This window comes from Ruegeria sp. CG1 (assembly GCF_056537265.1).
In genome coordinates this window covers 1-57435 of the sequence record NZ_JBQFRF010000008.1, presented here as the reverse complement: position 1 = coordinate 57435, position 57435 = coordinate 1, and the positions used below count along the sequence as shown (strand labels likewise).

52 protein-coding genes and 1 tRNA gene (1 of these 53 only partly in view) are annotated in these 57435 nt (G+C 56.8%); 30 read left to right on the top strand and 23 right to left on the bottom strand.

Annotation, left to right across the window (positions count from 1 at the left end):
* The 7 genes from ACR0AU_RS18905 to cysQ all read right to left on the bottom strand — a co-directional run.
* On the bottom strand, positions 1 to 546 hold the start of the coding sequence (locus ACR0AU_RS18905; protein ID WP_170734076.1) for a sulfotransferase family protein. The gene continues 888 nt to the left of window position 1, outside the view; 546 of the gene's 1434 nt are visible here — the first part of the coding sequence; its start codon is at positions 544 to 546; the stop codon falls past the left edge of the window.
* Between the two features lie 6 nt (positions 547 to 552).
* Entirely contained in the window at positions 553 to 2253 is a 1701-nt protein-coding gene (locus ACR0AU_RS18900) for a DUF5927 domain-containing protein (protein WP_480588304.1), read from the bottom strand.
* Positions 2250 to 3236 (bottom strand): glycosyltransferase family 2 protein, encoded by a 987-nt coding sequence (locus ACR0AU_RS18895; RefSeq protein ID WP_170408823.1) that lies wholly within the window; start codon positions 3234 to 3236, stop codon positions 2250 to 2252. The genes ACR0AU_RS18900 and ACR0AU_RS18895 overlap by 4 nt, the downstream gene beginning before the upstream one ends.
* A gap of 146 nt (positions 3237 to 3382) precedes the next feature.
* Entirely contained in the window at positions 3383 to 4429 is a 1047-nt protein-coding gene (locus ACR0AU_RS18890) for a glycosyltransferase family 2 protein (protein WP_170734078.1), read from the bottom strand.
* Positions 4426 to 5409 (bottom strand): UDP-glucose 4-epimerase GalE, encoded by a 984-nt coding sequence (galE, locus tag ACR0AU_RS18885; protein ID WP_170734079.1) that lies wholly within the window; start codon positions 5407 to 5409, stop codon positions 4426 to 4428. Before galE ends, ACR0AU_RS18890 begins: the two co-directional genes overlap by 4 nt.
* Positions 5406 to 6206, bottom strand: a complete 801-nt coding sequence (locus tag ACR0AU_RS18880; RefSeq protein ID WP_170408777.1) for a 3-deoxy-manno-octulosonate cytidylyltransferase family protein — start codon at positions 6204 to 6206, stop codon at positions 5406 to 5408. Before ACR0AU_RS18880 ends, galE begins: the two co-directional genes overlap by 4 nt.
* Positions 6206 to 7003: a 3'(2'),5'-bisphosphate nucleotidase CysQ gene (gene cysQ, locus ACR0AU_RS18875; RefSeq protein WP_170776418.1), complete on the bottom strand. Its 798-nt coding sequence runs from the start codon at positions 7001 to 7003 to the stop codon at positions 6206 to 6208. The genes ACR0AU_RS18880 and cysQ overlap by 1 nt, the downstream gene beginning before the upstream one ends.
* A gap of 123 nt (positions 7004 to 7126) precedes the next feature.
* Here cysQ and ACR0AU_RS18870 point away from each other — a divergent pair, with 123 nt between their 5' ends.
* On the top strand, positions 7127 to 7954 hold the full coding sequence (locus ACR0AU_RS18870; RefSeq protein ID WP_170408775.1) for an ABC-2 transporter permease: 828 nt from the start codon (positions 7127 to 7129) through the stop codon (positions 7952 to 7954).
* A gap of 54 nt (positions 7955 to 8008) precedes the next feature.
* On the opposite strand, the gene ACR0AU_RS18865 is transcribed toward ACR0AU_RS18870, so the two are convergent.
* Positions 8009 to 8611, bottom strand: coding sequence for an alpha-ketoglutarate-dependent dioxygenase AlkB (locus ACR0AU_RS18865; protein WP_170734081.1), 603 nt, complete (start codon positions 8609 to 8611; stop codon positions 8009 to 8011).
* A 213-nt stretch (positions 8612 to 8824) separates the two neighbouring features.
* On the opposite strand from ACR0AU_RS18865, the gene dnaK reads away from it, so the two are divergent.
* The 3 genes from dnaK (at position 8825) to radC (ending at position 12872) form a co-directional block, all read left to right on the top strand.
* Positions 8825 to 10732 carry a molecular chaperone DnaK gene (gene dnaK / locus ACR0AU_RS18860; RefSeq protein ID WP_170399312.1) on the top strand — a complete coding sequence of 636 codons (1908 nt, stop codon included), beginning with the start codon at positions 8825 to 8827 and terminating at the stop codon, positions 10730 to 10732.
* 74 nt (positions 10733 to 10806) lie between these two features.
* Positions 10807 to 11958 carry a molecular chaperone DnaJ gene (dnaJ, locus tag ACR0AU_RS18855; RefSeq protein ID WP_170399308.1) on the top strand — a complete coding sequence of 384 codons (1152 nt, stop codon included), beginning with the start codon at positions 10807 to 10809 and terminating at the stop codon, positions 11956 to 11958.
* A gap of 158 nt (positions 11959 to 12116) precedes the next feature.
* Positions 12117 to 12872 carry a RadC family protein gene (gene radC, locus ACR0AU_RS18850; RefSeq protein ID WP_170399305.1) on the top strand — a complete coding sequence of 252 codons (756 nt, stop codon included), beginning with the start codon at positions 12117 to 12119 and terminating at the stop codon, positions 12870 to 12872.
* A gap of 3 nt (positions 12873 to 12875) precedes the next feature.
* Here radC and ACR0AU_RS18845 read toward each other — a convergent pair whose 3' ends face one another.
* From ACR0AU_RS18845 to secA, 3 genes are all read right to left on the bottom strand, one after another.
* Positions 12876 to 14432, bottom strand: coding sequence for a phosphate ABC transporter substrate-binding/OmpA family protein (locus tag ACR0AU_RS18845; RefSeq protein ID WP_480796087.1), 1557 nt, complete (start codon positions 14430 to 14432; stop codon positions 12876 to 12878).
* A gap of 25 nt (positions 14433 to 14457) precedes the next feature.
* Positions 14458 to 15375: a hypothetical protein gene (locus ACR0AU_RS18840; RefSeq protein ID WP_480439475.1), complete on the bottom strand. Its 918-nt coding sequence runs from the start codon at positions 15373 to 15375 to the stop codon at positions 14458 to 14460.
* Between the two features lie 100 nt (positions 15376 to 15475).
* Positions 15476 to 18193: a preprotein translocase subunit SecA gene (gene secA, locus ACR0AU_RS18835; RefSeq protein WP_170664223.1), complete on the bottom strand. Its 2718-nt coding sequence runs from the start codon at positions 18191 to 18193 to the stop codon at positions 15476 to 15478.
* Between the two features lie 176 nt (positions 18194 to 18369).
* Between secA and ACR0AU_RS18830 the strand changes: the two genes are divergently transcribed.
* From ACR0AU_RS18830 to mutT, 3 genes are read left to right on the top strand one after another with little or no spacing between them, the layout of a single operon-like run.
* The gene (locus ACR0AU_RS18830) at positions 18370 to 19218 is read left to right on the top strand and encodes a peptidylprolyl isomerase (protein WP_170399297.1); all 849 of its coding nucleotides are present in this window, start codon (positions 18370 to 18372) and stop codon (positions 19216 to 19218) included.
* 4 nt (positions 19219 to 19222) lie between these two features.
* Positions 19223 to 20449 (top strand): bifunctional glutamate N-acetyltransferase/amino-acid acetyltransferase ArgJ, encoded by a 1227-nt coding sequence (gene argJ, locus ACR0AU_RS18825; RefSeq protein WP_170399294.1) that lies wholly within the window; start codon positions 19223 to 19225, stop codon positions 20447 to 20449.
* A complete protein-coding gene (gene mutT / locus ACR0AU_RS18820) occupies positions 20446 to 20844 on the top strand; it encodes an 8-oxo-dGTP diphosphatase MutT (protein WP_170334201.1) in 399 nt (132 codons plus the stop codon). The genes argJ and mutT overlap by 4 nt, the downstream gene beginning before the upstream one ends.
* 15 nt (positions 20845 to 20859) lie before the next feature.
* On the opposite strand, the gene ACR0AU_RS18815 is transcribed toward mutT, so the two are convergent.
* Positions 20860 to 21111 carry an LCCL domain-containing protein gene (locus ACR0AU_RS18815; protein ID WP_480439489.1) on the bottom strand — a complete coding sequence of 84 codons (252 nt, stop codon included), beginning with the start codon at positions 21109 to 21111 and terminating at the stop codon, positions 20860 to 20862.
* 448 nt (positions 21112 to 21559) lie between these two features.
* Between ACR0AU_RS18815 and ACR0AU_RS18810 the strand changes: the two genes are divergently transcribed.
* The 10 genes from ACR0AU_RS18810 (at position 21560) to ACR0AU_RS18765 (ending at position 32454) form a co-directional block, all read left to right on the top strand.
* Positions 21560 to 23503 carry an AMP-binding protein gene (locus tag ACR0AU_RS18810; protein WP_480796100.1) on the top strand — a complete coding sequence of 648 codons (1944 nt, stop codon included), beginning with the start codon at positions 21560 to 21562 and terminating at the stop codon, positions 23501 to 23503.
* 75 nt (positions 23504 to 23578) lie between these two features.
* Positions 23579 to 24397 carry an ABC transporter ATP-binding protein gene (locus ACR0AU_RS18805; RefSeq protein WP_170399285.1) on the top strand — a complete coding sequence of 273 codons (819 nt, stop codon included), beginning with the start codon at positions 23579 to 23581 and terminating at the stop codon, positions 24395 to 24397.
* A 29-nt stretch (positions 24398 to 24426) separates the two neighbouring features.
* Entirely contained in the window at positions 24427 to 25413 is a 987-nt protein-coding gene (locus ACR0AU_RS18800; RefSeq protein ID WP_170408767.1) for a branched-chain amino acid ABC transporter permease, read from the top strand.
* A gap of 3 nt (positions 25414 to 25416) precedes the next feature.
* Positions 25417 to 25674: a hypothetical protein gene (locus ACR0AU_RS18795; protein ID WP_170408766.1), complete on the top strand. Its 258-nt coding sequence runs from the start codon at positions 25417 to 25419 to the stop codon at positions 25672 to 25674.
* 3 nt (positions 25675 to 25677) lie between these two features.
* Positions 25678 to 26754 (top strand): branched-chain amino acid ABC transporter permease, encoded by a 1077-nt coding sequence (locus ACR0AU_RS18790; protein WP_170627000.1) that lies wholly within the window; start codon positions 25678 to 25680, stop codon positions 26752 to 26754.
* 73 nt (positions 26755 to 26827) lie between these two features.
* Positions 26828 to 28111, top strand: coding sequence for an ABC transporter substrate-binding protein (locus tag ACR0AU_RS18785; RefSeq protein WP_170408764.1), 1284 nt, complete (start codon positions 26828 to 26830; stop codon positions 28109 to 28111).
* A 72-nt stretch (positions 28112 to 28183) separates the two neighbouring features.
* Positions 28184 to 29017 carry an ABC transporter ATP-binding protein gene (locus ACR0AU_RS18780; RefSeq protein ID WP_170399269.1) on the top strand — a complete coding sequence of 278 codons (834 nt, stop codon included), beginning with the start codon at positions 28184 to 28186 and terminating at the stop codon, positions 29015 to 29017.
* Positions 29018 to 29036: 19 nt separating this feature from the next.
* Positions 29037 to 30254: a phenylacetate--CoA ligase family protein gene (locus tag ACR0AU_RS18775; protein ID WP_480796086.1), complete on the top strand. Its 1218-nt coding sequence runs from the start codon at positions 29037 to 29039 to the stop codon at positions 30252 to 30254.
* A gap of 106 nt (positions 30255 to 30360) precedes the next feature.
* Complete coding sequence (locus tag ACR0AU_RS18770; protein ID WP_170466711.1) at positions 30361 to 32025, top strand: ABC transporter permease; 1665 nt, start codon at positions 30361 to 30363, stop codon at positions 32023 to 32025.
* 78 nt (positions 32026 to 32103) lie between these two features.
* Entirely contained in the window at positions 32104 to 32454 is a 351-nt protein-coding gene (locus ACR0AU_RS18765) for a DUF2794 domain-containing protein (RefSeq protein WP_170399260.1), read from the top strand.
* Here ACR0AU_RS18765 and ACR0AU_RS18760 read toward each other — a convergent pair.
* From ACR0AU_RS18760 to ACR0AU_RS18745, 4 genes are all read right to left on the bottom strand, one after another.
* Positions 32451 to 33188, bottom strand: a complete 738-nt coding sequence (locus ACR0AU_RS18760; RefSeq protein WP_480796085.1) for a C40 family peptidase — start codon at positions 33186 to 33188, stop codon at positions 32451 to 32453. The genes ACR0AU_RS18765 and ACR0AU_RS18760 overlap by 4 nt on opposite strands.
* The gene (locus ACR0AU_RS18755) at positions 33185 to 34567 is read right to left on the bottom strand and encodes a leucyl aminopeptidase family protein (RefSeq protein ID WP_480796084.1); all 1383 of its coding nucleotides are present in this window, start codon (positions 34565 to 34567) and stop codon (positions 33185 to 33187) included. The genes ACR0AU_RS18760 and ACR0AU_RS18755 overlap by 4 nt, the downstream gene beginning before the upstream one ends.
* A 63-nt stretch (positions 34568 to 34630) precedes the next feature.
* Positions 34631 to 35020, bottom strand: coding sequence for a hypothetical protein (locus ACR0AU_RS18750; RefSeq protein ID WP_170399254.1), 390 nt, complete (start codon positions 35018 to 35020; stop codon positions 34631 to 34633).
* 27 nt (positions 35021 to 35047) lie between these two features.
* The gene (locus ACR0AU_RS18745) at positions 35048 to 35236 is read right to left on the bottom strand and encodes a hypothetical protein (RefSeq protein ID WP_170627010.1); all 189 of its coding nucleotides are present in this window, start codon (positions 35234 to 35236) and stop codon (positions 35048 to 35050) included.
* Between ACR0AU_RS18745 and ACR0AU_RS18740 the strand changes: the two genes are divergently transcribed.
* The 3 genes from ACR0AU_RS18740 to ACR0AU_RS18730 all read left to right on the top strand — a co-directional run bounded on the left by ACR0AU_RS18740 (position 35235) and on the right by ACR0AU_RS18730 (position 37431).
* The gene (locus ACR0AU_RS18740; protein WP_170734087.1) at positions 35235 to 35714 is read left to right on the top strand and encodes a phosphoribosyl-AMP cyclohydrolase; all 480 of its coding nucleotides are present in this window, start codon (positions 35235 to 35237) and stop codon (positions 35712 to 35714) included. The genes ACR0AU_RS18745 and ACR0AU_RS18740 overlap by 2 nt on opposite strands.
* A gap of 86 nt (positions 35715 to 35800) precedes the next feature.
* Positions 35801 to 36337 (top strand): SRPBCC family protein, encoded by a 537-nt coding sequence (locus tag ACR0AU_RS18735; protein WP_170408759.1) that lies wholly within the window; start codon positions 35801 to 35803, stop codon positions 36335 to 36337.
* Between the two features lie 401 nt (positions 36338 to 36738).
* Positions 36739 to 37431: a M48 family metalloprotease gene (locus ACR0AU_RS18730; RefSeq protein ID WP_480444271.1), complete on the top strand. Its 693-nt coding sequence runs from the start codon at positions 36739 to 36741 to the stop codon at positions 37429 to 37431.
* A 143-nt stretch (positions 37432 to 37574) separates the two neighbouring features.
* Here the strand turns inward: ACR0AU_RS18730 and ACR0AU_RS18725 are convergent, their stop codons facing one another.
* From ACR0AU_RS18725 to ACR0AU_RS18715, 3 genes are all read right to left on the bottom strand, one after another.
* Positions 37575 to 38597, bottom strand: coding sequence for an aspartate-semialdehyde dehydrogenase (locus ACR0AU_RS18725; protein ID WP_480796083.1), 1023 nt, complete (start codon positions 38595 to 38597; stop codon positions 37575 to 37577).
* Positions 38598 to 38710: 113 nt separating this feature from the next.
* Complete coding sequence (locus tag ACR0AU_RS18720) at positions 38711 to 39745, bottom strand: glycosyltransferase family 4 protein (RefSeq protein ID WP_170734089.1); 1035 nt, start codon at positions 39743 to 39745, stop codon at positions 38711 to 38713.
* A gap of 15 nt (positions 39746 to 39760) precedes the next feature.
* Complete coding sequence (locus ACR0AU_RS18715; RefSeq protein ID WP_480796082.1) at positions 39761 to 40933, bottom strand: MFS transporter; 1173 nt, start codon at positions 40931 to 40933, stop codon at positions 39761 to 39763.
* Between the two features lie 145 nt (positions 40934 to 41078).
* Between ACR0AU_RS18715 and ACR0AU_RS18710 the strand changes: the two genes are divergently transcribed.
* Positions 41079 to 42221, top strand: a complete 1143-nt coding sequence (locus ACR0AU_RS18710) for a DUF3095 domain-containing protein (RefSeq protein WP_170627020.1) — start codon at positions 41079 to 41081, stop codon at positions 42219 to 42221.
* Here the strand turns inward: ACR0AU_RS18710 and ACR0AU_RS18705 are convergent.
* The gene (locus ACR0AU_RS18705) at positions 42218 to 43627 is read right to left on the bottom strand and encodes a pyridoxal-dependent decarboxylase (RefSeq protein ID WP_170734091.1); all 1410 of its coding nucleotides are present in this window, start codon (positions 43625 to 43627) and stop codon (positions 42218 to 42220) included. The genes ACR0AU_RS18710 and ACR0AU_RS18705 overlap by 4 nt on opposite strands.
* Before the next feature lie 126 nt (positions 43628 to 43753).
* Between ACR0AU_RS18705 and hpaR the strand changes: the two genes are divergently transcribed.
* Together hpaR and ACR0AU_RS18695 are read left to right on the top strand one after the other, a co-directional pair.
* Entirely contained in the window at positions 43754 to 44188 is a 435-nt protein-coding gene (gene hpaR, locus ACR0AU_RS18700; RefSeq protein ID WP_170515396.1) for a homoprotocatechuate degradation operon regulator HpaR, read from the top strand.
* 163 nt (positions 44189 to 44351) lie between these two features.
* The gene (locus tag ACR0AU_RS18695; RefSeq protein ID WP_170567234.1) at positions 44352 to 45266 is read left to right on the top strand and encodes a helix-turn-helix transcriptional regulator; all 915 of its coding nucleotides are present in this window, start codon (positions 44352 to 44354) and stop codon (positions 45264 to 45266) included.
* Here ACR0AU_RS18695 and ACR0AU_RS18690 read toward each other — a convergent pair.
* Together ACR0AU_RS18690 and ACR0AU_RS18685 are read right to left on the bottom strand one after the other, a co-directional pair.
* The gene (locus tag ACR0AU_RS18690) at positions 45259 to 46473 is read right to left on the bottom strand and encodes a DNA glycosylase AlkZ-like family protein (protein WP_170734092.1); all 1215 of its coding nucleotides are present in this window, start codon (positions 46471 to 46473) and stop codon (positions 45259 to 45261) included. The two genes, ACR0AU_RS18695 and ACR0AU_RS18690, sit on opposite strands and share 8 nt — an antisense overlap.
* Before the next feature lie 6 nt (positions 46474 to 46479).
* Positions 46480 to 47505 (bottom strand): LacI family DNA-binding transcriptional regulator, encoded by a 1026-nt coding sequence (locus ACR0AU_RS18685; RefSeq protein WP_170734093.1) that lies wholly within the window; start codon positions 47503 to 47505, stop codon positions 46480 to 46482.
* 114 nt (positions 47506 to 47619) lie between these two features.
* Here ACR0AU_RS18685 and ACR0AU_RS18680 point away from each other — a divergent pair.
* The 4 genes from ACR0AU_RS18680 (at position 47620) to ACR0AU_RS18665 (ending at position 50729) form a co-directional block, all read left to right on the top strand.
* Positions 47620 to 47696: transfer RNA gene (locus ACR0AU_RS18680), tRNA-Arg, on the top strand.
* A gap of 155 nt (positions 47697 to 47851) precedes the next feature.
* Complete coding sequence (locus ACR0AU_RS18675) at positions 47852 to 48709, top strand: hypothetical protein (RefSeq protein ID WP_170361218.1); 858 nt, start codon at positions 47852 to 47854, stop codon at positions 48707 to 48709.
* Positions 48706 to 49176: a plasmid mobilization protein gene (locus ACR0AU_RS18670; RefSeq protein ID WP_226689051.1), complete on the top strand. Its 471-nt coding sequence runs from the start codon at positions 48706 to 48708 to the stop codon at positions 49174 to 49176. The genes ACR0AU_RS18675 and ACR0AU_RS18670 overlap by 4 nt, the downstream gene beginning before the upstream one ends.
* Entirely contained in the window at positions 49173 to 50729 is a 1557-nt protein-coding gene (locus ACR0AU_RS18665) for a relaxase family protein (RefSeq protein ID WP_170361220.1), read from the top strand. The genes ACR0AU_RS18670 and ACR0AU_RS18665 overlap by 4 nt, the downstream gene beginning before the upstream one ends.
* A 323-nt stretch (positions 50730 to 51052) precedes the next feature.
* Here ACR0AU_RS18665 and ACR0AU_RS18660 read toward each other — a convergent pair whose 3' ends face one another.
* On the bottom strand, positions 51053 to 52174 hold the full coding sequence (locus ACR0AU_RS18660) for a helix-turn-helix transcriptional regulator (RefSeq protein WP_170433631.1): 1122 nt from the start codon (positions 52172 to 52174) through the stop codon (positions 51053 to 51055).
* Positions 52175 to 52188: 14 nt separating this feature from the next.
* On the opposite strand from ACR0AU_RS18660, the gene ACR0AU_RS18655 reads away from it, so the two are divergent.
* The 3 genes from ACR0AU_RS18655 (at position 52189) to ACR0AU_RS18645 (ending at position 57125) form a co-directional block, all read left to right on the top strand.
* Positions 52189 to 53865, top strand: coding sequence for an alkaline phosphatase family protein (locus ACR0AU_RS18655; RefSeq protein ID WP_170361224.1), 1677 nt, complete (start codon positions 52189 to 52191; stop codon positions 53863 to 53865).
* A gap of 104 nt (positions 53866 to 53969) precedes the next feature.
* Positions 53970 to 55478: a DUF1214 domain-containing protein gene (locus tag ACR0AU_RS18650; RefSeq protein ID WP_216602361.1), complete on the top strand. Its 1509-nt coding sequence runs from the start codon at positions 53970 to 53972 to the stop codon at positions 55476 to 55478.
* A 201-nt stretch (positions 55479 to 55679) separates the two neighbouring features.
* Positions 55680 to 57125 carry an IS1182 family transposase gene (locus ACR0AU_RS18645; protein ID WP_170361226.1) on the top strand — a complete coding sequence of 482 codons (1446 nt, stop codon included), beginning with the start codon at positions 55680 to 55682 and terminating at the stop codon, positions 57123 to 57125.
* The last annotated feature ends 310 nt before the right edge of the window (positions 57126 to 57435 follow it).

Genomic DNA, 57435 nt, shown 5'->3' with positions numbered 1-57435 from the left:
GTCCAAATCTGTTAGATCGTCATAGTCGATGTAAAACGGTGTTTGCCCGGTGGTCTGCAGATGTTTGAGCACTGTTTGTTGAAATGCTTGCCGCTGGTCGAGCTGTTCGGCGAATTCTTCGGCATCGAAGGTGATCTGAGCCTCCCGCCGTTGCTTGATGTTCACTAACCGCCACTGCTTTGTTTCCAAGGCGATTTTCCACGATATGTAGCTATCCAGAGGGTTGCGCATCAGAATGATTTTGGCGCAGCGCGGATCATCCAGCGCCGGTGGCAGCGCCCGCGCATCGTGGTCGCTGAAAAAACGAAAGCCGTTCATCTCGCCCGGCGCCTTTCGGATGGCGTCGATCAGCGCCATCGGGTCGCGTTCACGATCTTCCAGGGTAAAGCCCAGAACGCTGTCCAGTTTTGGCAGGCCGACGAAATAGGGGTTAAACGCTTCTCCGTGACACGTGACGCCATCCAGCGTGTTCAGCTGTAATTCAAGCAGGTTCGAACCTGTGCGCATATCGGCCAGAACGATGAAATAATCGAAGCGGCGGGTCATTTTAGGTTACTGCACCAAATAGGGCTTCTTGAACGATTTGGACTGTGCGCCAAACACGTCATTCACAGGGAAATCCCCCATCAGATAGGGATGCATCCCTTGGTTCTTGAGGTTTTGCAGGAACTTTCCGAACCCGGTCAGATCCACCATCGTCGGTGCCTCGGTCAGATGGGTGGGTTTGGGCGCGCCCATGTCTTCCAGAACGGTCTGCAGTTGCTCCATAGGGGATTCCACAAACTCTGCCATCGTCCATATTCGAATGCGCGTCTTTGCGCGGGCGGCATCCAGCAGCTTGAGCTGTTTGCTTTCGATCTGTTGTAGGCGGGCAGCTTCGCACCGGATATCGGCAAAATTCAGGTTCGAACGGAACAATGGAACCGCCCAGGCCCCCGAGATGACCGCAATATGTGCATTCTGGTCTTGCGTCAGGAATTCATTGATTTTCTGAATATCCGTTGGCCCGAATTGAAAGCACTGACGCTCGCCTCGTGTGTTCCAGATGAGGTTCGACAGAAAGGCCGAGGGGTTATAATCGCGTAGCGTTGCGCAATCGCTGAGCGCACCGTTGATGATCGTCTCATCTTCGGCAAATTGCGCCCGTTCGGGACCGAACAGATGCCCATGCACCCGCCCGCCGATGGCGTTTGTCAGCCAAGGTTCGAAATCCTCGAACAACTCGGTAAAGCCTTGAAACACCGAATAGGGAAAGGCTGTCAGGCTGCGTTCCGTAGCCGCGCGGGGGAAGCGGCTTTGCATATAAAGACCATCCCGTCCGCGAACGCGCCGCTCGACCGCTTTGGAAAACACCCGGTCGATCTTGCCGGGGTTGGGCTCGGCCGGGGTCAGTGCGCTGTCCTGGTCGGTCAGGAAGGTCTGATACAACCGGCTAGCGCTGTGCCAGACTTTGCGCGCCACGAAACAGTCGGACCGGCGCAGCAATTGCAGGTGATCGTCGTAGAACATGTGCGGCCGACCTTGATAGTCGAACTTCGACAGGGTCAGCGATCGGCTTTCGATATGGGTGGAATAGAGCCGTGCCAGTGTCTGAAAATAGCTTTCATCGGGAATCCAGACCTGGCGAAAATAGCGATCATATTCGGCGCGTTTGGGATCCTGAAGAATGGCCGACAAGGTTTGGCGGGTCAGACACCACCACTGGCTGCCCATATGGGGCACCAGACCGTCTGGAATTCTGCGGCGCAGACCGAGGGCGCGTTGCAACCGCACGTAATTGTCAAACAGTTTTCGTTGCCTGCGCCATGAGAAGGGGAAACTCAGGGTGAAACGTTCCAGATCCAGGCCGCCGATCGTCCAGCTGACGTCGCGCGTGGTTGCGCTTTCGATGAAATCGACACGGGGCCGGTCGGCCAGATAGTCGATCAGATCAGCGACCGGACGCAGTGGCAGGCACGCGCCCGAAGACAGATATACATGCCGGACGTTCGGAAACTTCTCCAACATCAGCGATGCGGCGGATTGTGATGCGGCGACAATACCCCAGCCGCCCCATTCACAGACATGGCGTTCGGAAAACAGAATAAGCGGTTCATCCGAACAAGCGGCGACAAAATCGGAATAAGCCGGATCGCCGACTTTCTGATCTACATGAATGACCACAGGACAGCCCGAGGCGGCCCAATGGCGTGCCACCTGCTCAACCCGATCCAGCGCGGTGTGCACCAGCATTACGATGCCCAAGCTGCTCATGCCCAGTTCCCCTTGGACATCAGGCCGAGGATCTCAATCTGTCGCCAGTTGATGTATTTCTCGGACCATTTGTTCCAGAAAACCGGATTATCCTCTAACTGCTTGGCATAAGCCTTGTACTCGCCCGACGCAGCATAGTGCTGTCCGCGCAGCAACTCTTCTTTAGCTTTTTCCCCAAGCGTATTGATCAGCTTTGCATGCAGCAGCGCTCCGCTGGTTTTTTCACCGCCCTGCTCTTCATAGACCTGATTGAGCCCGCGCGGCAGCAAGGCGTGGGTTGAGCTGACATAGGCGTAGCGCCGGTGCCATTTCACAAGAGGTATCTTGTTCAGGGCCGGAGCCTTCAGGGGATTGTTCTGAAAGAAAACCCGTGCGCGTGCACCGCCTTGAATCCACAGATTCCCATAGGTCGGGTTGCGGGTAATCATGAAGTTGCCTGAATCGAACCAAGGCGCGACTTCAAAGGGGTTCTGGCCCTCATGATAGGGCGCATCCATGATTCCAGTTTCGGGATACATGTCGATCAGCATGGTGCCGAAACTGCGCACACCAGTATCGTCCAGCCAGTCGGTCAGGGCGCGGATCGGGCGGGTATCGCAAAAAGGATAGATAAAGAATTCATCCGGATCGACCGTCAGAACCCAGTGCTTATGCGCATAGCGGCGCAGCAGGTAGTTGGACCAATCCAGACCAAAGGTCGCATTCTTGTAACCTACATCCGTCCACCACAGCGAAACGTCCGGCTGGCTGCTCAGGTATTCGTGGGTGCCGTCATCGCTGTTGTTGTCCACGCACAGGAAGTGATTGATGCCAAGCTTTCGATAGTAGTCTAAGAAATAGGGAAGGCGGATCTTTTCGTTCCGCATCACGCTCATCAACAAGATGTCGTTTTCTTTGATCTTGTTGGTGTTATCTTGCACCGCTTTCAGATCCCGACGCCGACGTAGGCAACGCAGCAGGCGGCGCTTGCGCCGCAATCTCATGCGATAGGAATCCAAAAGGCTCACGCGGCTGCCCAACCTTTTTTGATACGCGCGTCTGCCCGGGGCCGCCTGAGGCCTGAGTGGTGCCGGACATTAACGTTTTATGACATCTCTGCACCTTGTGAGGCAACGGGTTTAAATCCGGTTTACTTCCCCCCTGTGGCAGGAAATCCGCCCGCGTTCATGAGCCCAAGGTCTTGTAACTGTTGCCAATCACCTAGTTTGACCGAGTCAGAAGTCCAAAGATCAGGCCCGCTGATGATCCCGTCATAATAGGCGCCGAACCGATCGGGGTCGTGAAAATGTTGCCGCCTCTGTTTTTCGATCCGCGATTTGTCGACAACCTCAGGCAGGAATTTCGTATGGAGCAACACGCCCGAGGCGGTCTGCCCACCCGGACCGTCATATTCAAAATTCAAGAACCGGGGCAGCGCGGAATGGCACGAATTCACATAGGCCGTATGTCGTGACCACCGGGTCAGAGGGATCTTGTTCAGCGTCGGTGATTTTTGGGGCTGATCTGCAAAAAACACCCGCTCGCGTACGCCTCCCTGAACCCAAAGGTTGCCCATCGGCCTTTGGCGCTGGGCACGATAGGGGCCGGGGTCAAACCAGTTCAGGCAATCGGTTGGATCGGAATGCGGATCATAACTTTGCTTGCCCAGCCGACCTTTGGGATAGAGGTCCAGCATCATCGCCCCAAACGTGGTTTGACCGCGCGCGTCCAGCCATGCAGCTAAATCGCGCATCGTATGGGTGTTGTGATGGGCGTAGATCAGCAACTCATCGGCGTCGACCATCAACGTCCAGTGGTCGTGCCCAAATTTCCACTGCAGCCAAGTCAGCCAATCCAACCCGAACCGAGACGCGCGATAGCTTGCCGTAGTCCGCCACAGCGACACATCCGGCTGTTCAAGCAAATACGGGACTGAGCCGTCATCGCTGCCATTATCCACCATCAGAAAATGATCAATGCCCAGCGTGCGATAATGGTGAAAGAACCACGGCAGGCGGGTGATCTCATTCCGCAGCGTGGTAAAGGCCAGAATGGCGCCGGGTGTGATCTTTTGCGTGTTGTCAGTCAACGACTTCAGTTGATGGCGGCTGCGAAAGGATCGCCACAACAGCCGCTTGCGTTTCAGGCGCAGCTTGTAGCGCTGCACCCAGCTTAGCGGCTGATCCTCAAGCCTCACTTGGTGTAGCCGCCATTCTGATGCCAACGCCAGGCATCCGTGATCATCGTCTCTAACGTTGATCTTTTTGGTGTCCAGCCCAGCTCTTCCTTGGCTCGGACCGAGCCTGAAACTAGACGCGTGCAATCCCCGGCCCGGCGCGGGCCGATGCTATACGGCACCGCACGGTTGGTGACGGCTTTGGAATGCTCGATGACTTCCATCACCGAAAACCCCGACCCGGTGCCCAGATTGAACACGCGGCTTTCTTTGCCCTGTTCTAGCCACTTCAGCCCCAGTACATGTGCATCGACCAGATCACAGACGTGTACATAATCGCGGATGCAGGTGCCGTCGGGTGTGTCGTAATCGGTGCCGAATACAGTCAAGCCACCCCGCTTGCCATCGATGGCGTCCAGCATCAGCGGCACCAGATGGGTTTCTGGTTGGTGAAACTCTCCAACTTCGGCATCCGGGTCGGCCCCGGCCACGTTGAAATAGCGGAAGATCACGTGCTTCAGGCCATATGCGGCTTGGAAATCACGTAAGATGTCCTCGATCGCTCGTTTCGAGGCACCATAGGCATTCAATGGCTGCTGCTGAGTGCTCTCGTCCAGCACAACGTTGTCATGTTCGCCATAGGTGGCGCAGGTCGACGAGAACACAAAGTTCAAACATCCCGCATCCACAGCCGCCTGTATCAGTGTCAGCGAACCGGTGACATTGTTCGACCAATATTTTCCGGGCTCAACCATCGCTTCGCCGACCTGACTGAGGGCGGCGAAATGTATCACGGCGGCGGGTTGGTTTTTGGCGAACACTTCGTCCAGCCGGGCGCGGTCCAGCAGGTCGCCCTGCTCGAAAGGGCCGAATTTCACCGCGTCCTGCCATCCGGTGACAAGATTGTCATAGGTTACGGGCGTATACCCCGCCCTTGCCAGTGCCTTGCAGGCATGAGAGCCGATATAACCTGCACCACCTGTAACCAGAATATTTGTCATTCAAGCCCCATAGCGGCCATCATTTCTTCGATCTTGGCCACGTCCTGCGGGTTGTTCAGCTCCCAGAACTGACGACCTTTGGCTTCAACTTCGACACACAGAACCTTGCGGCCGTTTTCCATGAAGCGCAGCTGTTCCAACCCTTCCAGTGTCTCCAGCGGACCGCTAGTCCAGCCCGGATAAGCAGTCAGAGCGTCAGGCCGATAGGCATAAACTCCGACGTGGTGGAATACCGGTGTCGGGTCACTGCTGGCATAGGTCTCGGCTGTGAAAGGGATCACTTCTTTCGAGAAGTAAAGCGCGCTGTGGTCATTGCCGAACACCGCTGTAGTGCCCCCGACCCGGCCTTGCTTGCGATCGTTCAGTAATCCGTTCAGTGCGTCCCCGTCACAGCGCAGCACGGGGGTGGCCACACCCGCATCTGGCGCGTTGCGCAGACCCGAGATCAGGTCTTCAACAAACCAATGCGGGGTCAAAGGCGCATCCCCTTGCAGGTTGACGACGATGTCATAACCGCCACCCAGAGCCGAGTGCGCCTCGGCGCAGCGTTCGGTACCGTTGCGGCAGGTGTCTGAAGTCATCACCACCTCGGCACCAAATCCCTCTGAGACTTCGCGGATACGGTCATCGTCGGTTGCCACAACCACGCGATCTACGCCTGACACGGAAATCGCAGCGCGCCAGGATCGTTCGATCAGAGTCATGCTGGTTCCGTTTGCCCCGGTCAGCGGAACCAGAGGTTTGCCTGGATAGCGGGTCGAAGCGTAGCGCGCGGGAATGGCAATCAATACTGACATCAGGCTTCCTTCAGCTCAACGCCTGGAGCATAGGCGATGAAAAATGGATTGGCATAGCCGTCTTTGCCATAGGTCAGCGGCGAATGGTCGTCAAAGCGCACCACATGTCCGCCCGCACCGGCCAGAACCGCGTGGCCCGCAGCGGTGTCCCACTCCATGGTGCGGCCAACACGGGGGTAGAGGTCGGCCTCTCCCGTCGCCACCAGACAGAACTTCAGCGACGACCCGGCACTTTTGCTGTCGCGCACCTGATATTTGTTGATGTAATCCTCGGTCGCCTGATCCCGATGCGACTTGGATGCAACGATCATCAGCGCCGAATTGTCTGGTTTAGAGACTGATATTGGCGTCAACACACCCGGCTGATCTTTGTCCAGTGCGCCGGTTTCCTCGACAGCTTGCCCATCGGCTTGCGTATAGAACATCCGCCCCCGCGCAGGTGCGTAAACCACACCGCGCGTCGGCACGCCGTTCTCGACCAGAGCAATATTTACCGTAAAATCGCCCCGCCGGTTGACGAACTCTTTGGTGCCGTCCAAAGGATCAACGATCAGAAAGGTTTCACCCTTTTCGGAATGCGAAGCTGCCTGTTCCTCGGTCACCAGCAGGATATCTGGAAAAGCCTCGCGCAATCCGGCCGAGATCAAAGCATCCGCCGCCTCGTCCGCCTCGGTTACCGGGCTTGAGTCTGACTTGACCTTGACGTCGAAATCATCCGCTTCATAGATCTGCATGATCTTGTCGCCTGCCTGCAAGGCCAGCCGCCGGATGACGGGAATAAGCGCGTCATAGGTCACAAAAAAAGCTCCGTTCCTGTGGTTTGTTGATCAGGGCATCTCACGGACTTATGATGCGATGGATACGGAACAGCAAGAATTTCGTGCCAATTTGCGGCTGACACAGCAGGAAAGAGTATTCGAGTGTTTCACTACAAGCGAAATCAGTCGTTGCTGGGCGGGGTTTTCACCACCGCCGAGCTTATATTCCATGCGGTGGTCCGCAATATCCGCTCGCAGCATTCAAATGCGGTGATCGCAATCCTGATAAACATTGTTCAGGTCGTTCTTCTGGTGACGGCGTTTTATATACTTATGACGCTAATTGGTCGAATGACCGGCATGGCCAAAATCCGGGGCGAGATGGTGTTGTTCCTGCTCTCCGGAGTTTTTCTGTTCCTGACGCATATCAAGTCTGTCGCTGCTATCGCCGGGGTTGGATCCGGCAACAATCCGATGACACTGCATTCGCCGATGACCATGATGGTGATGTTGTCAGCATCTGCCTTCGGTATTCTGTACACGCAGCTTGTCTCGATCCTGGTCATCCTGTTCGTCTACAGCGTAGCCGTCTCGCCCCTTGTAATTCAGGAGCCCGGCGGTGCTTTTGGGATGCTTTTGCTGGCATGGTTTGTAGGATGCTCAGTCGGTCTTGTGTTTCTGGCGCTAAAGCCCTGGTTTCCAAATACGGTAAGCATCCTGACAAGTATGTACCGTCGTCTGAACATGATATTTTCTGGCAAGATGTTCGTCGGCAACGCATTGGGTGGGTTCATGCTGACTATGTTTGCGTGGAACCCGCTGTTTCACATCATAGATCAATGCCGTGGTTTTGTGTTCCGAAACTACTTTCCCCGCAACTCCAGTTGGGAATACGCGCTTTGGGTCGGGATAATCCTGACGATGATCGGCCTGCTGGGCGAGTTCTATACCCGTAAGCAGGTCTCGAAAAGCTGGGATGCGCGACGCTGATCTTGGCGGTGCACACTTTATCCTGAAAAGCTGATCCCGAATTTGGATTGTGTTTCACGTTGCGACTCTCAAAGTCAGGTTGATGCGTCCGCCCTTTGGCAAAAGTTTGGATGATCCAAACCGGATGCGATCAACCCCGTGATAGGTCAAGCGTGCCGGGCCGCCCATGATCACCACATCGCCCGAGCTCAGCCAGATCGACTCGGTCTTGCCGCCCCGTGTTGTATTGCCGATGCGGAATAGCGCGTCATCGCCCAATGAAATCGACAGCACGGGCCACGAGAAATCGGCCTCATCCTTGTCCTGATGCAGGCCCATCTTGGTGCCTTCACCGTAATAGTTGATCAGACAGCAATCGGGCCGGCGATCCGCGCCCGTCAGGTCCTGCCAGATGGTCAAAATCTCATCTGGAATCGCGGGCCATGTCATGCCCTTTGGGTGCGTGTCCTGATACCGATAGCCCGCCCGGTCAGTGACCCATCCCAGCGCCCCGGCCGAGGTCATGCGCACTGACATTTCCTTGCCCGAAGGTGTCACGGGCCGATAAAGCGGTGCCACTTTCAGAATCGGCCTAAGCAGGTCAACTAGATGCGACTGCGCCGCCGCATCCAAATAGCCTTTCCGAATATCAAATCCGCGCAATAACAGCCGCGCCATTCCAGAATCCCCAAACCTTGCCAAAACCTTGCCAAAAAAGGCCACAGATTCCCGAAAACCTGCGTTTCTGAACGCTTGCAGGCCCCTGTTCTCGCCCTTATATACGCCTCGACGCGCGATGGTGTAGTGCTGTCGCGCACATCAATCGGGGGCAGGATGCCGCAACGGGTCCAACCCTCGGGACATCGCCTTGAATGGAAAGGGATTGAAAATATGGGAAAAGTAATCGGGATTGACCTCGGTACCACCAACTCGTGTGTGGCCATCATGGACGGCTCGCAGCCGAAGGTCATCGAAAACGCCGAAGGGGCGCGGACCACGCCCTCGATCGTCGCTTTTACAGAAGATGAGCGTCTGGTCGGTCAGCCTGCAAAACGTCAGGCGGTCACCAACCCCGACAACACGATCTTTGGCGTCAAGCGTCTGATCGGTCGTCGTGTGGATGATGCAGAAGTCGAAAAAGACAAGAAAATGGTGCCCTACGCCATCGTTGATGGCGGCAATGGCGACGCGTGGGTTGAAGCCCGCGGTGAAAAGTACTCCCCAAGCCAGATCTCGGCCTTCACTCTGGGCAAGATGAAGGAAACCGCAGAAAGCTATCTGGGTGAGGAAGTCACGCAAGCAGTCATCACCGTTCCGGCATACTTCAACGATGCTCAGCGTCAGGCCACCAAAGACGCCGGTAAAATTGCCGGTCTGGAAGTGCTGCGGATCATCAACGAGCCGACAGCGGCTGCTCTGGCCTATGGTCTGGACAAGGAAGAAACTCAAACCATCGCGGTTTATGACCTTGGTGGTGGTACTTTCGACGTAACCATTCTGGAAATCGACGACGGTCTGTTCGAAGTCAAATCGACCAACGGTGACACCTTCCTGGGTGGTGAAGACTTTGACATGCGCATCGTCAACTACTTGGCGGATGAGTTCAAAAAGGAACACGGTGTCGATCTGTCTGCCGACAAGATGGCCCTGCAGCGTCTGAAAGAAGCTGCTGAAAAAGCCAAGATCGAGCTGTCCTCGACCTCGCAGACCGAGATTAACCAGCCGTTCATCTCGATGGGCTCGAACGGTCAACCGCTGCACATGGTCATGAAACTGACCCGTGCCAAGCTGGAATCGCTGGTTGGCGACCTGATTAAGAAGTCGATGAAGCCTTGCCAGGCTGCCCTGAAAGACGCGGGCCTGTCGGCTGGCGACGTGGATGAGGTTGTTCTGGTCGGTGGTATGACTCGCATGCCGAAAGTGATCGAAGAGGTCACCAAGTTCTTCGGTAAGGAGCCGCACAAGGGTGTGAACCCGGACGAAGTTGTTGCTATGGGTGCCGCCATTCAGGCCGGTGTTCTGCAGGGCGACGTCAAAGACGTGGTTCTGCTGGACGTGACCCCGCTCAGCTTGGGCATCGAGACGCTGGGTGGCGTATTCACCCGTCTGATCGACCGCAACACGACCATTCCGACGAAAAAGTCCCAGGTCTTCTCGACCGCCGAGGACAACCAGAACGCCGTGACCATCCGCTGTTTCCAGGGTGAGCGCGAAATGGCTGCGGACAACAAGATCCTGGGTCAGTTCAATCTGGAAGAGATCCCGCCCGCACCGCGCGGCATGCCTCAGATCGAGGTGACTTTTGACATCGACGCCAACGGCATTGTCTCGGTTTCGGCCAAGGACAAAGGCACTGGCAAAGAGCAGAAGATCACCATTCAGGCCTCGGGCGGTCTGTCGGACGAAGATATCGACAAGATGGTCAAGGATGCCGAGGAAAACGCCGAGGCGGACAAGGCGCGCAAAGAGCTGGTCGAAGCCAAGAACCAGGCCGAAAGCCTTGTCCACGCGACCGAGAAATCGATCGAGGAACATGGCGACAAGGTCGACCCGTCGACCGTCGAAGCGATCGAGCTGGCCGTTGCTGCGCTCAAGGATGAGCTGGAAACGGACAATGCCGACAAGATCAAGTCGGGCATCCAGAACGTGACCGAAGCGGCCATGAAACTGGGTGAGGCGATCTATAAGGCACAGGCGGAAGAGGGCGAAGATGAGCCCGCAGCCGCAGATGCCGCGCCGGGTGACGATGACATTGTCGACGCCGAGTTCGAAGATCTGGACGACGATAAGCGTAACTAACGGGTAACCGGGCCAATTTGGGCCGGTCCGGTTGCCGGGCCGGCCCGATTACGTTGAGGCAGAAGGAAATACTGATGTCCAAACGCGACTATTACGAAGTGCTCGGCGTGTCCAAGGGCGCTTCTGCGGATGAGATCAAAAAAGGCTTTCGCTCGAAAGCCAAACAGCTGCATCCCGATCGCAACAAGGACAACCCCGATGCCGAAGCGCAGTTCAAAGAGGCCAACGAGGCTTACGATGTTCTGCGCGATGCTGACAAGAAAGCCGCTTATGACCGCTTTGGTCACGCCGCGTTTGAAAACGGCATGGGCGGTGGCGGCGGCCGTCCCGGTGGCGGCTTCGGTCAGGGCGATTTCTCCAGCGCGTTCTCTGACGTGTTCGACGACCTGTTCGGCGACTTCATGGGTGGCCAGCGTGGGGCAGGCGGGGGCCGTCGCGCCGCACGCGGTTCAGACCTGCGCTATAACCTGCGGGTCACGTTGGAAGAGGCTTATGCAGGCCTGCAGAAAACCATAAACGTTCCTACGGCTGTGGCCTGTTCCTCTTGCGAGGGAACTGGTGCCGAAGGTGGTGTTGAACCTACCGCATGTCCGACTTGTTCCGGCATGGGCAAGGTTCGCGCGCAACAGGGCTTTTTCACGGTTGAGCGCACCTGCCCGACCTGCTCTGGTTTGGGTCAGATCATTAAGAACCCTTGTAAGTCGTGCCAAGGTGCGGGGCGCGTTGAAAAAGATCGCGCATTGTCCGTGAACATCCCTGCCGGTGTCGAGACCGGCACCCGGATTCGTCTGGCTGGTGAGGGTGAGGCCGGAATGCGTGGTGGTCCTCCCGGTGACCTCTATATCTTTGTCGAAGTTTCCGAGCACAAGCTGTTCGAACGTGACAGCGTGAACCTCTATTGCCGTGTGCCAGTCAGCATGGCCAAGGCAGCACTTGGCGGTTCGATCGAGGTGCCGACCATCGACGGTGGTCGCGGTCGTGTTCAGATTCCTGCCGGCAGCCAGTCGGGCCGCCAGATGCGCCTGCGTAGCAAAGGCATGCCCGCCCTGCGCGGCGGAGGCATCGGGGATATGTTCATCGAACTTGCCGTGGAAACTCCGGTCAATCTGACCAGTCGTCAGAAAGAACTTCTGCGTGAGTTTGACGATTTGGGTGAAGATAACCACCCGGAATCTAAAAGCTTTTTCTCTTCTGTAAAGTCCTTCTGGGATGGCATGAAGGGTTAAACGGTTAAGCAAGGGGGCTCTGCCCCCATCACCCTTTGGGCGACCCCCCCGAGATATTTATGGCCAGATGAAACAGGGGATCCGTGTGTTGCCGATCCGGCGGGCAGGGATAAGGCGCGTTAACTTTTCGGAAACCGATTCTGCGTCAGAGTGGTGTTATGACCCAAGACGCCTTTGCCGAAGCCCCCATGCTGTTCGATACGGATGAAGCACCGGCGCAGCCGCTGCCCGTTGGTCGGTTACCCTCCTACATCAAAGACCATCGCAAGCGGCTGCGCGAAAGGTTCATGTCTGGCGGATCAGCAGCGATGCCGGATTATGAACTGCTGGAACTTGCTCTGTTCCGATCCATCCCGCGTCAGGATGTGAAACCGCTGGCTCGGGCACTGATGGAAGAGTTTGGTGATTTCAATCGTGTGTTGACTGCACCCGAGGAACGGCTGCGTCAGATCAAAGGCGTTGGGGACACGGTGATTACCGATCTGAAAATCCTTGAGGCCTGTGCCCATCGCATGGCGCGTGCCCGGGTGATGCAACGGCATGTGATCTCGGGATGGGATGCGCTTCTGGACTATTGTCACACCACGATGGCGCACCGCGAGATCGAGCAGTTTCGTGTGTTTTATCTAGATCGCAAGAATGTGCTGATTGCGGATGAAGAGCAGGCCAAAGGCACGGTGGATCATGTGCCGGTCTATCCGCGAGAGGTCGCGAAGCGGGCGTTGGAACTCAATGCCTCGGCTCTGATCCTGGTCCACAATCATCCATCCGGTGATCCGACGCCGTCGCAGTCGGATATCGATATGACCAACCGGATTCAGGATGCGTGTTCCGCCCTTGGGCTGACTTTGCATGATCACCTGATCATCGGGAAATCGGCCGAACTGAGTTTCCGCTCGCAAGGCTATTTGTAAGGGTTATCGGATCCAAACTTCGACCCGACGATTCACCTTACGGCCCCATTCGGTGTCGTCGCAGGCCATCGGCATGGCCTCGCCAAAGCCCTCGACACTGATTTCGATGCTGTCGGGGAGGCTGGTTTCGACCGATGCCAGCACTGCGTTTCGGACGGTTTTGGCTCGCTGCAGGGCAATACGTGAATTGGCGACCGCCGCGCCCTCGCCGTCACTAAACCCAACAAAGATCAATTGACGCGCCTCCAACGTTCCGCTTTCCAAAGCTTGCGCAAGGTTCAAGATGTTTGACCGGGACTGAGCATCGGGCCGCGAAGACCCCGGTTCGAACCGAAAGGACAAAGATAGCCGCGAAAGTGGACGGAGAGTTTCGATCATGCGCTGCAACTCTTCCAACCCGACCTCAGCTCCACCGGTGCTGATCGCATTGGCCAGCCGATCGCCTTGCAGCCCAACCTGGATTGTTTCAAGGGATTGATCGACAAATCCGGCTTGCCGGATGACCATCTGTGCGGCGCTGCTTTGGGTATAGGCCAAAAACTGTCGCGCGACTTTGGGCAATCGTCTTTGTGGCAAATAGAAAAACATGGGTGAGGTCAGCGGATAATCTTCAGTCTTGACCGACTGCCGCGTTGCCGGCAAGGCATGTCCGCATCCACCGGTCAGAGGCAGGGCGCGTGCAGCCCCGGCTTCGGCAAGGCTGGCGATGCCGATCGCGAATGGGTCGTTCGAGACTGCGCGCACCAAATCGCTGTTGCGGGTATGGCGTATGATCTTTGTGGTCATTGGTGCGTTCGTCGGCGACAACAGCAAATCCTCGACCGCCTGATCCAGCCCGGAACCGACCTGTGGCAGATGCAGAGAGATCGGCGCATCAGGCCCACCGAGATCGCCCCAATTTGCGACCTCGGCGGTGAAAACCTTCACCAGATCAGCAAGCGATATCTGGCGCACGGGATTGTCAGCCGACACGATTGGCACGATTGCATCCAGAGCCAAGACGCGCGACCGACGGGTTTGCGTCAGATCTCCGAGCCCAGCGGCTTTGGTCAACTCCAGTTCGTCTGATCGAATTTCCCGCTGCGCCAACACGACATCTGCGTTGTTCTCAACCAGATCGATAAAGCCGTCAGCCGTATCCGTTGCACGAAATATGAACCTCGCCAAAGGCGCCTGCCGATCAGGCTGATTCAGGGCGTAGACCCGCAGGTCTCCGGTGCCCTCGGGCTGTGACAGGGTTAACCCTTCCTCGATGGCAAAGCCCTGTGCAAGCGCGGGCAGCAGTGTCTCGGCGATTACTGATGAGCCAGAGAAACGAACTTCGGCCACAAAATCCGTCAGGTTGGGGCAAGCTGGGCCGTCGCAGGTGACCCCCGATCCATCGACCGTCAGCTCTCCGAATTGCGTATCGACACGGTAGAATTCACCGTCGTAACCAAGAAGGGTGCCGACCACTTCTACCTTGCCGTCATGCGAGGTCAAAGTGATGTCCTGCGCGAATACGCTTTGTGCCAAGGATAAGGCAAAAAGCGCGGCGAACGCCGCACGAAGAATGTTCATTGGAAACCGTAGATCTGCCTGCTGCTTATTTGGCAGCGATTGTCAGGTCTGAGAACAGATTATTCAACACCAGAAAATCGCCAGCTGCCTCACAACCGGGCATATCCAGCGACAGGTCGCGTGAGCGTAGCCGTTCCGCGCGCCATTCCAATGATTGCACGTTTAGGGGCTTGCCGCAATTTGCTTCAGTGACCTCAGTTTCAACCGACAGTGTGATACTTCCGGCCTCGGTTGCGGTCTCGATGGGGTATGAATAAACCTCGATGTTGCGCGCGACGTCCGAACCGCCCTGACCCAGATGGATCACCGAGCCCGCGCCGCCGGTCTGGGACCCTGACCACACGTGGCCTTCTTCCCCGTAACCTGCGCCGAATTCCAGCGCATGAAGCTGCAGATCGGTTTCGCCCTGCCACTGCAAGGCAACCCGGTTGAAGCTGTTGATCTCGGGCACATGCGTCGTCGCAACAGTGCCTTTCTCATCCGGCAGCGAGATCAGGAAAATAGCGTATTCTGACAGCGCCGGGATGGTCAGGTTCAAGCCGCCAAGCGCATCGGTCTCGGTGCTGAAAACCAGCCCGTTGTGATGAACCTCGATGGTCTCATTGGCGTGGCAGGGGGCCTTGACCCGCAGCCGTACGTTGGCGCCGGGCACAGCCATGGCGCGCGCGCTCATATCGCAATTCGAAGGCAAACGGCTGGTTTCTGGCGCTGAGCGTATGGATTGAGATAGATCCTTGGGACGCGTTTCTGTCGGGGAAGAAGAGGTCAGGACAACGCTTTCCAGTCCGGTCAGGTCCGAGTCCTGTTCCGAGATCGAAGCGACGCGTTCACCGCTCGGCTCAGCATTGGGTTGCTGCGCCGATCCGCTTTGCATCAAATATCCAATGGCCAGAGCGCAGGCAACGGTTCCGCCCGTGGTCACGTAGTTCTTAATGACAAACAAGACACCCTCCCCAGTTGAAGGAGCGAGTCGCAATTTGCTTCCCAATCAAGGCCAATATGTGGCCGTGAGGCGGACTCATTGTGGTGGAAAGCAGGTGACGTTAAGTCAACCTGCCGTGGCAATGTTTGAATTTTTTCCCCGAGCCACAGGGGCAAGGATCATTGCGTGACGGGTTACCCCAAGTCGAAGGATCATCCTCAACAAAACCCGGACGACTGTCACCAGACGCTTCAGCTTCGGCGATCGCCTCAGCATTCCCGGCAGCTTGATCCACAGCTTTCTGCGCCTGTGCCTGTTGCGCCGCCATCTGCGCGAGCATTTCCTTCTGTTCTTCTTCGCTCAGCGGGCGCACGCGCGACAATTGCTGAGTGACGGTTTCGCGCAAGGAATCAAGCATCCCTTCGAACAGCTGGAAGCTTTCGTTCTTGTACTCGTTCAGCGGATCGCGCTGTGCATAGCCACGGAAACCCACGACCGAGCGCAGATGCTCCAGCGTCAAAAGATGTTCGCGCCATTTGCCATCGATAGTCTGCAGCAGAACCTGCTTTTCGATGTTGCGCATGTTTTCCGGGCCAAAGGCCACGGCCTTCTGCGCCATCATCTCATCGGCGGCCTTGATCAGACGTTCGCGGATTTGCTCGTCATCCACGCCTTCCTCGGCGGCCCAGTCCTGAACCGGCGCATCGATGGTTAGCTTGTCTTTGACCGCTTCGTGCAGACCTTCTGTATCCCATTGATCTGCATATGATTTTGGCGGCATGAATTCGTCGATCATATCGTCGATCACCTGCTCACGCATATCGGACACGACATCCGACAGATCATCCGCTGACATGATTTCACGCCGCTGGCTGAACACGACTTTCCGCTGATCGTTCATCACGTCGTCGAATTTCAGAACGTTTTTGCGCATGTCAAAGTTGCGACCTTCGACCTTGGATTGCGCCCGTTCCAGCGATTTGTTCACCCAGGGGTGAATGATTGCCTCGCCCTCTTTCATGCCCAGCGTGGTCAGGACCTTGTCCAGACGTTCCGAACCGAAGATGCGCATCAGGTCATCTTCCAGGCTCAGGTAGAACACGGTGCGGCCCGGGTCACCCTGGCGTCCCGAACGCCCGCGCAGCTGGTTGTCGATCCGGCGGCTTTCATGACGTTCGGACGCCATTACGTAAAGACCACCGGCCTGCAGCACCTTTTCCTTTTCTTCCGCGTGCTTGGCTTCTTCTGCCGCACGCAACTCGGCCGGGTCAGCCTCGGGGTTTTCGGCCAGCGCCTGCAGCACCTTCATCTCGACATTGCCGCCCAGCTGAATATCGGTGCCGCGGCCCGCCATGTTGGTGGCGATGGTCACCGCGCCAAGACGGCCTGCATCGGCCACTATCTGCGCTTCCTGTTCATGCTGGCGGGCGTTCAGAACGTTGTGCTCGATTCCCTCTTTGTCCAGCATCTGGCTGATCACTTCGGACTTTTCGATCGACGTGGTACCGACAAGAACCGGCTGACCTTTTTCACCGGCCTTTTTGACCTGTTCAATAATGGCACCGTACTTTTCGGCTGTCGTGCGATAGACCTGGTCGTCTTTGTCCTCACGCGCGATTGGTTTGTTGGTCGGAACCTCGACCACACCCAGACCATAGATTTCCTGAAATTCTTCCGCCTCGGTCAGCGCAGTGCCGGTCATGCCGGACAGCTTGTCATAGAGGCGGAAATAGTTCTGGAATGTCACGCTGGCCAGCGTCACATTCTCGGGCTGAATCTGTACGCCTTCCTTGGCTTCGATAGCTTGGTGCAGACCCTCCGACAAGCGGCGGCCCGGCATCATCCGACCGGTGAATTCGTCGATCAGCACCACATTGCCATCCCGAACGATATAGTCCTTGTCACGTTGGAACAGTTTATGCGCGCGCAGGCCCTGATTGACGTGATGCACTACAGTGGTGCTTTCGGGGTCATACAGCGAATGCCCCTCGGGCAGCAGACCCGCTGAAAGCAGTTGCTGCTCCAAAAACTCGTTGCCTTCATCGGTGAACGTCACGCTGCGGCTTTTTTCATCGAGCGAGTAATGATCGTCCTGCAGCGTCGGGATCACGGTATCGATGGCAGTATAAAGGTCCGATCGGTCTTGTGCCGGCCCCGAGATGATCAGCGGCGTCCGCGCCTCATCAATCAGGATCGAGTCGACTTCGTCGACGATCGCGAAATTGTGGTGCTTCTGATAGACCTGTTCCAGATCGGCCTTCATGTTGTCGCGCAGATAGTCGAAGCCCAACTCATTATTTGTGGCATAGGTGATGTCACACTTGTACGCCGCCATCTTCTCGGCATCCGGTTGGCCCGACCAGATCACACCGGTCGTCATGCCAACGGACGCAAACACCTTGCCCATCCATTCCGAGTCGCGCTTGGCCAGGTATTCGTTCACCGTGACCACATGCACGCCCTTGCCGGTCAGTGCATTCAGATAGGCGGGGAAGGTGGCGACCAGGGTTTTGCCCTCACCCGTTTTCATTTCCGAGATATTGCCCTGGTGCAGGAACAAACCACCCATCAACTGCACATCAAAGGCCCGAAGACCCAGGGCGCGCTTGGCCCCTTCGCGGACATTGGCAAATGCTTCCGGCAGCAAGTCATCCAGCTTTTCACCGTCCAGCGCTCGTTTGCGCAGCTCAGCGGTTTTCTCGATCAGGCCATCGTCGGTCAGGATCTCGAACTCCGGCTCCAGCGCATTGATCTTTTCGACCAGCGGGCGGGCCGCCTTGATCTTGCGGTCGTTCGGTGTTCCGAACACCTTTTTGGCGAGCGTTCCGAGTCCCAGCATGTTCACTCCAGCGGATCTGTTTTTTTCTTGGTTGCGACAGGCTTGCCCACCTTGCGCGCAGCCCCTAGATACGGGGGGTGAAAGGCGGCCCTGTCCAAGGCTTCAAAGCGATGTAAGGGGCAGGTTCCACAGTGTCAACGCTGCGCCCTGTCGCGGCAAAGAAATAGGATAATTCCATGCCCAAAGGCCTCACTTTTCTGCCATCGCTTGCGCTTGCTGCCGTGATGGCGTTGCCGCTGGCCGCCCAGGACGCACCGGATGCCAACACCGTGGTTGCCCGCGTGAACGGCGACGAGATCACATTGGGTCACGTCATCGCCACCGCCTCGGCGCTGCCGGCGCAGTATCAGCAGCTTGAAGATGAGGTGCTATATGATTTCATCCTCGAGCAACTGGTCCAGCAGCACCTGCTGAGCCTTGAACAGGAAGAGCTGAATACACTAAACGCCCTTCGACTGGAAAACGAAACCCGGTCCCTGCGCGCCGTACAAACCGTCGAAGCGCTGACAGCCGCCAGTGTCACTGATGAGGCCATACAGGCCGCCTATGACACGCAATTCGCCGAGTTTCAGGGCGAAGACGAGTTCAATGCCAGCCACATTCTGGTCGAATCCGAGGACGAAGCCAAAGCTGTCAAAGCCCAACTTGAAGAAGGCGCAGATTTCGCTGAGCTAGCGAAAGAAAAATCCACAGGACCCTCTGGCCCCAATGGCGGTGCGCTGGGCTGGTTCGGCAAAGGCCAGATGGTGCCCGAGTTTGAAGGTGCCGTGCTTGGCCTTGAAAAGGGTCAGGTCTCGGATCCGGTGCAAACCCAGTTTGGTTGGCACGTGGTCACGCTGAACGACAAGCGCAAGACCGAGGCCCCCGAATTGGCGGTCGTGCGCGATGAATTGGCTCAGACCATTCGGCAAGAAGCAATTCAGGCCAAGATTGACGAGTTGACGCAGCAAGCGCAGATCGAGCGTCCCGCGCTCGAGGGCGCCGGCCCCGAGGTCATGCGCCAGCTGGAGCTGCTGCAGGAGTAACCCCGTGGCCACGATAACCAAGGTTTCACCGCTGGCCCCGGCGGCCTTCCCCGAATTGCCCGCGATCGACGGTGTGCGCTTCGCCACTGTCGAGGCTGGTGTCCGATATCAAGGCCGCACCGATGTGATGCTGGCCGTTCTTGATCCGGGCACCTCGGTGGCCGGAGTGTTCACCCGCTCGGCCACCCGTGCGGCCCCCGTTCTGGATTGTCAGGACAAGATCGGCGGGCCCGGCGACGGGCCTGCAGCGATCCTTGTGAATTCGGGCAACGCCAATGCGTTTACCGGCCATTACGGGCAGACCTCAGTGGCCGAGGTGACGCAAGCCGTCTCCAAAGCTACCGGTGTTGAGGTAGATCGGGTTTTTACCTCGTCGACCGGTGTCATCGGCGAGCCGCTGCCCCATGACCGCATCGTTGCACAGCTTGAGGCGTTGAAGGCGGGCCTCAGCCGTCACGCGATCGAGGACGCGGCGCGCGCGATCATGACCACCGACACCTTCCCGAAGGGGTCGTCGGCGCAGGTCGATATTGGCGGCCAAACAGTCTCTATTGCGGGGATAGCGAAGGGTTCCGGCATGATCGCGCCCGATATGGCGACGATGCTGGTTTATATCTTCACCGACGCTCAGATCGAGCAGACAGCGCTGCAGGCGATGCTGGGCGCGCAGACCGACCGGACCTTCAACTGCATCACTGTGGATAGCGATACCTCGACATCCGACAGCCTCTTGCTTTGCGCCACCGGGGCATCGGGCGTCGATGCCACCGGCAATGCCGCTTTCGCGCAAGCGCTGGAAACAGTGATGTTGGACCTTGCGCAGCAAGTGGTCCGCGACGGCGAAGGGGCCACGAAATTCGTCGAAATTCGTGTGACCGGCGCCGCCACGGATGCTGATGCCAAAACCCACGGGCTGGCTATCGCCAACTCCCCGCTGGTCAAAACCGCCATCGCGGGCGAGGACCCGAATTGGGGCCGCATCGTCATGGCCATCGGCAAATCCGGTGCTGCTGCAGACCGCGACCTTTTGAGCATATCGTTCGGAGACATCCTTGTGGCTGAAAAAGGCTGGGTCAGCCCCGACTACCGCGAGGAAGACGCTGCGGCCTATATGAAAGGTCAGGATTTGGTGATCGCAGTCGATCTGGGACTGGGTCAGGGCGCTTCCACCGTCTGGACCTGCGATCTGACCCACGGCTATATCGAAATCAACGCGGATTATCGCTCGTGAAGACAGTATTGGTGTCTGCTGTCGCTCTGATCGACATCGAGGGCCGCGTCCTGCTGGCCCAACGCCCCGAGGGCAAATCCATGGCCGGTCTGTGGGAATTCCCCGGCGGCAAGATCGAGCCCGGAGAAACCCCCGAGGCCGCCCTGATCCGCGAATTGCACGAGGAACTGGGCATCGACACCTGGGCCTCGTGCCTCGCGCCGCTGACCTTTGCTAGCCACAGCTATGACGATTTCCATCTTCTTATGCCGCTATTTGCCTGCCGCAAATGGGAGGGGATACCGCAATCGAAAGAAGGTCAGGCGCTGAAATGGGTGCGTGCGAATGATCTGAGGAACTACCCGATGCCTGCGGCAGATGTGCCGTTGATCCCGATTTTGCGGGATTGGCTATAAGCCCCTGAAAAGACTCTAATCTGACTCAACTGGCAAAACGACAAAGCTTGGCAAATCACTGTGGTGCATGTCATTGCTGAACATATCGTTACGAAGGCAACCGACGTATTCTGCTTGAGGTTCCCTTTGTTCGATCCGGACTGGCCCGCCATCACGCGTAGCAATTCCCGCATGCACCGCGGCCATACAAATGTTGCTCCACCAAGCGTACACTTCGCATCCCTGTACATTGAACGGCCGTATCCGTTGCGCCTCTTTTGTGCACATGCACTCAATGGGTAAGTCAAGTTCACCAATATGGCCGGGGCAATCCTTTAACTCATCGGCTGAAATCGGTCGACTCCCGCTACCAGCGATCACAAAAATCGCGATGGCCACAAATATGATCTGCTGAGCTCTATGCATTATCAATTCTATCACGAACTCACGTATTGCCCAAAATATACGCGGCGGTTGTATTCGCTTTTGGCAGCGCTGGTTTATCCAGTTCAACGGTTTTTACATCTTGTACAACTCGGAACTTCACTCCTCCGCCCCTGTTACAATTCGTAAGAATTGAGAAAACATCAGGCAAAACTTGACGCTGATCGTTACGACGTCCCTTATCGGGGCATTGGCGTTCGGGCACCATCCCGAACCCGCCATTTTCGGCCCGGGGAGGGGTCGGATGGGGAGGAGAGAAAGATTGGCTCAGACGCAGTCGGGCGCTGAAGGGATGGACTCTCTTCCGGCGCTATTACACCGCAATGTGACCCAGTTCGGGGATGCCCCGGCCTATCGGGAAAAGGAATTCGGGATCTGGCAATGCTGGACCTGGGCGGAAGCCGCCAAAGAAATCCGTGCCATCGCGCTTGGATTTCTAGAACTTGGCGTTGAAAAGGGTGACCATATTGCTGTGATTGGTCGGAACCGTCCCGCCCATTACTGGTCGATGGTTGCCGCTCAAATGGTAGGCGCGGTGCCGGTGCCTCTGTATCAGGACTCGGTCGCCGAAGAGATGGCCTATGTGCTGGAACATTGCGGCGCGAAATATGTGGTCTGCGGTGATCAGGAGCAGGTCGACAAGGTCATTGAAATTCAGGAAAACCTGCATCAGGTCAAACACATACTCTACACCGACAAGCGCGGGATGCGGAAGTATGACCACTCCCAGATGAACGCGCTTGAGGACATCATGGCCGAGGGCAGCGCGGGTCACGCGCGGTTTGATGCGGAACTGGACAAGCGCATTGCGGCAATCACCTATGACGATACCTGCGTGATGCTCTATACCTCGGGCACCACGGGCAAGCCCAAAGGCGTGGTGCTGTCGAACCGGAATGTTATCGAAAGTGCTAAGAACTCGGCGGAATTCGATCATCTTACCCGGAACGAAGACATCCTGTCTTACCTGCCGATGGCTTGGGTTGGCGATTTCATATTCTCGATTGGTCAGGCTTATTGGTGCGGCTTCTGCGTGAACTGCCCCGAAAGCGCCGACACGATGATGACCGACCTGCGCGAGATCGGGCCGACCTATTTCTTTGCCCCGCCGCGGGTGTTCGAAACCCAGCTGACCAATGTGATGATCCGGATGGAGGATGCGGGCAAGCTGAAGCAGCGCATGTTCCATTATTTCATGGCCCATGCCAAGAAGGTGGGTGGCCTGTTGCTGGACGGCAAGCCGGTGGGCTTTGGCGACAAGCTGAATTACACGCTGGGCAATTTGCTGGTCTATGGCCCGCTGAAAGATACGCTTGGCTATGGCCGGTTCCGTGTGGGCTATACGGCGGGTGAAGCGATCGGGCCGGAAATTTTTGATTTCTACCGCTCTTTGGGCATTAACCTGAAGCAGCTTTACGGTCAGACCGAAGCGACCGTGTTCATCACCGTGCAGCCGGATGGCGAGGTACGGGCGGATACGGTTGGTGTTCCGGCCCCAGATGTCGAGCTGAAGATCGATGATAAGGGCGAGATTCATTACCGCTCACCTGGCGTGTTCGTCGAGTATTACAACAACCCGGATTCGACGGCTTCGACCAAGGATGCCGAAGGTTGGGTGGCGACGGGGGATGCCGGGTTCATCGAGGAGAATTCCGGCCATCTACGGATCATTGACCGTGCCAAAGACGTGGGCAAGATGGCTGATGGTTCGATGTTCGCGCCGAAATATGTCGAGAACAAGCTGAAGTTTTATCCCGATATTCTTGAAGTCGTGCTGTTCGGGAATGGCAAGGATCGATGCGTGGCTTTCATCAATATCGATTTGACAGCGGTTGGAAACTGGGCGGAACGCAACAACGTGGCCTACGCGTCCTATCAGGAACTTGCGGGACATCCTCGTGTGTTAGAGACGATTCGGAGCCACGTTGAAGAGGTAAACAAGTCGGTCGCGGCGGATGAAATGCTATCGGGCTGTCAGGTGCATCGCTTTGTGGTTCTGCACAAGGAACTGGATGCCGATGATGGCGAGATGACTCGGACCCGCAAGGTGCGGCGTGGGTTTGTCGAGGACAAATTCAGCGACATTATTGCGGCGTTGTATGACGGGTCGTCGAGCGTTTCGACCACGACTGAAGTGACCTATGAAGATGGTCGTAAGGGATCGATTTCTGCGACGTTGGAAATTGTCGATGCGCCAGTGGTTCCGGTCGCGCAGCACAAGGTGGCGGCGGAATGAGTGGGCTGACGCGCGCCGCTCGACCTGCGGTCATCGCCCCGCCCGCCGTCCCGTTTTTGTGTCAGGGAGGTTCTGATGCTGGATAACTCCGAAGGATATGTCACCGAAGACGGCCGCAAGATCGGCGGTGTGGTGATGGAGATGAAGAATATCACCCTGCGCTTTGGCGGCGTGGTGGCCATCAAGGATATCTCGTTCGACATCCGTGAGGGTGAGATCCGTGCGATCATCGGGCCAAACGGGGCGGGTAAGTCCTCGATGTTGAACGTGATCTCGGGCTTTTATGTCCCGCAAGAAGGTGAGGTTTGGTTTCACGGCTCCAAGCGCCCTCCGATGCGGCCGTTTGAGGTGGCGCAGCAGGGGATCGCGCGGACGTTTCAAAACATCGCTCTGTTCGAAGGCATGAGCGTGTTGGATAACGTGATGACCGGGCGTTTGGGTTTTATGAAGACCAATATTCTTCAGCAAGCGCTGTGGAAGGGCAAGGCCGAGGCAGAAGAGACCGAGAACCGCGAGGCGGTCGAGAAGATCATTGATTTCCTTGAGATTCAGCACATCCGCAAAACGCCGGTGTCCCGCCTGCCTTACGGGTTGAAGAAACGCGTCGAACTGGCGCGCGCGCTGGCGGCGGAACCGAAACTGCTGCTGCTGGATGAGCCGATGGCCGGGATGAACGTCGAAGAGAAAGAGGACATGAGCCGCTTTATCCTCGACGTGAATGACGAGTTTGGCACCACGATTGCGCTAATCGAGCACGATATGGGCGTGGTAATGGATCTGAGCGACCGTGTGGTTGTGATGGATTACGGCAAAAAGATTGGTGACGGCACCCCGGATGAGGTGCGCAACAACCAAGAAGTCATTGATGCCTATTTGGGGGTCAGCCATGACTGAGGTCCGGGCAGAATTGGGGAGGGGCTGGCATGCCTGAACAATTAATCTTCGCGATGGAGGTCATCCTCAACGGTCTGATGGCTGGGGTGCTGTATGCGCTGGTCGCACTGGGCTTTGTGTTGATCTACAAGGCGTCGGGGATTTTCAATTATGCCCAAGGGGTTATGGCCCTGTTTGCGGCGATGACGCTGGTCGGAATCATGAATGGGCAGGTACCTTTTGCGCATCTGATCAACGCGACTTTCGGCACGCATGTCTATAATTTTGGTTGGAATGTGCCCGCGTTGCTTGCGATTATTCTGACCATGGCCGTGATGGTGTTGCTGGCCTGGTGCGTGCAACGATTCGTCATGCGCCATCTGGTCGGACAGGAACCGATCATCCTGTTCATGGCGACCATTGGTCTGGCCTATTTCCTTGAGGGCGTCGCCGACCTGATGTGGGGGTCCGAGATCAAGACGCTGGATGTGGGTCTGCCGCAGGGTATCAACCTGTGGATTGACGAGACGACCTTTAATATCTTCGACTACGGTTTCTTCATCGACAATCTGGACATCGTGGCCACGATCATCGCAGCACTTCTGGTGGCGGCTCTGGTGGCGTTCAGCCAGTACACCAAGCAGGGTCGGGCGATGCGTGCGGTGGCGGATGACCATCAGGCAGCGCTATCGGTCGGGATTTCGCTGAACTTCATTTGGATCATGGTCTGGTCGGTCGCCGGGTTTGTAGCGCTGGTTGCGGGCATCATGTGGGGCACCAAATCGGGCGTTCAGTTCTCGCTGTCGCTGATCGCGCTTAAGGCTCTGCCGGTATTGATGCTGGGCGGGTTTACCTCGATCCCCGGGGCCATCGTCGGCGGTCTGATCATCGGTGTAGGCGAGAAACTATTCGAATTCGCGATCGGTCCGATGGTTGGCGGCGCAACCGAGAACTGGTTTGCCTATGTATTGGCGCTGATCTTCCTCGTGTTCCGACCTCAGGGCCTGTTCGGCGAGAAGATCATCGAGAGGGTGTAGGGCGTGACCAAGCTGATTGCCATCATCAACGTGATCGCATGGGCGGGGTTTTGGGCTTTCGGCTACATCGCCCTGACATCAAGCGATCTGACCGAGGGCCAACTTGTGATCGCTGTAATTCTGGCCTTTGCCGGGCTGGTCATGGGCATCCTGGCTTACATGAAACTGGTGCGCGCTTCCGAGGCCACCGGATATGCCAAAGGGTCCAATCAACTGGACGCCGCTGCCCGCAATCGGGCGCAGGAAGAATGGGGAAAGTAAGATATGTTCTATCGTGAGGCCGGGGATTTCAAAACCTCATATATCGCCGACAGCCAGACTTTCCCGATCAAGTTTGACCGGTATCGGTACTATGTCGTTCTGGCGGTGGCGTTCGGAATAATTCCGTTCATCATCAACGATTATTGGGCCAATGCGCTGCTTCTGCCATTCCTGATCTATGCCATCGCTGCGATCGGGCTGAACATTTTGGTGGGCTATTGCGGGCAGGTCTCGCTGGGCACCGGCGGGTTCATGGCAGTGGGGGCCTATGCCTGCTACAAGCTGATGACGGCCTTTCCCGATGTCAGCATGTTCATCCATGTGATCCTTGCTGGAGGGATCACTGCGATTGTTGGTGTTTTGTTTGGTCTGCCATCTCTGCGGATCAAGGGATTCTATCTAGCAGTCGCTACGCTGGCGGCTCAGTTCTTTCTTGTGTGGCTGTTTAACCGGGTGCCGTGGTTCTACAACTACTCGGCCTCTGGCCAGATCAATGCGCCGGAACGCGATGTGTTCGGCATCATTATCACTGGCCCGAATGCTCCGGCATGGGCGACTTATCTGTTCTGCCTGATCTTCCTGACCGTCTGCGCCATCATCGCGCGTAACCTGACGCGCGGCACCACTGGTCGAACCTGGATGGCAATCCGCGACATGGACATCGCGGCCGAGATCATCGGGGTGAACCCGCTCAAGGCCAAGCTGACAGCTTTTGCCGTCAGCTCGTTCTTTGTGGGCATCGCCGGGGCGCTGTTCTTTGCGGTCTATCTGGGCGCGGTCGAGGTTGGAGAAGTGTTCGGCATTCAAAAATCGTTCCTGGTGCTGTTCATGGTGATTATCGGCGGATTAGGGTCTATTTTTGGATCCTTTGCGGGGGCTGCCTTCCTGGTTTTGCTGCCGGTTGTACTGAAGCTGCTGGGCGTCGATCTGCTGGGCTGGCCCACGGATATCGTCGCGCATCTCAACCTAGTCATCGTCGGTGCTCTGATCATCATGTTCCTGATCCTCGAACCGCATGGTCTGGCGCAGCTCTGGCGTGTGGCGAAAGAGAAACTCAGACTCTGGCCATTCCCGCACTAAGGACCGGCCCAACGAAAAGACGGGTGTGAAACCCGAAACCCAACATCGGATCAACCAAGGGAGGAGACACCCGATGAAAAAGAAACTGGCAACCCTGGCGCTGGGCGCCGTGATGGCCGCAGGTCCGGTCATGGCCGACCTCGTATTCCCGTCGCTCAGTTACCGGACCGGGCCTTATGCGGCCGGCGGTATCCCATTTGCGGACGGATATGCCGACTACTTCACACTGCTGAACGAACGCGATGGCGGTATCGGCGGTGTTGCGGCCAACGTGATCGAATGCGAGACCGGATATAACACGGAAAAAGGCGTGGAATGTTATGAATCGACCAAGGGCGAAGGTGCTCTGGTCTATCAGCCCCTGTCCACCGGCATCACCTATCAGTTGATCCCTAAAGTGACCGCAGACGGCATTCCGCTGCACACAATGGGTTATGGCCGCACCTCGGCGGCGAACGGTAAGGTGTTCAGCAACGTGTTCAACTATCCTGCCAACTACTGGAACGGGGCGTCGGGCGCGATCAACTATCTGCTGGACGAAAACGGTGGCGACTTGAGCGGTAAGAAGATCGCGCTGGTCTATCACAACTCGGCCTATGGCAAGGAACCGATCCGTACGCTGGAAACACTGGCTGAAAAACATGGCTATGACCTGACCCTGCTGCCGGTCGACCACCCCGGTCAGGAGCAGAAGTCGCAGTGGCTGCAAATCCGCCGGGAAAAGCCCGACTATGTGATCATGTGGGGCTGGGGCGTGATGAACCAGGTCGCCGTGCAAGAAGCCGCCAATATCCGCTTCCCAATGGAGAACTTCATCGGTGTCTGGTGGTCCGGGGCCGAGTTTGATGTTGAGCCTGCGGGTGATAAGGCCACCGGCTACAAAGCGCTGACCTTCACCGGTCTGGGCGACGACTATCCTGTCTATGACGACCTGAAGAAATATGTCGTCGATGCGGGCAAAGCTGCAGGCGCCGGTGATCAACTGGGTACGGTGCAGTACAACCGCGGCCTCTATGCTGCGATGCTGGCCGCAGAAGCAGTGAAAACCGCGCAAGAAATGCACGGCACTGCCGAGATCGACGCATCGATGATGCGCGATGGCATGGAGGCGCTGGAGATCACCAACGCCAAGATGGAAGCGCTGGGTATGGCCGGTTTCGGACCTGAATTCGCGGTCTCATGCGAAAACCACGGCGGCCCAGGCCTTGTCGGTGTTGTTCAGTGGGATGCAGCGGCGGGTACCTGGAACTCGATTCAGGGCTTCGAACCGACTGACGCTGAGGTCATCAACGCACTGATCGACGAAGACTCGGGCGCATATGCTGCTGAGAACAATATTTCTCAGCGCTGCGAATAAGGTGCTCTGAACCAAACGGGGCGGCGGATCGCTGCCGCCCCGAACCCCACACTCGCACAAGGACACGCGCTGATGTTGGATGCGGCACAAACCACTGACGTGCAGGCGGAAACCCTGCTTGAGGTCAACAATATCGAGGTGATCTACAACCATGTGATCCTTGTTCTGAAAGGCGTCAGCCTGACTGTGCCCAAGGGCGGCATCACAGCCCTACTGGGTGGCAATGGTGCGGGCAAGACAACCACATTGAAGGCCGTGTCGAACTTGCTGCATTCGGAACGGGGCGAGGTCACCAAAGGCTCGATTAAATATCGCGGCGAGGGCGTGCATGAAAGCGACCCGGCTGCCTTGGTGGAGAAGGGCGTCATTCAAGTCATGGAAGGCCGCCACTGTTTCGAACACCTCACAGTCGAGGAAAATCTGCTGACCGGTGCCTATACCCGTAAGGACGGGTCTGCCGCGATCCAGCAGGACCTGGAACTGGTTTACAATTACTTCCCACGCTTGAAGGAACGCCGTCGTAGTCAGGCCGGTTATACTTCGGGCGGTGAGCAGCAGATGGTTGCTATGGGCAGGGCTCTGATGTCACGGCCCGAGACCATCCTTCTTGATGAACCCTCAATGGGTCTGGCTCCGCAACTTGTCGAAGAGATTTTTGGCATCGTAAGGGACCTGAACGAGAAGGAAGGCGTGTCCTTCCTGCTGGCTGAACAGAATACAAATGTGGCTCTAAGGTTCGCCCATTACGGCTATATTCTGGAATCTGGCCGCGTGGTGATGGATGGTCCCGCCGCCGAGCTGCGCGAAAATCCAGACGTTAAGGAGTTTTATCTCGGCATGTCAGACGAGGGCCGCAAAAGCTTTCGAGACGTGCGCTCATACCGCCGCCGCAAGAGATGGCTGTAAGCGGGTGGAGGATATTTCAATGACCTATTTTGATAAGCTTGAAACCCGATCCGCTGACGAGCGCACCGCTGATCACGCGCGCGCCTTGCCAGAACAGATTGCCCGCGCGCAAAAAGCGCCCGGATATGCCGGCATTCTGTCCAACGTGGACGCCGGCACAGTGACAGACATGCAGGCGCTGGCACAACTGCCGGTTCTGCGAAAATCCGATCTGACAAAGGCGCAGGGCACCCGGCCTCCGTTTGGAGGGTTCACCGTCAAACCGGCGCGGAATTTCCAGCATGTCTTTCAATCTCCGGGGCCAATCTATGAACCCGGCAGCACTGATCACGACTGGTGGCGCATGGGCCGGTTCCTGAATGCTGCAGGGGTTGGTCCGGGCGATATCGTTCAGAACTGTTTTGGCTATCACCTCACCCCCGCGGGCATGATCTTTGAAAGCGGCGCGCAGGCCGTTGGCGCGTCGGTCCTGCCTGCAGGTACAGGTCAGACCGAGTTGCAGGTGACCGCTGCGCGCGATGTGGGTTGCACCGCATATGCAGGTACGCCCGACTATCTGAAAGTCATTCTTGATAAAGCCGAAGCCATGGGCGTCGCGCTGAAATTTTCCAAGGCCGTTGTGGGTGGCGGGGCGCTGTTTCCTAGCCTACGACAGGATTACGCCGATCGGGGCATCGTCTGCCTGCAATGCTACGCGACCGCTGATCTGGGCAACATAGCTTATGAAAGCCCTGCGATGGAGGGTATGATCATCGACGAACACGTGATCGTTGAGATCGTCACCCCCGGCACAGGAACCCCGGTTGCACCTGGTGATGTAGGTGAGGTGGTTGTGACCACGCTGAACCCCGATTACCCGTTGATCCGATTTGCCACCGGTGATCTGTCGGCGATCATGCCCGGAGAGTCTCCGTGCGGGCGCACAAATATGCGTATCAAAGGCTGGATGGGTCGCGCCGATCAGACCACCAAGATCAAGGGCATGTTCGTCCGCCCCGAACAGGTGGCCGCGCTGGTCGACAAGCATGATGAAATCGTCAAGGCGCGTGTCATTGCGGCGCGACAGGGCGAGATGGATACCATGACCGTTCAGATCGAAAGCCCCTGCGAGAACGATGGTGCCTATGCAAAATCGGTGGTCGAAGTCCTGAAACTGAAAGGCGCGATTGAAGTTGTGGCGCCGGGCTCTTTGCCCAAAGATGGCTTGGTGATCGAGGATCAGCGCGTTTATGAATAGGGATCTGCGGCAAACATTGCCGCAGTTTTTGTTAGTCGGCCCACTGGTGTTTCTTAGAGTTTTAGTCGATTAAAGGCAGACCCTATGGGATTCTCAGTCAGACGCCATGGCCGAAGTCGAATATTCAGAACACGGAACGCATAATCGCGGCGCCTTAGGTACACGTTTTGTGGGCGGCATTGCCTATGTCGTGGCGGCCGCTTGTCTGTTGCCAATGGTGGCGGTTGTTCTGGCGGCGGTGACCGGTGGCACCGACACAATTTCCCATTTGTTAGAGACTGTTTTGCCTGGCTATGTGCTGACCACGGTGATCCTGGTGGTGCTGGTCGCAGCAGGGACGTTTTCGATTGGTGTCGGCGCTGCCTGGCTGGTCACGATGACCCGCTTTCCCGGAGTGCGGTGGCTGGAAATCGCTCTGGTCCTGCCGCTGGCCTTTCCGGCTTATGTGCTGGCCTATGCCTATACCTTCATTCTGGATCACCCCGGAATCGTTCAGACCACGCTGCGGGATGTGACCGGCTGGGGCCCGCGCGACTATTGGTTCCCCGAGATCCGCTCGACCGAGGGAGCGGCGGTGATGTTGATCCTGGTGTTGTATCCCTATGTCTATTTGCTGGCGCGCGCGGCATTTCTGCAGCAAAGCGCCACGGCCTTTCTGGCGGCCCGGGCGCTGGGCAATGGCCCCTGGCATGCCTTTTGGCGCGTATCCCTGCCGATGGCACGACCGGCGATTGCGGGGGGCGTCTTGCTGGCGGTTATGGAAACCATCGCCGATTTCGGCACAGTCGCCTATTTCGGAGTGCAGACTTTTGCTACTGGCATCTACACAAGCTGGTTTTCCATGGCTGATCGCGCTGCTGCGGCGCAACTCGCCCTTTGTCTGTTGGGTTTTGCCCTTGTCATGGCCGTGGCCGAGCGGACACAGCGCGGCAAAGCCAAATACTATCAGGCAGGCAAGCGCCACGCAGGTCTGCCAGCGGCGCAACTCAAGGGATGGCAATCACTTGCGGCATTTCTGCTATGCGCAATTCCCGTCCTGTTCGGATTCCTTCTGCCTGTGGTTATCCTGGTGCAGATGGGTTTGGAATCCGAGCAGAACCTGCTGTCGCGCCGATATATCGGGTTCATACAGAACTCGCTGACACTGGCGGGGACTGCGGCGGTTATCACCGTCAGCGCGGCGATTTCGATAGGATTCTTCCAACGCCTGCGCCCCGGACGCGGGGCCGCAATGGCGGCTTATGTGGCGCGGTTGGGCTATGCGGTGCCGGGTGGCGTGATTGCCGTGGGGCTGATCGTCCCCTTTGCGGGATTCGACAACGCACTGGATGCGTGGATGCGCCAAACCTTTGGTATCTCGACCGGACTGTTGGTCACGGGATCTATCTGGTTGTTGATCGCGGCCTATATGGTGCGCTTTTTGGCCGCCGCGCTCAGCGCCTATGAAGGTGGGCAGAGTACCGTTCACGCCAATATGGATGCCGCCGCGCGGTCACTGGGTCAAACCCCGTTAGGAACGCTGCGCCGGGTACATCTGCCGATCCTTACGCCTTCATTGCTGACGGCACTGTTGATTGTCTTTGTGGATGTGATGAAAGAGCTGCCCGCGACCCTGATCATGCGGCCTTTTAACTTCGACACGCTAGCAGTGCAGGCCTATCGTCTGGCCTCGGATGAGAGGCTTGAAGGTGCAGCGGTTCCGTCGCTGGTTATTCTGGCTGTCGGGTTGCTGCCGGTGATCTTGATTTGCCGTCAGGTTGGGCGCAGATAGCGGGCGGGCGATCCAAAAATACAACACCTTGATGCCAGTGGGCTTGATTCGACGGCGATTTCCGGCAAGGCTTGTCATATGAACATGCAGCCTCCCAGCCGGTTCGGGTCCGGCTCTGCCCAGATGCCGGTCGCGTTTGACCGGCGCGAGATGTCTCAAATCCTGTCTGTTTATGGCCGAATGGTTGCTGCCGGTGAATGGCGCGACTACGGAATCTCGAACCTGCGGGATATGGCGGTGTTTTCGATCTTTCGGCGCACGGCGGAACATCCCATTTACAGGGTCGAGAAGCACCCGCGCCTGCGGCTACGTCAGGGCATGTATTCCGTGGTCGGCATGGATGGGCGTATATTGAAGCGCGGGCACGATCTGCGCGCGGTTCTGAGGGTTCTGGAACGCAAGCTTATCCGTGCGGTTGACCTGGATTAGAGCCTTTTGTGCGCTGTAACCGGCCCGTCACCCTGGGCAGCGATCCGGGCAATCGCTTGATCCATCGGTTCGAGCGCGACAGCCATGTGATAGGCGTTGGCGTGAAGTAGAAGGTTTTCGGCGGCAATCCAGGCCACATGGCCTTTCCAGAACAGCAAGTCTCCGCGCCGTGCGGGATCGCCCTCGGGCACCGATCCACCAATTTCGCGTTCCTGATCGCCGCTGTCTCCGGGACAAGGAACGCCGCAGGCGAGCAGTGCGAGCTGTACGAGGCCCGAGCAATCCAGCCCGAATCGACTGTTACCACCCCAAAGATAAGGGGTGCCGAGAAAAAGTTCGGCCGCGGAAACGGGATCGGTCAGCAGGGAATAGGCGGGCACGGCATGCACCCCCGGAATGAACCCGATTGGCGTTTCCAGAAACCCGCCCTCCTCAGACAGAGCCCTGATTTTACTGCCAAAGCTAAGAGAGGTCAGATCGCGGCTTTTTATATCGGGCTTCTCATAGGCATGGGTCGAAGCGGCGACGATCCAGTGAGTCTGTGGCTCAATTGGTCCCAGATGGTCCGTCGCCACCCATCCGGTATAGCCGTCCTTGCTGGCTGAGATCTTGCTCCAGCCGTTTTGGTCGTCCAAAACAGTGACCATGTCGCCGAACAACAATTGCCGGTCGCGCGGACCGTCAGGGTGGCGCAGCAGGTCTATGACCGGTTGAATGATGCGCGCCTGAGTCATAGGCCAAGGATCTCTGGCAAAGCCCCCAGGAGGGCACGCGGGCCTTGGCCCAAACCACCCTTGCTGCGACCGGGTTCCTTACTGCGTTGCCACGAATAGATGTCAAAATGCATATAGCGACTTTCGGCAGCGAACCGGCGCAGGAACAGTGCCGCGGTGATAGAGCCTGCAAATCCACCAGAAGGCGCATTGTCGAGGTTAGCGATGCCGGGTTCGATCATCGCTTCATAGGGGTCATGAAAAGGCATACGCCAGACCGGATCAGCGGCAGCCCGGCCAGCACGCGCCAGCACGTCGGCGGCTTTGTCGTCATCGGTATAAAACGGGGCCAGATCAGCGCCCAATGCAACCCGGGCCGCGCCAGTCAAAGTGGCCATCGAGATGAGCAGGTTTGGCGCCCCTTCATGCGCCAGAGCAAGGGCATCGGCCAGCACCAACCGACCCTCGGCATCAGTGTTGTTGATCTCAACCGTTAGCCCATTACGCGCCGTCAGGATGTCGCCGGGGCGGAAAGCATTGCCCGCTACTGCGTTTTCGACCGCCGGGATCAGGACCCGTAATTGCACTTTCAGATCCAGCGCCATGATCATACGGGCCAGACCCAGCACATTGGCCGCTCCGCCCATATCTTTTTTCATCAACCCCATCGACGCACCGGGTTTCAGATTCAGGCCGCCTGTATCGAAACAGACCCCTTTCCCAACTAATGTTAGTTTTGGCCCTTGATCGCCCCAGTTCATCTCGATCAGACGCGGGGCCTGTTCGGCAGCACGCCCCACCGCGTGGATCATCGGAAAATTCTGTTCCAGCAACGCATCGCCTGTGATGACCGAGATGTCTGCACCGTGTTCCCGTGCCTGTGCCTCAACCGCGTGTTGTAATTGCGCCGGACCCATGTCCGAAGTGGGTGTGTTGACCAGATCCCGTGTCAATGCCTCGGCATTGGCCATGATTTCGATCCGCCGGGCATCTATGCCCTCGGGCTCAATAAGCGTGGCGTTGGCCGGGCTTTGCGCGGCATAGCGATCAAAGGCATATCCCGTCATCAGCCAGCCCAGGCATTCAGCCTCAAGCACATCTGCGGGAACGCCCGAGGCGATATGATAGGTGCCCTTGGGCAGCGACTCTGCGGCAGCGGCTAGCGGAAATCGCTTGCGTACCCGTTTTGCCGCGCTGCCATATCCCGCCAAGGCAAACTGCGGATTACCATCTGTGCCGGGCACCAGAAGTGTTTGACCCAGAGCTCCGGAAAACCCATCGGCCGCAACCCAAGCTCGGATATGATCCGGCTGATCGGTCAGCCAGCTTTCAAAATCTGATTGCTCTAACACATGTAGTGGCAGCGATGGGTCGGAGGCAGGGGCTAAGGACAGGGTCATGCGTGTCTCGGCTGGTTGGATTTTCGCCCAGACTATCTGTCTGCGGCGCACTCGCAACCCCCCTCAGACGGATAGATCTTGCTGGTCCCAGACGGCGGTCAGCGATCGCTCACCCACCCGGATTAGGCGGCTCAGAGTCGCCCCTGTCGCGACCGCATCGCCAGCGTCGACAGTACAGGCTACATCGCCTGCCACACGTGCCAGTGCTGTCATGCCGATTTGCTCGGATATGGCTACGAGAGATTTTGCGCATTTGCGCAGCCCGGCCCAATCGCGTTGCCGCCAAAACCGTTCACAATTCGACAGCCGCAACGCCAGTTCTTCAACCGTGCGGCACAGCACGTCCATGGCGTTGGTGTCGCCGAGCTGATTGTACAGGCTGCTCAGGCGGTCCGGGTCCAGACGCACGGGTTCCTTCTGTTCCAGTGTGATAATCTTGTCCACCACATTCACCCCAATTGAAATGCCCCCACGGCACAGTCAGAGATTGGCGGCAAAATACTTTGCAAAACCTTGCACCGGTTCAAAAGAATGGGTCGAATTTTCTGAGAATTCAGGCTTCCACGCGGTTCTGTGGGCAAAACCGGGCGAGAGTCCGGTCACACCTCTTGCGTTGACGCTCACTTGCTGCCAGTACCATAGAAACCGGACAGAGAAGGACAGGATCATGCCGATTACCACTGACGAGCTGGCCGCTGCCCGTACCGCCTGGGGCGATGGGTTGATTGCGATCTCCAAAGCTTTTGAAGACGGTGGGATCGATGCGGCCCGTTCCGTTGCCGAGGGTGTTCTAGATGCGGCATACGGCTATAATCTGGGTCCGGTCCTGTTCAAACCAACTATGGCATCCGGAGATCAAACCTTTCGCCCGACTCGCCACGGTGCACTGGCCTATTTTGTCGGTCACGATGCCGAATTTCCGCTTGATGGCGGTTTCGGAATCAAGGGTTGGCGCGAAATGGCAAGTGAGACATCGGCCAGCTTCGTCGAAGGCGATGTCGCCATGTGGATGGGCAAGGTCATTCTGACGGATAGCCAAGGTAACATCACGCAAGTCGACAAAAGCTTCGGCTACAAAAAAGACGCTAACGGAGTGCTTCGCATCGTGCTGCACCATTCGTCGCTGCCTTACCAGCCACCGGCCTGATCCTGCGGGTCATACGATCGGGCCTCTGAAATTACGTCGATTTTTTGATATGTTTCCGATGATGTTGTCAGAATCGGATCGAGCTCATGAAATTGATTAAACGTATTCTCGTCACCCTACTGGTGATCATTCTGGCGCTTGTCGGAGTATCATATCTTTTGCCTGGTCAGGCCGAGGTGTCCCGCAGCATCACAATCGACGCACCAGCCTCGGCGATCTTTCCCTATGTGAATTCGATGCAGGAGACCGAGAAATGGTCCCCCTGGCTGTCCCGAGACCCCGAAACCAAGCTGAGCTATAGTGGCCCGGAAGCGGGTGTCGGAAACACGCTGAACTGGGCCTCGGACAACCCGCAGGTGGGAACCGGTTCGCAGGAAATCACCGAGAGCACCCCGGATCAGTCCGTGCAAACCGCACTGGATTTTGGCCCGATGGGGACAGCCACCGCCTCGTTCCAGTTGCGGCCAGAAGGATCAGGCACACAGGTTACCTGGGGATTCGTATCCGACCTTGGTATGAACCCCATGTCCCGCTGGATGGGCCTAATGATGGACAATTGGGTCGGCGGAGATTACGAGCGCGGGTTGGAGAATTTGAAGACGCTGGTTGAGGGACAGGGGTGAAGGATCAGGCAGTAGGCATCTCTCTGATGACTGCTTTGAGGCCATACCAGAAACGATTGTTGAAATGTACGTGCGCTCATAGCAGTCCCTTTGCCGCGCAGGAGGCTGGGATCAAGCCATCGTGCAGCGCAAATAACCTCCGCTGACGCGGTGTTCAACTCGGTTCAAGCCCATACAGAACGGGGCGTGGATCGTTTGGTCCTTCGCTTCAAAGCCATTTGTAGTGCCTACCATTTTGACGACAGCTTAATCGGGGCGACCACCGACAACCCGTCTGTTATTGAATATCAAATCGTGAAGACCGTAGGTTCGAATGTGCAAGTTGGTTTCTCGAAAGCCACAGATTCGATTTTGATGCTCTGAACATTTGGAAAGGTGTGTTTATGAGGCGAACGGTATTGATGTTAGCTGTTTTGGCATTAGCGGGATGCGCTTCAACCACCACTCCTCCATCAGCACCTATTCCAAACCCCGGTCGCGCGAGCGCGCCCGTCAGTTCACAACAGGCACAAATAAGGTTCCGTCAGGTCGCCTCACGAATAGAACCTGTGGCAGAACGAGAATGCCGCCGCCGCACTAAGAATGTGAATTGTGATTTTTTGATCCGCATTGATCCAGACAAAAAAGCACCCTCAAACGCGTATCAGAGTTTAAGCAAGTCGGGGCGCCCCGTTATCACAATGACTCAAGCGCTGATACGGAATGTAAACAACACTGACGAACTTGCATTTGTTATGGCGCATGAGGCCGCTCACCACATTCAAGGGCATTTGGCGCGACAGGCCCAAAATGCGGCGGCTGGTGCGGTGCTTTTGGCCGGTCTAGCAACAATTGCGGGGTCAGGGCCGAATGACATTGCCGCAGCACAAGACATTGGAGCCTTTGTTGGTGGGCGCAGCTATTCAAAAAACTTTGAATTGGAAGCTGATCGACTAGGCACTGTAATAGCCTACAAAGCGGGTTATGATCCACTCAAGGGTGCGCTGTACTTCGCACGAGTTCCTGATCCTGGTGATCGCTTTCTGGGGACGCATCCCCCAAACTCTCAAAGATACCATGCGGTAAAAGCGACAATGTCCCAGATCGGTGGCTGACCAACTGGTGCTGGATAGGCAATGGCAACGCATGCACAGGGCGGCTTTGTCCCGCAATTTTGTCATCTCTGCCCGTCCACAAAATAATAAACCCCACTGGCGGTGCAGCGGGGTTTAATAGAGTCATAACCAACTGGCGAAGGTTACCCCTTCTTTAGAACTTCACGGCCCAGCAATTCTGCAATTTGAACAGCGTTCAATGCCGCGCCTTTGCGCAGGTTGTCCGAAACGCACCACAGGTTGATGCCATTCTCAACCGTCGAATCCTGACGGATGCGGCTGATGAACGTGGCGAAATCGCCCGCGCATTCGATGGGCGAGACGTAACCACCGGCTTCACGCTTGTCGATTACCATGATGCCCGGTGCTTCGCGCAGGATGTCGCGGGCTTCGTCTTCGTCGAGGAACTCTTCGAACTCGATATTCACCGCCTCGGAGTGGCCGACGAATACCGGAACGCGAACGCAGGTTGCGGTGACCTTGATCGACGGATCGACGATCTTTTTGGTCTCGACAACCATCTTCCACTCTTCCTTGGTCGAGCCGTCTTCCATGAAGACGTCGATCTGCGGAATGACGTTGAAGGCAATCTGCTTCTGGAATTTCTTCGGTTCAACCTCGGTGGTCGGGTTGTAGATGGCCTTGGTCTGATCCCAAAGCTCATCCATGCCTTCCTTACCGGCGCCCGACACCGACTGATAGGTCGACACAACCACGCGCTTGATCTTGGCACGGTCATGCAGAGGCTTCAGCGCGACGACCATCTGCGCGGTCGAGCAGTTGGGGTTGGCGATGATGTTTTTGTTTTCATAGTCGTGGATCGCCTCGGGGTTACATTCCGGCACGATCAGCGGAATGTCCGGGTCATAGCGATAGAGCGAGCTGTTATCGATCACCACGCAGCCAGCCGCTGCCGCCTTAGGGGCGTAAACCTTTGTGGCCTCGGAACCCACAGCAAATAGCGCCATGTCCCAACTAGTGAAATCGAATGTGTCCAGATCTTTGGTAGTGAGCGTCTTGTCGCCAAATGTCACCTCAGTACCCAGCGAACGACGGCTTGCCAGAGCAGCAAGTTCATCGACGGGGAACTGGCGTTCTGCCAGGATGTTCAGCATTTCGCGGCCCACGTTGCCCGTGGCGCCGACGACTACGACGCGATAGCCCATTTCATGTCTCCAAAGTTAAGGACGCGCGTTCATAGCCGCGTTGTGGCAAAGAAAAAAGAGGGGTTTCGGCTTATTTCACCCCGTCACACCGATTTGACACAGTTCAGTACCGTTCAGGGTTGTTTCAGCAAGGATCGATAAACTTCGACAATCGCCTGCGCTTCGCCTTCGATTCGAAAATTCTGCTCGACATGGGCGCGCGCGGCTAGTCCCGCAGCGGCCAGCGCAGCGCGGTCCTGCACCATATCCTCCAGCGCGTCGGCCAGTGCAGGGGCATTGTCTTTCTCGACCAGTCTTCCGGTCTCACCATCCTTGATTTGCGCACTGAACGCTCCGACCCCGTGACTGGCTATGGCGGGCACGCCCGAGGCCATCGCTTCAAGCGGTGTAAGGCCGAACCCTTCGTGCCGTGCGGGCGCAACGAACAGATCGAGCGCGCGATAGGTCTCGACAATCTCATCCCAAGGGCGCTCACCCAGAAAATGAACGCGGTCGCCCAGCCCGGCGTCCTGCAGCTTTTGCTCCTGCTCAGCCTGAAACGCCTCAAATTCGTTGGTGGTACGCCCGGTGAAGATCACATGCGCATCGGGGTGATTAGGCAGCACCTTCAGGGCGGCATCGACCAACAAGTCGACCCCTTTCTGAGGGCGGATACGGCCAAAACACCCGATCAGCAGCCCGTCTGGCAGACCAAGTTTTTGGCGCAGGGCGCTTTTGTCCTCGGCCGGGTGAAACAGCTCGGTGTTGACGCCATGCATGATGACAGTAGCGGGATGTTCCAGAAAGGAAGCGGCCTGTGGCGTCGTCGCGATCAGTGCGTCCATTTTCGAAATCAGCCGCTTGGTGAACCCGGAATGATCGCGTTGCGCGGCCGAAGTGAACAGCAGTTTATAGTTGCGTCGGAACACAGTGCGCAGGATCAGACCCATCAGCATCTCGGTATTCCGGCGTGCATGCCAGACCCGTTTGCGATTGGGCAGAAACAGTAGTTTCCAGAGTCTGATATGGGGCAAATCCGCCGGCAGGCCGGGGCCCGTGGCGCGGATGCCGATCATCTTCTGCTGGATTGGCAACAGTCGGATCACCGTCGTTGTCACGCCCGACAGGGAATGCTTCAGATTGGGTGCAATCACCTCAATATCTTGCACAGGCGGTCTCCGGTTTCAGTCTATGCTGTCCCGACTGAATAGATAGATCGCGCAACCAATGGCAAGGGTGACAGCAAAAAAGCCGAAAATCGCAGTATACGGCGCGGCGGAGCCGATCCCGTCGTTAGCGGCATGGATACGTCCGGTGGCAAATTGCGCCAGACCAACGCCGCCAACGCCGAAAAGGTTCAGCAGGGTGACGCCCCGCCCGACCAGATGCGGCGGCACGAAGGCCCGGCCATGGGCCATGATCACCGGAAAACTGGCGCCCAGAAAGCCGATCAACGCCAACAGCAGCACCGAGACCCAAACGCCGCTGTCAATCCACAGGCACAGCAGGCCCAGTGCTGCGACGCCCAAGGTATTACCGCTCAGGATCACCCATTTCCGGGTGCCCAGGATACGGTCCAGCGGCCCATAGGCGAAGGTTCCCGCGATCATCGCGGCCCCCATGATCAACGTAGCCGTCCCGATCTGAGCGGTGCTGAGCCCGAACACGTCATTCAAATACGGCCCGGCCCAAAGCCCTCGTATCGCACCCGATGGCGCATAAGACACAAGCATGAGAGGCAGAATGACCCAAAGTGCAGGTTCTTTCAGCAGGTCTAGAAGTGATCCTTTTTGTTCGGTTTTTACCTTTTCAGGGTCATGCACCGTCAGCCAGATCCCCGCAGCCACCGCAGCAGAGATAATCGCCAGACCGGCCAACGTAGCGCGCCAGCCCATCAGCTCGACCGCCAGCGCCGTGGGGTATGAGGCGACCAGATTGCCGACAGAACCCACACCCAGCATCACCGCGGCGAGCGTGGCAAATTTGGCGGGTGGAAACTCTCGTGCGAAGATGTAGTAGGATGCCATCAGAACCGGCGAGCATCCTACCCCGATCAGCGCCATGGCGAGCGCCACATGGAACGGGGTCGTTGCGACCGCGAACAGGCCAGCCCCGCCAGCCCCGCCGATCAGTAGCAGCACCGCAGAACTGCGCCGAGGACCGACGCGGTCCAGTGCCCAGCCCACCGGAATCTGCATCGCCGCAAAGATTAGAAACCAAAGACCTGAAGCAAAGGCGAGGTCTTCGGGTGTTGCGCCGATATCGCGTCCCAGATCGGTAGTCAAAACTGCCAGAAAAGCGCGGAAAAACTGGCTGAGTACATAGGCCAGACACAAGATCACCAAACCTGCCTGCATTTCTTGACCTATTGTCTAGCTGCCCCGCCCCGATGCTTTGCACGCCGCGTTGATCGGCACAAGTGCCATGATTGAATCGATTGGGGCGGACATTCTTCACAATTGAGCTATCATCACGGCAGATTTTGGATTTCCCGAGTGTGTTATGACCCTCTCAGACTCTGTATTTTATGACTCCGTCCCCATTTCGGACAATTTCCTCAGCCTCAGTGACCCCGCGCAGTTCACACCTTTGCCAGAGACATGGGTTCTGGGCGTCGCCGATATCGTAGATTCGACCGGTGAAATCGCGCGGGGCCGGTACAAGACCGTCAACATGGTGGGGGCGGCCGTGATTTCAGGCATGATCAATGCGCTGGGTGGGCGCATATTTCCGTATGTCTTCGGTGGTGATGGTGCTGGATTCGCCGTATCGGGTGAGGATGCCGAGATCGCGCGGGATACGCTGGCAACATTGCAAAGCTGGGCCGAAACGGAATTCGCCATCACTCTGCGCGCGGCGCTGGTTTCGGTGGCCGACATCCGCGCCGCTGGACGTGATCTGCGTGTTGCTCGCTTTGCGCCTTCCACCGGCGTTGACTATGCGATGTTTACCGGCGGGGGACTGGCCTGGGCCGAGGCTCAGATGAAATCCGGGCAACGTGTTGTGCAACCAGCCGGACCTGACGCGCAGCCCGATCTGACCGGCCTATCTTGTCGTTGGTCCAACAGTCCAGCGAGGGTTGGTCAGATCGTTTCACTGGTTATTCAGCCTACATCAGAGTCTAATGAGGCTGAATTCGCCGCCCTGACCCAATCCATCCTGTCCGTCGCCGAAGGGCTAGAACGCGCCGGTCACCCGGTTCCGGCCAAAGGACCTCCGATGAGTTTCCCTCCGCCCGGCGTCGATATCGACGCCCATGTCTCACGCGCAGGTCGGAATCTTCTGATGCAGAAAACACGCTTGATGATCGGGAATATGTTGATCGGCTTGTTGTTCAAAACCGGGATGCGCCTGGGTCAATTCGAACCCAAGCATTACAAAGAGATGGTCAGTCGCAACGCTGATTTCCGAAAGTTTGATGACGGTCTGAAAATGACGCTGGATTGTGACTCGAGCACGTTGGAACAGCTCACTCAGATGCTGGACGACGCGCAAACAAAAGGCAAAATCAGATATGGAATGCACGCCCAGCAAGAGGCGATGATGACCTGCTTTGTTCCCTCGGCCATGCGCGACGACCATGTGCATTTTGTTGACGGGGCCTCGGGGGGATACGCGCAGGCTGCAGCGTCAATGAGGGCCTAAAGCCCTCGAGCGATTTCAGTGATCACGTCAAAGGCCATCATCACGTCCTGTTCTGTGGTTTCAAACTGACCGGCCTGAAAGCGGATGACCAGATCGCCATCCACGCGGGTCTGTGTCAGGTAGATCCGCCCATCATCATTGATTGCATTCACCAGCCGCAGGTTCAGATCATCCAGATCGTCGGCCCCATCCGGCTCGTATCGGAAGGTCCAAAGAGACCACATTGGAGGCGTCACGATCCGAAAATCCGGTTCTGCTGCTAGACGATCATGCAGTGCGCGCGACCAATTGACGTGATTCCGCAGCCGTTCGCGCAACCCCACCAGCCCATAGGTGCGGATGACGAACCACAGTTTCAGCGCGCGGAACCGACGTCCCAATGGCACCGACCATTCCGAGTAATTGATGATCCCGTCCTTGCCGTGGGTTTTCAGATATTCCGGGCTGATCGCAAGCGTGCGGACCAGATCATCGGGGTTTTTCAGGAAATGCGCACAGCAATCGAATTGCACGCCCAGCCACTTATGGGGATTGAATACAATGCTGTCGGCCTGATCGATCCCCGGCCAGTAGTGACGATATTCGGGGCAGATCATCGCCGACCCCGCCCAGGCTGCATCGACATGGGTATAAAGGCCGTATTTCTGTGCGATCGCCAGGCAGTGATCCACTGGATCAGTTGCCCCGGTTCCGGTCCCTCCAACACAAAGGATCACGCCCGCCGGGTGGAAACCAGACTCTAAATCTAATTGAATCGCTGCTTCAAGCGCATCGGGGTTCATTCCACGCCAATCACCTTGCACGGGGATGCGCACCAGATTGTCCTGTCCAATCCCCGCAACCCAGATGGCGCGGTCGATTGAGGTATGAACCTCGGAAGAGCAATAAATGCGCAGTGGCTTTTGACCGAACAGCCCCAGCGTGTTGCCCTGCCAGTTCATCGCCTTCTCGCGCATGGTCAGCACAGCCGCCAATGTCGCAGATGACGCCGAATCCTGAATGACCCCGGCAAAACCTTTGGGCAGGTCCAGCGCTTCGCGCAGCCAGTCCATCATTCGTGTTTCCATCTCGGTTGCGGCGGGCGAGGTCTGCCACAGCATACATTGCGGCGCGATGGCGCTGGCCAGGAACTCGGCCAGAACAGACGGGGCCGAGGCGTTCGAATTGAAGTAGGCGAAGAACCGAGGGTGTTGCCAATGGGTAATGCCGGGCATCACGATTTGTTCGAAATCATGAAAGATGTCCTCGATCGGCTCGCCCTGCTCAGGGGGATGCGCGGGCAGAGCATTCAGGATATCGCCCGGCTCGGTCCGGGCGCGCACGGGCTTGTCGCCCACCGTCAGGTGATAGTCTTGCGTCCACTCGGCAACCTTCTTGCCCCAATCGGAGAATTCATTCCATTTCATCTTATCCGCCTCGGTAGCCTTTTGTCAGTATCATATGCTAAACAAGTTAAGTAAAGTCCAGTAAACGAAACTCAACCACAACCAACGTTCTATTGCGAAATATTTGGAATTGCGCGAAAATTCCATATGTCAAAGAACTTACCACAGACGTCCCGATCATTGCCGATAGCGTTGTTGCGCGCTCGGGAAAAGGTGATGGGGCCTATTCGTGGTGTGCTAACGGATGCTGGCGTCACCGAGCAACAATGGCGCGTTCTGCGCGTTTTGCAGGAAGAAGGACCTCAGGAGCCTACTCAGATCGCCGAGCGCGCCTGCCTCTTGTTGCCCAGCCTGACGCGCATTCTGAAAAAGCTAGAAGACAGCAAGCTGATCATGAGGCGGCCGGATACCAAAGACCGCCGCCGACAGATTGTCGAAATCAGCGAGAATGGGTTGCAAATTATCGACGCAAATCTGGCGGAAATGTTGGAGCTGGCGGAACACACCCGCTCTTTGCTCGGGGCAGAGCAGCACGAGAAGTTGCTGGACCTTCTGGTAGAGCTTCACCAGCTGGAAGGCTGAGCGCAATGCTCAGAACAGGCTCTAACCAAGTTGTTTGCCGTCGTTCAGACCTCGTTTTAGGCCCCAAACTATAAGCATTGTGGGCGGAGAAGGTAATATTCGTTGCCCGTAGATGGTTCGCGTCGTAGCCTCATCCTTACCTTTAACAAACGGTTCAATGCAGATGGATGGGCCCAAACCGCCAGAACCGGCACCGCCTGCACATATTGCAAAGCAGGATTTGAGCGAACGAGTGGGCGCGCGTGTACGCCGGGCGCGTCAAATGCGAGGCATCCCGCGCCGGATCCTGTCTGAGAACTCGGGCGTTTCCCCACGCTATTTGGCGCAGCTTGAGGCGGGTGAGGGCAACATCTCGATCGGCGTGTTGCACCGTGTCGCACAGGCACTGGATTACAAAGCCGAATGGTTGATTGGTGAAGATGATCCGTGGGATTCGGATGCTTTGCAGATAGTTGAGCTTTTCCGACAAGCCAGCGACGACGTCAAAGAAAGCGTCAGGCGTGCATTGCAACCTCACCCAGATGAGGATGCACGTGCGCATCGGGTTTGTCTGATTGGGTTACGCGGAGCGGGTAAGTCAACTCTTGGCGCTATGCTGGCTGCCGCACAAAGACTGCCGTTTGTTGAGCTCACAGCCATGATTGAAGAGATGGCCGGCATGCCCATGTCTGAAGTGATGGCGTTCTACGGGCAAGACGGGTATCGCAATCTGGAAGCGCAGGCGCTGGATCGGGTGATTGCAGAGCATGATCGGGTCGTGCTGGCAGTCGCGGGCGGGATCGTATCAGAGCCTTCGACATATGCGACCCTGCTTGGCCGGTTTCACACCATCTGGCTGCGCGCGTCACCGACCGAGCATATGGACCGCGTGCGCGCCCAAGGCGACGAACGCCCGATGGCTGGAAATCCCAAGGCGATGGAGCAGCTCAAGAACATATTGGCCAGTCGCGAGGCTTTGTATGGGCGGGCAAATGCGCAGCTAGATACATCGGGCAGGGCGCCCCATGTTTCGCTGAACGAGCTGCGCCTACTGATTGAGGAACAAGGTTTCCTGATCGAAAAATTGGGTTCTATTTAGGATCTTTCAGCCAATCCTTTTCAAATTCCACCCCGTCCAGTTCCGCAAATCGCCGTACCCGGTCCAATTCGGCCTGCAGGCGGCGGGTTCTTGCGTCAGACCAACGCACCGACCGTTCTGGCCATACGGATCGGACTTGCAACAGTCCACGGTCTCGCTGGGCCTTCATGTCGATGCGTCCGATCAACCGGTGCCCTTCAAGCAACGGAAAGACATAATAGCCGTAGGTACGCTTGGGTTCGGGTACGAACACCTCGATCCGATAGTGGAATCCGAACAACCGCTCGGCCCGGTTCCGGTCACGCAACATAGGGTCAAAAGGGCTGAGAACTCTGATCCGGCCCGGCGCATCGGGCAGCTCTGTAGCGTGTTCACATAGACCGGGGCGGGCGAACACTTTTCGTTCCCGCCCGTCTGCGCATTCGACGCAGATCTCTTCGATTTCATCCTGTGTTAGAGCCTGTTGGCACCAGGATTTTGCCTCGGCAGCGCTTACCGTATCCCAGAACGCGGCAAGCTCTCCCGATGTGGCGAACCCCAGCCGGTCGAGTGCGGCGTTACACAACCAATCCACAGTTTCATTTGCGTCGCAATGCAAATTGCCGGGGCAAAGTTGAGTTTCTATAACCCGCTCTGTCAGGTCATAGCGTTTCTGAAACCCATCGCGTCCAACCACGGTCAGCGCGCCGGATCGCCAGAGATATTCCAGCGCGGTCTTGGATGGATGCCAGTCCCACCAACCGCCAGATCCCTTTTTCTCGTCTTTTCCGACATCGGACGAGCCAACCGGACCATGGTCGCGGATATGTTGTAGGACGGTTTCGAACTTTTGCTCAAACCCGTCACGCCGCCAGTTCTTCCAGCGGGCTTTCAACATGTCGGCATCGCGCAGGAACCGCAGATGCCAATGGCGATAGAATTCCATTGGGATCACCGCCGCATCGTGCGTCCAATGCTCAAACAGCGCGCGGTCGCGTTCGTAGAGCTGCTTGAGGTAGCGCGAACGATAGCTGGCCTTACGCGCATATAGGATCATGTCATGCGCGCGGGCGACGGTGTTGATACTGTCGAGCTGGACAAACCCTAAACGATGGATCAGCTGTAACAAGTCATCGCCTTTGGAACTTCCAGTAGGCTGTTCCAAAAGCGCGTGCCGATCCATGAACAGCGCCCGCGCCGCGCGGTTGTCCAGACGTTGCAGCGCCATCTGGCGTTATCGCCGTTTCAGCGTGTCGCCATAGCTGATCTTGGGGGTCAGGGTAACGCGGGTTTCAACCTCGGATTCCGGATCGGCCAACTTCGCCGCAATGATCTCGGCCGCGGTGCGCCCAATCTCGGTCCGGCAGGCATCCATCGTGGCCAGCTTGCGCGGCAGCCCCTGCAGCAGCTCTACATTGTTGAATCCGGCTAAACCGATCTGACCGGGCACGTCGATCCCTTGATCCAGCAAATACAACAGCCCACCCGCGCCGATCATATCGTTGGAATAATACAGAAAATCCAACTCGGGCGAGCGTTCAAGCATCGCTTGTGTCATCTCGCGCCCCTTGGCCAGCGCCGAGCCACCCGAATAAAATTCACGGTCCTCAATCTCGATCCCGTGCTTGCCCAGCACTTCGGTGAACCCTTCGAACCGTTTACGGGCACGGTGGTCCAACGGCATCTTGGTGCCCATAAACCCGATATGCTCATAGCCCGCCTTCAGGATTGCCTGCGCCATTTCGCGCCCGGCGCGGCGGTGAGAGATTCCCACCATCGCATCCACCGGTTTGCCATCGGTATCCATGATCTCGACCACCGGTATGCCAGCTGAATCCAGCATAGCGCGCGCGGCTTCGGTATGCTCCAGCCCGGCAATGATCACGCCTGAGGGCCGCCACGAGAGCATCTCGTACAGCACTTTTTCTTCTTTTTCTGGCAGATAGTCCGTGACGCCAACCACCGGCTGCAGTTCAGTATCTTCCAGCACCTGATTGATACCGGTTAGAACTTCGGGGAAGACCATATTTGACAATGACGGGATGATCACAGCGACAAGATTCACCCGGCTTGACGCCAATGCTCCCGCGATCTTGTTGGGCACATATCCCAGCTCTTTTGCGGCGGCCAAAACACGGGTACGGGTGGCATCCGACACATCCCCGCGATTACGTAGCACCCGGCTAACGGTCATTTCGGATACTCCGGACGCTTCCGAGACATCACGAAGGGTAAGCGGGCGTTTTGTTTCTGTTGTCACCGAGATACCTGCATTGTTTGTTTGGCCGATGGTAGCGTGAACAGGGCGAATTGTTCAACTGTTGTGCAAAGCCCATGACAATCTGAAAAAACCCCGCTAGAGAAAACGACGCGCGGCCCCGTGGCTCAACTGGATAGAGCAGCCCCCTCCTAAGGGGCAGGTTGCAGGTTCGAATCCTGCCGGGGTCGCCAAAACCACCTGAAAAATATGGCTTATTTACAGGACGTTGTGCGGAAGACTGCAAAAAGTCCCGTCAGCTTTCGGGCCGTAATCGACTGAAACGACCGATTTCTCGTACAAAACCTGTACAAAATTCGCACGTTTGTGCGTATTTCGGGGGCCAATCATGAGCCGCCATAGCTTTGATCCCGAAATCGCGGGACGTGTTGGCCTGAACGCGGCGGTGATTTTCCAGAACATCACCTTCTGGATCGAGAAGAACCAAGCCAATCGCCGCAACCATCGAGACGGGCGGTATTGGACTTACAATTCGATCTCGGCCTTTAGTGAGTTGTTCCCCTATCTGAGCGAAAAGCAGATCCGAACAGCGCTCGAAAAGCTGGTCAGTGCAGAGCTGATCATCAAGGGCAATTTCAGCGATGATCGCTATGACCGGACCTGTTGGTATGCCCTGGGCAACTCCATTTGCCCAAATGGGCAAATCGATCCGACCGAAAGGGAAAATGATGCATTTGCCCCTGAGGGCAAGCCATCTGCCCCAGAGGGCAAATCCTATAAGAACAGATATAAACCATATCAAAAACCAAATCCTTCGCACGCGAAGGTAGCGGTGGAGGATGAGGTTTCAGAAAAGATTTTGTCCGCCTATCCCGAGGATCGCGTTCGCGGCAAAGCGGTTTGTAACTCGCAGATCCGCCAAGCGCTGGCCGACGGAGTGGACGCCAAAGACCTCGAGGACGCCGTGCGGACCTATGCGACCGAGAGCGAAGGCTTCACCCGCTCCAAGGTGTGCTTCTCCGACAATTGGTTCTCCTCTGGCCGTTGGTTGAAATACCTTCAGGAGGTTGAGGAGGCGCGAGAAGCGGGCAAAGCCAAAGAGGTGGAATTGCTGAAAGGTTTGGCCGACTGGGTCACGGACAAGCATCCCCTTTGCCGCCACATAACACCCGGCCAAGTGACCGCTTTGCTAGCCGCGAACCTAGTCAGCTCAGCTGAAATCGAAGCGGCGGGGCTCAGAGCATGAGTGCGACAGACCCCCACAAAGAGCAGAGAGCAAGGTTACCCACCGATTACATCGGCGGGTCTTGTGAGGGGCGGCAAGCCTCCCCTTCAAACCCCAACCAGACGCACGCAAGCGGCGTCAAAGAGGGCCTTTCCGAGAGCGTGATCTTTCGATGCACACCGTCGGAAAAGGCAGCGCTTGTGGCCAAGGCGCGCGCGGCTGGCCTGCCCAATGCCACGCTGATGCGTGAGGCCTTGGGGCTAACCGAGGCACGTCGGCGCAAGCCCGTCCCGCGAGTTGACCCGAAGCTGACTTTTGCGATTGCCCGCGTCGGCGGCAACCTCAATCAGCTCTCCCGCTGGATCAACGGCGCGGTCAAATCCGGCCGCGCGAGCCAGATCGACGCGCTCAAGGTCGCGGTGCAGCTAGTGGCCATCGAACGGCAGATGGCGCAGATCGTGGCGGCACACACGGGCGGTGGCGAATGATCATCTCGTTCTTTTCCACCGGCACAGGCGGCGGAGCCGCACCCGTCGACTACCTGACAGCGCGTGAAGTTCTTGCCTATGACGAGAACCGCCACCTCATCCGCGACGACACCAGTAAACCGCAAACCAAGATCCGCGACCCGTTGCCTGAGGTGCTGCACGGTAACCCCGACCAAACCCGCGACCTTATCGATGCGAGCTCCAACAAATGGAGCTACACGGCAGGTGTGATCAGCTTTGCCGACAGCGACGATCCCAGTCCCGCCGCCCAGCAAGAGGCCATTGAGCTATTTGAGGCTCTGGCCTTTGCTGGGCTGGACAGGGATCAATACGATTGTCTCTGGGTGCGCCACTCGCATGAAGGCAATGTCGAGCTGCACTTCTGCACGCCACGCCTTGAGCTGAGCACGGGCAAGGCGTTGAACATCGCACCGCCAGGCCATGAAAACGCCTTTTCCAGCCTGCGTGATTTGATGAACAAGACGCACGGTTGGGCAGACCCTTTGGAGCCAGATCGCACTCGCGAAGTGAGGGCGACGATTGAAGCGCCGACGCGCGCGCAAGGTCGCGAAGCGCTGCACGATTGGATCCTCGATCAGATCAGCGTCGGCACCATCACCGACCGCGCCAGCATGATCGATGCTTTGGCCGATGCAGGCTTTGATATCCCCCGTGCCAGCAAGAATTACATCACCGCCAAAGACCCTGACACCGGCGAGCGCTGGCGTTTGAAAGGAGAGATTTTCCATGACGACTGGCAAGCCGAACCGCCTCGCCGAGAAATTGAACGCGGACCTGGAGACAGTACGCAGCGACCACGCCGCCTTGATGGCATCTCAACTGGAGAGCTTCAGGAGCGATTTCAGCAGCATTGCGACCAGCGCGCTGCATACAATCGAGACCGATATCAGGTTCTTTCTGAGCGACAGCAGGAGCGAGTTGGAGAGGCGGAGCGAGACGATCAGGCGCTGGTTGACGATCTCACCCTGGGTGATCGTGGTGATGGTCTCATCCTGGATCGCGACAGTGCTGATCGCGAGTTGGTTTTGGACGGGTTTGATCACGCGCTCGGAGATGACGAGGCTTGGCCTGACACGGATCGAACAGGCTGGGCAGACATGGGTGACGCTGGACCCCGACCGGACCGAATTGAAGACCTGCACCATGGCCGGGACGCCGGTCATCTGTATCGAGATCAAGGAACCCTAGATGACACAGACCCTGACAGCATTGGAACGCGAATTGCTCGCATCCGTCGAGCGGTTGGTGACGGCCTGCGAGAGTTCAGCCAAGGAATTGCACGCCTTGGAGAAGCGCTCGACCAGCAGGATCGAAAGCAAGGTGAATGGCTTGGCGCATTGCGTGGCGCTATTGATGAAATCACATCTCACGTCCGTCACCACATTGGCCGACTTGCTGCGCGAGGAGCAGAATTACGCGACGCTGCAGGCGGGGTTAGAGACCAGCTGGAAACTAGCGAAAGACGCCGAGAAGCGGTTGACCGAGAGCTAGACGCGAGAGATAGCCACCGCAGCGCCGGACATTCGCTTTGATCTAACTGCAAATGTTGGCGTGGTTCGAGGGTCTGCAGTGGGAATCTTAGATTCGTTCTGCAGCAATTCACCACACGTCTGCGATTTCTTTGCTGGGTGCGTATGCGGATAAACCGGAACTTCATGTAGAATGCAGCGAAGAGCTCGAAAGAGCCTAGTACGACAGATGCTGCAATTTGCACAAATGGCAGGAATTGCTGAATAGCCGGCTTCGGGCAGCATGTCTGGCAGTGGTTAGATAGAGCTGATGAAACGACCCGCGAACATCCTTTTGCGCTTTATAGCTGAGAAGAAATGAACAGATTTTTCTTCTCTAAGCTGGCTCAGTTTCCCTTGACCCTCGAATACTGACTCGGCGTGATGCCGGTTTGATTTTTGAAAGCACGGGAAAAATTCTGAGGGTTTTCGTACCCGAGCTCAAAGGCGGCTTCTTGAACGGTGAACTGTTTGGTAGCCAGTATTTCTTTCGCTCGGTCAACTTTGGCTCGGTTCACCACCGACCGAAAGCTCTCCCCCTCGGCAAGCAGCCGGCGTTGTAGAGTGCGAGGTCCTATGTCGAGCGCCAGTGCCGTGCGGTCCAGCGACACTTTTTGGGAATCGAGATGCTGCCTCAAAACGGCAATGACAACGTCCGCGTAGCTTTTAGGCGCAATTGGTGCGATTTCGCGATGTAGATCGTAAACTGTGATCGGTTTCCCCGGACACGGCCCTGAAGATGTCGCCATGTCAACTTTTGGGAAGCAGATTTCCAGACGTCCTGTGTTCCAGCTCACCTGGCAGCCGAATGTGATTTCTGCATCATCGGCAACTCTCGGTTTCGGAAAATCGCATTTGATTGCACTCGGAGTCCACTTACGCCCAAGATAGTGGCGAAAGATGCTGAGCATGGAACCAAGTGCTGAATAAGCAATCTCTGGATACACGTGATGCTGGCGCAGACCAAACCTGTACCCATAGCAAGCAAGGTTTCCATTATACCGAAGTGTGGTTCGGTCGGCAGAAGAGTGCAGCGGCATTATCGAACCTGCCCGTTGTAATGCTTGTCCTAAAGTCGGTGCCGAGAGGACGTATTCGCCCCATAAGCCATAGTCCCGAACGGTTAGGTTGGGTGCCCACATCAGACCAACATTCTTGCCGCCAACTTCCTGACAGATCCTGGCAACAAAGTTCGCGAAGGACACTTCCGGCAGATAGCCCTTCTTGTGATCAATTAACTCTTGGGTAAGGGCAGAGGCAGCAAGGGCCTTTCCAAGAGTGCGCGCGCCAAATTGCTCCAGAACAAAGTCTGGCATGGGGCCAAGAGCTTTGGCGGCGATCATGGGCGGCAGTGACAAATCGAGCTCCTGCGAAACCTGTCGTGAAATGACACTCGCATTCAGCATGAATGCGCTATCAACTACAAGGTGGGCGAACTTTAACTGCGCAACGTAGCGCGCGTGAACCATCAGGAGGAAAAGTCATGTTGCGGTTCTGGTTAATAACTCTTTCGATGACCATTACGGCACCTGCTCTTGCACAGGAGGCGCCCAAGCTCATACTTCAGCTTACGGTTGACCAGCTTCGCGGTGATCTGATTCAACGCTACAGCAAGGGTATGGGCGAAGATGGCTTCTTTCGGCTGATTAACGAGGGCGTTCACTATGCAGATGCCCATCATCGCCACGCGAACACGGAAACCATCGTCGGCCACACGACACTCGCAACCGGGGCGGACCCCTCGGTGCATGGTATGGTGGCCAATCTTTGGTTTGATCGGGTGACCGGGCAGCAATTCTATAACGTGCAGGATGCCGATTACCCGCTTGTTGGTGCCAGTGGCGTTGACAAGGACAGCGAGATCGACCCGACGCAACGTGCAGCCACCACCGATGGCCGGTCGCCGCGCTCGATTATTACCTCGACCATCAGCGACGAAATCGCGCTGCATTACGGGCCAGAGGCCAAGATCTTTGGTGTGTCGGTCAAGGACCGCGGCGCGATTTCGATGGCAGGGCATGCGGGGCAGGCCTATTGGTTTTCGAAATCTGACTATGGCTTTGTAACCTCCACCTACTACCGGGAAGATTATCCTGATTGGGTCGAAGAGTGGAACGATTCCGGGAAGGTCCGCTCTTATGAGTTCCGCGACTGGAACCTGCTGTTGCCAGAAGAAAACTATCTCTTTGCGAACCGGGACAATCAGGAATGGGAAACCATCATGGGCGAGTTCGGCCGTGTTTTCCCCCATTCGTTTGGACCGGCTGACGGAGATTATTACACAACATTGCTGACAATCAGCCCAGCGGGGGACGCGCTGACGTTGGACTTTGCCAAGGCCCTGATCGAAGCGGAAGACATCGGTCAGGATGATGTGCCCGACTATCTGGCAGTCAGCCTGTCTTCGACGGATTACGTGGGCCATATCTTTGGCCCCTCCAGCCTTGAATCCGAGGACAATCTGAAACATCTCGACAAGGAACTGGGCGCTTTCCTGACCTATGTTGATGAGACGATTGGTCTGGATAATGTGCTGATCGTTTTGTCTGCGGATCACGGCGCGTCGGAAACTCCGGGTTCCTTGGCCGAAATCGGGATTGAAGCGGAGTATTTCGATTTTAACGCAATTGATAGAGAACCGGGCTTTAACCGGCTGAAGGAACAATTTGGTGTTTCCAAGGAACTGATCGCAAACTTCTCACAGCCTTATCTGTACCTGAACAAGGAACTGATCAGAGAGCGCGGGTTGAATGAGCTGGAAGTTGAGCGTGCTGTTGCCGAAGAGCTGGTAAAGATCCGAGGGATTGCCTTTGCTGTCGGCGCAACCGAACTGCGCAACGGACTGGTCGGCGATACACTTGTAAACCGGGCGGTCGAGGCGAATTTCCACCCTGATCGGTCCGGCGATATCTATATCGTTTTTGAACCGCACTGGTTCGTTGCCGATCTGGATGGACTGATTGTCGCCGGCTCGCACGGTGCGCCCTGGCCGTATGACTCTTATGTGCCCATCATCGTTTCTGGCCCAAACATCGAAGCTCAGCGTGTGGTTCGCCGCGTCGAAACCGTCGATCTTGCCCCTACCATTGCTGCATATCTGGGGATCAAGGCCCCGACGGGGGCTGGTGGTAAGATTTTGCTCGAGGTGTTCGAAAACTAATTCGACAATATGAGAATCCACCTGGCAATCCCTATCGGAAAGGAATGCCGGTGATACCCAATTCTTTTGGGGTTCTGCGCCCCCTAATCTGAGGAGACACAACCGTGTTCAAGCCAATAAAAACCTTTGTACGTTCTGCGGCCCTTGCCGGTCTACTGGGCTCTGGCGCCGTGGTCCCGAGTGTCAACGCTCAACAGACATTTGATGATACAGGTGATATTCTTGCGAGATCTGCACAGGTCGAAGATATCGAATATCAGATCATGGTTCAGCGTGCGACGCAGACTGCCCTTTGGGGAATGCCAGCGGCGGGTATGATTGACTTCCTGAAAGGGATCAGGCGCGACCTCGGCGGCGATTACAATGATGTTGTCTATTTGAACAAACCATTTGATTCCAGACATGGTTTCTTAACCGCCAACGACGTGACGGCCTATTCATGGGCTTCAATGACGTCCGCGCCCGGTCCGCTGGTGATCGAGGTTCCTGCAGCCAACGACAAGGTCGACTATTTCGGGTCTATCGTAAATGCATGGGATCAGCCTATTGCTGATGTTGGGCCAGATGGGTTCGACAAGGGTAAGGGCGGCAAATACTTGCTGCTGCCCCCGGGATATAACGAGAAGTCCTTGGAAGAGCTGGAAGCTGCTGGCTACTTCCCGTTTGAGACGGACACCTTTGAATCCGGCTTCTCCTTTCGTCCACGCCTTTACAACGGGGCCACGGATCTTGATGCGGCGGAATATGCCCAGACCATCAAAATCTACTACCTGTCCGAGGCCGACAACCCGCCTCCGACTACTTATCACGAGGCATCTGAAGTGCCTTATGACTCACTGCCCTATTACAACGAGACCTACTTTCAGGATCTGAACGACTATGTTCAGAACAACCCGATCCGTCCGCAGGACAAGATCATGATCAATTTCCTGAAGGATCTGGGCATCGAAAAGGGCAAGCCGTTCGAGCCGACGGAGCGTCAGATGAAGGCGATGAACGAAGGTTTGGTTCTGGCCTATGCCTCTATGCAGCGGTATTTTGTCGAGCCTGGCCTTGCAACTATCCCGTTGTGGAAGAACGAGGATGGCTCGCTCAAGAACCAGTGGTTGGTCTGGGATTTTGCAGAAGGGCAACCACAGGCAGGTTTCCCGTATGAGACAGACACCGAGGTTTTGGTCGATGACCGGGCTGGTGGTACCTATTTCTGGATCACATACCTGCCCAAACAACTGGGTGGCGGAACCTTCTACCTTACGGGTCTGCGCGACAGCGACGGCGAGATGTACGACCATAACAAGACCTACAAGCTGAACGTTCCTGCGGATACGCCTGCGGACAACCTGTGGTCAGTCATTGTTTACTCAATGGAGACGAAGAGCTTTATCCGCAATGTTGATCCTGTCGGTTTGTCGTCGCGAAATGAAGACACGATGCAGGTCAATGATGATGGTTCTTATGACATCTATTTCGGCCCCGAAGCGCCGGAGGGCAAAGAAAGCAACTGGATCCCGACGACAGAAAGCTACTTCCTGCTCTTCCGTCTTTACAGCCCGACGCCGGGCTGGATGGAAACTGGCTGGATGCTTGGAGATGTGGAGAATATTTCCGACTGATAATTTGGCTTGGGCGCCGGGCGAAATGGGCATCTGGCGTCATTTTTTTCTGTGTTAGCAAAAAAGTGTTTTCAATGAAGTCTCTGAGAGCAGCCATGCACCAAAACTGTACGTAGGTCAGCTTTGTCCGGAGGCTGTGTGAAAACTCCCGCTGTTGCCGGAGAGATGGTATGCTTTCGGCATTGGATGTGGAGGCATTCCATGGGGCAGTTTATCGAAGGCGTGGATCGACATCAGGCGATGTTGTTGCCCGAATGTCTGGACGATTATGTTGACGAAGACAGCGCCGTCCGAGCGATTGATGCATTCATCGATATGCTCAGCTTGGCGGATTTGGGTTTCCAAACCTCACCAGCCGCGACCGGTCGGCCTGGTTATCATCCTGGACTTATGCTGCGGGTCTATCTCTACGGATACTTGAACCAAATTCAGTCTTCGCGGCGGCTAGAGCGGGAGTGCGGCCGCAACCTGGAACTCATTTGGCTGACGGGCCGATTGAAGCCCGACTTCAAGACGATTGCCGACTTCCGCAAGGATAACGGTCCGGCGATCCGCAAGGTATGCCAACAGTTCGTCGCTCTATGCCGTGACATCAATCTGCTGGATGGAAACCTGGTCGCCATCGATGGCAGCCGGTTCAAGGCGGTGAATGCCAAGGCCAAGAACTACACGCGCGGCAAGCTGCGCCAGAAGCTGGGTGAGATCGACAAGGCCATTGAGCGCTATCTGGGTGAACTGGATCGCGCGGACGAGGTGTTTGAACAGACCGGCACCGTGTTGCCCGCGGCACGAATGGAACGCACGCTGAGAAAGCTGGAACATCTGCAAAAGGAAGCGGCGCGCTACAGATCAATCGAGAGACGCATGGATGAAACCGGCGAAACGCAGGTGTCTCTGAGCGATCCTGACGCGCGATCCATGGCCACAACGCCCCGCATGCCCCGCGTCGTTGGCTACAACGTACAGACGGCGGTTGAAGCCGAGAACCACCTGATCGTCGCGCATGAAGTCACCATGCATGGATATGACAGGGATGCCTTGTCGATGATGGCGGCGGCTGCGCGCGATGCGATGGCCTTGGATCGGATCGAGGCCATAGCCGACAAGGGGTATTACAAGAGCGAGGAAATCCTTGCTTGCGAAGAAGCCGGTATCTCTGTCGTCGTTCCCAAGCCTCAAACCTCGAATGCCGGAGCCCGGGGCCAGTTCGACAAAGCCGACTTTGCCTATGATGCGGAGAACGACGTTTATATCTGCCCCGCTGGCGAGCAACTGAGCTACCGGTTCACGGGGCCACAGGACGGCAAAGCTATCAGGGTCTACTGGTCGAGCAATTGCGAAAGCTGTGTCATCAAGGACAAGTGCACCACTAGCAAACAGCGCCGCATTCGCAGGTGGGAACATGAAGACGTGCTGGAACGCGTACAGCATCGGCTGGACCAGGACCCCACCCAACTGGCTGTTCGCAGCATGACCGTCGAGCACCCCTACGGCACGATAAAATCGTGGATGGGAGCTACACACTTCAAGATGAGACGGTTGAAAAACGTTGCCACGGAGATGGCCCTGCACGTTCTTGCCTACAACTTGACCCGTGTCATGAAGATCATCGGCATCCCGGCTTTGGTTGCCGCGATGAAAGCCTAAAAGGCGCCTCCTTGGCCAAAAAACAGCATCCCGAAGAAGCTAAATCGTCCCGATGGCCTCAGAAACGGCACTCTGGCCAAATCTGAAAGATCAAAGAGGACAAATCGAAAAAATACGCTCCAACACCCAACCCCGGGGAAAGCTGCACGAACCTAGCCCGTTTCCACACAGCCTCTCCGCTCAGCGGACCTTCGCCGCACGCCACATCAAGGTCTGCAATGCGGAGATAGTGTTGAAAAAGTCGGTTGATTGGTTGGTCTGGCGCTGATTCACTCGTTTTGAGAGTGGAGGACTTAGCAATGATGGGACC

Bases quoted from the DNA above. Each gene is read 5' to 3' on its own strand.
- ACR0AU_RS18900 (WP_480588304.1), bottom strand. From the start codon at position 2,253: ATGAGCAGCTTGGGCATCGTAATGCTGGTGCACACCGCGCTGGATCGG.
- ACR0AU_RS18895 (WP_170408823.1), bottom strand. From the start codon at position 3,236: ATGAGATTGCGGCGCAAGCGCCGCCTGCTGCGTTGCCTACGTCGGCGT.
- galE (WP_170734079.1), bottom strand. From the start codon at position 5,409: ATGACAAATATTCTGGTTACAGGTGGTGCAGGTTATATCGGCTCTCAT.
- ACR0AU_RS18880 (WP_170408777.1), bottom strand. From the start codon at position 6,206: ATGTCAGTATTGATTGCCATTCCCGCGCGCTACGCTTCGACCCGCTAT.
- ACR0AU_RS18865 (WP_170734081.1), bottom strand. From the start codon at position 8,611: ATGGCGCGGCTGTTATTGCGCGGATTTGATATTCGGAAAGGCTATTTG.
- dnaK (WP_170399312.1), top strand. From the start codon at position 8,825: ATGGGAAAAGTAATCGGGATTGACCTCGGTACCACCAACTCGTGTGTG.
- dnaJ (WP_170399308.1), top strand. From the start codon at position 10,807: ATGTCCAAACGCGACTATTACGAAGTGCTCGGCGTGTCCAAGGGCGCT.
- radC (WP_170399305.1), top strand. From the start codon at position 12,117: ATGACCCAAGACGCCTTTGCCGAAGCCCCCATGCTGTTCGATACGGAT.
- ACR0AU_RS18845 (WP_480796087.1), bottom strand. From the start codon at position 14,432: ATGAACATTCTTCGTGCGGCGTTCGCCGCGCTTTTTGCCTTATCCTTG.
- secA (WP_170664223.1), bottom strand. From the start codon at position 18,193: ATGCTGGGACTCGGAACGCTCGCCAAAAAGGTGTTCGGAACACCGAAC.
- ACR0AU_RS18830 (WP_170399297.1), top strand. From the start codon at position 18,370: ATGCCCAAAGGCCTCACTTTTCTGCCATCGCTTGCGCTTGCTGCCGTG.
- ACR0AU_RS18815 (WP_480439489.1), bottom strand. From the start codon at position 21,111: ATGTGCACAAAAGAGGCGCAACGGATACGGCCGTTCAATGTACAGGGA.
- ACR0AU_RS18810 (WP_480796100.1), top strand. From the start codon at position 21,560: ATGGACTCTCTTCCGGCGCTATTACACCGCAATGTGACCCAGTTCGGG.
- ACR0AU_RS18805 (WP_170399285.1), top strand. From the start codon at position 23,579: ATGCTGGATAACTCCGAAGGATATGTCACCGAAGACGGCCGCAAGATC.
- ACR0AU_RS18800 (WP_170408767.1), top strand. From the start codon at position 24,427: ATGCCTGAACAATTAATCTTCGCGATGGAGGTCATCCTCAACGGTCTG.
- ACR0AU_RS18790 (WP_170627000.1), top strand. From the start codon at position 25,678: ATGTTCTATCGTGAGGCCGGGGATTTCAAAACCTCATATATCGCCGAC.
- ACR0AU_RS18785 (WP_170408764.1), top strand. From the start codon at position 26,828: ATGAAAAAGAAACTGGCAACCCTGGCGCTGGGCGCCGTGATGGCCGCA.
- ACR0AU_RS18780 (WP_170399269.1), top strand. From the start codon at position 28,184: ATGTTGGATGCGGCACAAACCACTGACGTGCAGGCGGAAACCCTGCTT.
- ACR0AU_RS18775 (WP_480796086.1), top strand. From the start codon at position 29,037: ATGACCTATTTTGATAAGCTTGAAACCCGATCCGCTGACGAGCGCACC.
- ACR0AU_RS18770 (WP_170466711.1), top strand. From the start codon at position 30,361: ATGGCCGAAGTCGAATATTCAGAACACGGAACGCATAATCGCGGCGCC.
- ACR0AU_RS18765 (WP_170399260.1), top strand. From the start codon at position 32,104: ATGAACATGCAGCCTCCCAGCCGGTTCGGGTCCGGCTCTGCCCAGATG.
- ACR0AU_RS18760 (WP_480796085.1), bottom strand. From the start codon at position 33,188: ATGACTCAGGCGCGCATCATTCAACCGGTCATAGACCTGCTGCGCCAC.
- ACR0AU_RS18755 (WP_480796084.1), bottom strand. From the start codon at position 34,567: ATGACCCTGTCCTTAGCCCCTGCCTCCGACCCATCGCTGCCACTACAT.
- ACR0AU_RS18740 (WP_170734087.1), top strand. From the start codon at position 35,235: ATGCCGATTACCACTGACGAGCTGGCCGCTGCCCGTACCGCCTGGGGC.
- ACR0AU_RS18745 (WP_170627010.1), bottom strand. From the start codon at position 35,236: ATGATCCTGTCCTTCTCTGTCCGGTTTCTATGGTACTGGCAGCAAGTG.
- ACR0AU_RS18735 (WP_170408759.1), top strand. From the start codon at position 35,801: ATGAAATTGATTAAACGTATTCTCGTCACCCTACTGGTGATCATTCTG.
- ACR0AU_RS18730 (WP_480444271.1), top strand. From the start codon at position 36,739: ATGTTAGCTGTTTTGGCATTAGCGGGATGCGCTTCAACCACCACTCCT.
- ACR0AU_RS18725 (WP_480796083.1), bottom strand. From the start codon at position 38,597: ATGGGCTATCGCGTCGTAGTCGTCGGCGCCACGGGCAACGTGGGCCGC.
- ACR0AU_RS18715 (WP_480796082.1), bottom strand. From the start codon at position 40,933: ATGCAGGCAGGTTTGGTGATCTTGTGTCTGGCCTATGTACTCAGCCAG.
- ACR0AU_RS18710 (WP_170627020.1), top strand. From the start codon at position 41,079: ATGACCCTCTCAGACTCTGTATTTTATGACTCCGTCCCCATTTCGGAC.
- ACR0AU_RS18705 (WP_170734091.1), bottom strand. From the start codon at position 43,627: ATGAAATGGAATGAATTCTCCGATTGGGGCAAGAAGGTTGCCGAGTGG.
- hpaR (WP_170515396.1), top strand. From the start codon at position 43,754: ATGTCAAAGAACTTACCACAGACGTCCCGATCATTGCCGATAGCGTTG.
- ACR0AU_RS18695 (WP_170567234.1), top strand. From the start codon at position 44,352: ATGGATGGGCCCAAACCGCCAGAACCGGCACCGCCTGCACATATTGCA.
- ACR0AU_RS18690 (WP_170734092.1), bottom strand. From the start codon at position 46,473: ATGGCGCTGCAACGTCTGGACAACCGCGCGGCGCGGGCGCTGTTCATG.
- ACR0AU_RS18675 (WP_170361218.1), top strand. From the start codon at position 47,852: ATGAGCCGCCATAGCTTTGATCCCGAAATCGCGGGACGTGTTGGCCTG.
- ACR0AU_RS18670 (WP_226689051.1), top strand. From the start codon at position 48,706: ATGAGTGCGACAGACCCCCACAAAGAGCAGAGAGCAAGGTTACCCACC.
- ACR0AU_RS18665 (WP_170361220.1), top strand. From the start codon at position 49,173: ATGATCATCTCGTTCTTTTCCACCGGCACAGGCGGCGGAGCCGCACCC.
- ACR0AU_RS18660 (WP_170433631.1), bottom strand. From the start codon at position 52,174: ATGGTTCACGCGCGCTACGTTGCGCAGTTAAAGTTCGCCCACCTTGTA.
- ACR0AU_RS18655 (WP_170361224.1), top strand. From the start codon at position 52,189: ATGTTGCGGTTCTGGTTAATAACTCTTTCGATGACCATTACGGCACCT.
- ACR0AU_RS18645 (WP_170361226.1), top strand. From the start codon at position 55,680: ATGGGGCAGTTTATCGAAGGCGTGGATCGACATCAGGCGATGTTGTTG.